This is a genomic window from Parvibaculum sp. (genome assembly GCF_035325945.1).
In the GTDB taxonomy this organism is placed as follows: domain Bacteria; phylum Pseudomonadota; class Alphaproteobacteria; order Parvibaculales; family Parvibaculaceae; genus Parvibaculum.
In genome coordinates, this window is record NZ_DAOKYX010000019.1 from 1 (window position 1) to 52,866 (window position 52,866).

51 protein-coding genes and 1 tRNA gene are annotated in these 52,866 nt (G+C 64.4%); 29 read left to right on the forward strand and 23 right to left on the reverse strand.

Going from position 1 to position 52,866, the window contains the following annotated elements; genetic code table 11:
* The 10 genes from PKA57_RS10165 to gatC all read right to left on the reverse strand — a co-directional run bounded on the left by PKA57_RS10165 (nt 1) and on the right by gatC (nt 7,555).
* Nucleotides 1-93 (reverse strand) — tRNA-Ser (locus PKA57_RS10165).
* A gap of 90 nt (nt 94-183) precedes the next feature.
* Nucleotides 184-1,056, reverse strand: a complete 873-nt coding sequence (gene tesB / locus PKA57_RS10170; RefSeq protein ID WP_324300160.1) for an acyl-CoA thioesterase II — start codon at nt 1,054-1,056, stop codon at nt 184-186.
* Nucleotides 1,057-1,168: 112 nt separating this feature from the next.
* Nucleotides 1,169-1,438: a hypothetical protein gene (locus PKA57_RS10175; RefSeq protein ID WP_324300162.1), complete on the reverse strand. Its 270-nt coding sequence runs from the start codon at nt 1,436-1,438 to the stop codon at nt 1,169-1,171.
* A 215-nt stretch (nt 1,439-1,653) separates the two neighbouring features.
* Complete coding sequence (locus tag PKA57_RS10180) at nt 1,654-2,286, reverse strand: glutathione S-transferase N-terminal domain-containing protein (protein ID WP_324300164.1); 633 nt, start codon at nt 2,284-2,286, stop codon at nt 1,654-1,656.
* A gap of 105 nt (nt 2,287-2,391) precedes the next feature.
* Complete coding sequence (locus tag PKA57_RS10185) at nt 2,392-2,745, reverse strand: hypothetical protein (protein ID WP_324300167.1); 354 nt, start codon at nt 2,743-2,745, stop codon at nt 2,392-2,394.
* A gap of 114 nt (nt 2,746-2,859) precedes the next feature.
* On the reverse strand, nt 2,860-3,663 hold the full coding sequence (locus PKA57_RS10190) for a glutathione S-transferase N-terminal domain-containing protein (RefSeq protein WP_324300169.1): 804 nt from the start codon (nt 3,661-3,663) through the stop codon (nt 2,860-2,862).
* A complete protein-coding gene (locus tag PKA57_RS10195; RefSeq protein ID WP_324300171.1) occupies nt 3,663-4,082 on the reverse strand; it encodes a histone H1-like repetitive region-containing protein in 420 nt (139 codons plus the stop codon). Before PKA57_RS10195 ends, PKA57_RS10190 begins: the two co-directional genes overlap by 1 nt.
* Before the next feature lie 219 nt (nt 4,083-4,301).
* Nucleotides 4,302-5,786, reverse strand: coding sequence for an Asp-tRNA(Asn)/Glu-tRNA(Gln) amidotransferase subunit GatB (gene gatB, locus PKA57_RS10200; protein WP_324300173.1), 1,485 nt, complete (start codon nt 5,784-5,786; stop codon nt 4,302-4,304).
* Nucleotides 5,786-7,264, reverse strand: coding sequence for an Asp-tRNA(Asn)/Glu-tRNA(Gln) amidotransferase subunit GatA (gatA, locus tag PKA57_RS10205; protein ID WP_324300175.1), 1,479 nt, complete (start codon nt 7,262-7,264; stop codon nt 5,786-5,788). The genes gatB and gatA overlap by 1 nt, the downstream gene beginning before the upstream one ends.
* A 3-nt stretch (nt 7,265-7,267) precedes the next feature.
* Nucleotides 7,268-7,555, reverse strand: a complete 288-nt coding sequence (gene gatC / locus PKA57_RS10210) for an Asp-tRNA(Asn)/Glu-tRNA(Gln) amidotransferase subunit GatC (RefSeq protein WP_324300177.1) — start codon at nt 7,553-7,555, stop codon at nt 7,268-7,270.
* Between the two features lie 307 nt (nt 7,556-7,862).
* On the opposite strand from gatC, the gene ruvX reads away from it, so the two are divergent.
* The 3 genes from ruvX to PKA57_RS10225 are packed head-to-tail and all read left to right on the forward strand — an operon-like array spanning nt 7,863 to nt 10,529.
* Complete coding sequence (gene ruvX / locus PKA57_RS10215; protein WP_324300260.1) at nt 7,863-8,273, forward strand: Holliday junction resolvase RuvX; 411 nt, start codon at nt 7,863-7,865, stop codon at nt 8,271-8,273.
* Between the two features lie 60 nt (nt 8,274-8,333).
* Complete coding sequence (locus PKA57_RS10220; RefSeq protein ID WP_324300179.1) at nt 8,334-9,608, forward strand: MFS transporter; 1,275 nt, start codon at nt 8,334-8,336, stop codon at nt 9,606-9,608.
* A 6-nt stretch (nt 9,609-9,614) separates the two neighbouring features.
* Entirely contained in the window at nt 9,615-10,529 is a 915-nt protein-coding gene (locus PKA57_RS10225; RefSeq protein WP_324300180.1) for an AEC family transporter, read from the forward strand.
* A gap of 4 nt (nt 10,530-10,533) precedes the next feature.
* Here PKA57_RS10225 and PKA57_RS10230 read toward each other — a convergent pair whose 3' ends face one another.
* The 3 genes from PKA57_RS10230 to PKA57_RS10240 form a co-directional block, all read right to left on the reverse strand.
* The gene (locus tag PKA57_RS10230) at nt 10,534-11,310 is read right to left on the reverse strand and encodes a DUF2182 domain-containing protein (RefSeq protein ID WP_324300183.1); all 777 of its coding nucleotides are present in this window, start codon (nt 11,308-11,310) and stop codon (nt 10,534-10,536) included.
* 17 nt (nt 11,311-11,327) lie between these two features.
* Entirely contained in the window at nt 11,328-11,969 is a 642-nt protein-coding gene (locus PKA57_RS10235; RefSeq protein ID WP_324300185.1) for a DUF1326 domain-containing protein, read from the reverse strand.
* Between the two features lie 139 nt (nt 11,970-12,108).
* Complete coding sequence (locus tag PKA57_RS10240) at nt 12,109-13,785, reverse strand: isovaleryl-CoA dehydrogenase (protein WP_324300188.1); 1,677 nt, start codon at nt 13,783-13,785, stop codon at nt 12,109-12,111.
* Nucleotides 13,786-13,908: 123 nt separating this feature from the next.
* On the opposite strand from PKA57_RS10240, the gene PKA57_RS10245 reads away from it, so the two are divergent.
* The 4 genes from PKA57_RS10245 to dprA are packed head-to-tail and all read left to right on the forward strand — an operon-like array spanning nt 13,909 to nt 17,934.
* Nucleotides 13,909-14,877, forward strand: coding sequence for an aspartate carbamoyltransferase catalytic subunit (locus PKA57_RS10245; protein ID WP_324300190.1), 969 nt, complete (start codon nt 13,909-13,911; stop codon nt 14,875-14,877).
* Nucleotides 14,874-16,172: a dihydroorotase gene (locus tag PKA57_RS10250; RefSeq protein WP_324300192.1), complete on the forward strand. Its 1,299-nt coding sequence runs from the start codon at nt 14,874-14,876 to the stop codon at nt 16,170-16,172. Before PKA57_RS10245 ends, PKA57_RS10250 begins: the two co-directional genes overlap by 4 nt.
* 2 nt (nt 16,173-16,174) lie before the next feature.
* A complete protein-coding gene (plsY, locus tag PKA57_RS10255) occupies nt 16,175-16,804 on the forward strand; it encodes a glycerol-3-phosphate 1-O-acyltransferase PlsY (protein ID WP_324300194.1) in 630 nt (209 codons plus the stop codon).
* Nucleotides 16,801-17,934 carry a DNA-processing protein DprA gene (gene dprA / locus PKA57_RS10260; RefSeq protein ID WP_324300196.1) on the forward strand — a complete coding sequence of 378 codons (1,134 nt, stop codon included), beginning with the start codon at nt 16,801-16,803 and terminating at the stop codon, nt 17,932-17,934. Before plsY ends, dprA begins: the two co-directional genes overlap by 4 nt.
* On the opposite strand, the gene PKA57_RS10265 is transcribed toward dprA, so the two are convergent.
* Nucleotides 17,931-18,227, reverse strand: a complete 297-nt coding sequence (locus PKA57_RS10265) for a hypothetical protein (RefSeq protein ID WP_324300198.1) — start codon at nt 18,225-18,227, stop codon at nt 17,931-17,933. The two genes, dprA and PKA57_RS10265, sit on opposite strands and share 4 nt — an antisense overlap.
* A 424-nt stretch (nt 18,228-18,651) precedes the next feature.
* Here PKA57_RS10265 and topA point away from each other — a divergent pair, with 424 nt between their 5' ends.
* The 7 genes from topA (at nt 18,652) to rpmG (ending at nt 27,340) form a co-directional block, all read left to right on the forward strand.
* On the forward strand, nt 18,652-21,327 hold the full coding sequence (gene topA, locus PKA57_RS10270; RefSeq protein ID WP_324300200.1) for a type I DNA topoisomerase: 2,676 nt from the start codon (nt 18,652-18,654) through the stop codon (nt 21,325-21,327).
* Nucleotides 21,327-23,732 (forward strand): ribonuclease R, encoded by a 2,406-nt coding sequence (rnr, locus tag PKA57_RS10275; RefSeq protein ID WP_324300202.1) that lies wholly within the window; start codon nt 21,327-21,329, stop codon nt 23,730-23,732. Before topA ends, rnr begins: the two co-directional genes overlap by 1 nt.
* 87 nt (nt 23,733-23,819) lie before the next feature.
* Nucleotides 23,820-24,245 carry a DUF983 domain-containing protein gene (locus tag PKA57_RS10280; RefSeq protein WP_324300203.1) on the forward strand — a complete coding sequence of 142 codons (426 nt, stop codon included), beginning with the start codon at nt 23,820-23,822 and terminating at the stop codon, nt 24,243-24,245.
* 74 nt (nt 24,246-24,319) lie between these two features.
* Nucleotides 24,320-25,087, forward strand: a complete 768-nt coding sequence (locus PKA57_RS10285; RefSeq protein WP_324300205.1) for an NUDIX hydrolase — start codon at nt 24,320-24,322, stop codon at nt 25,085-25,087.
* Nucleotide 25,088: 1 nt separating this feature from the next.
* The gene (locus tag PKA57_RS10290) at nt 25,089-25,739 is read left to right on the forward strand and encodes an NUDIX domain-containing protein (protein ID WP_324300207.1); all 651 of its coding nucleotides are present in this window, start codon (nt 25,089-25,091) and stop codon (nt 25,737-25,739) included.
* Nucleotides 25,740-25,763: 24 nt separating this feature from the next.
* Entirely contained in the window at nt 25,764-26,993 is a 1,230-nt protein-coding gene (locus tag PKA57_RS10295) for an MFS transporter (protein ID WP_324300209.1), read from the forward strand.
* A gap of 179 nt (nt 26,994-27,172) precedes the next feature.
* Nucleotides 27,173-27,340, forward strand: a complete 168-nt coding sequence (gene rpmG / locus PKA57_RS10300; RefSeq protein ID WP_324300211.1) for a 50S ribosomal protein L33 — start codon at nt 27,173-27,175, stop codon at nt 27,338-27,340.
* A 486-nt stretch (nt 27,341-27,826) separates the two neighbouring features.
* Here the strand turns inward: rpmG and PKA57_RS10305 are convergent, their stop codons facing one another.
* Both PKA57_RS10305 and PKA57_RS10310 read right to left on the reverse strand, forming a co-directional pair.
* Complete coding sequence (locus PKA57_RS10305) at nt 27,827-29,197, reverse strand: PleD family two-component system response regulator (RefSeq protein ID WP_324300213.1); 1,371 nt, start codon at nt 29,195-29,197, stop codon at nt 27,827-27,829.
* Nucleotides 29,198-29,208: 11 nt separating this feature from the next.
* Nucleotides 29,209-29,574, reverse strand: a complete 366-nt coding sequence (locus PKA57_RS10310; RefSeq protein ID WP_293550074.1) for a response regulator — start codon at nt 29,572-29,574, stop codon at nt 29,209-29,211.
* A gap of 215 nt (nt 29,575-29,789) precedes the next feature.
* Between PKA57_RS10310 and PKA57_RS10315 the strand changes: the two genes are divergently transcribed.
* From PKA57_RS10315 to PKA57_RS10330, 4 genes are read left to right on the forward strand one after another with little or no spacing between them, the layout of a single operon-like run.
* Entirely contained in the window at nt 29,790-30,068 is a 279-nt protein-coding gene (locus PKA57_RS10315) for a DUF3572 domain-containing protein (RefSeq protein WP_324300217.1), read from the forward strand.
* Nucleotides 30,065-30,781, forward strand: a complete 717-nt coding sequence (locus tag PKA57_RS10320) for a hypothetical protein (RefSeq protein WP_324300219.1) — start codon at nt 30,065-30,067, stop codon at nt 30,779-30,781. The genes PKA57_RS10315 and PKA57_RS10320 overlap by 4 nt, the downstream gene beginning before the upstream one ends.
* Nucleotides 30,782-30,786: 5 nt before the next feature.
* Nucleotides 30,787-31,692 (forward strand): ROK family protein, encoded by a 906-nt coding sequence (locus PKA57_RS10325; RefSeq protein ID WP_324300221.1) that lies wholly within the window; start codon nt 30,787-30,789, stop codon nt 31,690-31,692.
* On the forward strand, nt 31,689-32,966 hold the full coding sequence (locus PKA57_RS10330) for a DNA polymerase IV (protein WP_324300223.1): 1,278 nt from the start codon (nt 31,689-31,691) through the stop codon (nt 32,964-32,966). The genes PKA57_RS10325 and PKA57_RS10330 overlap by 4 nt, the downstream gene beginning before the upstream one ends.
* A 17-nt stretch (nt 32,967-32,983) precedes the next feature.
* On the opposite strand, the gene PKA57_RS10335 is transcribed toward PKA57_RS10330, so the two are convergent.
* Entirely contained in the window at nt 32,984-33,790 is an 807-nt protein-coding gene (locus PKA57_RS10335; protein ID WP_324300225.1) for a DUF1849 family protein, read from the reverse strand.
* A 175-nt stretch (nt 33,791-33,965) separates the two neighbouring features.
* Here PKA57_RS10335 and PKA57_RS10340 point away from each other — a divergent pair, with 175 nt between their 5' ends.
* Nucleotides 33,966-35,006, forward strand: coding sequence for a D-glycerate dehydrogenase (locus tag PKA57_RS10340; protein WP_324300227.1), 1,041 nt, complete (start codon nt 33,966-33,968; stop codon nt 35,004-35,006).
* Between the two features lie 166 nt (nt 35,007-35,172).
* Entirely contained in the window at nt 35,173-35,889 is a 717-nt protein-coding gene (locus tag PKA57_RS10345) for a GGDEF domain-containing protein (protein ID WP_324300228.1), read from the forward strand.
* Here the strand turns inward: PKA57_RS10345 and PKA57_RS10350 are convergent.
* Nucleotides 35,879-36,925 carry an agmatine deiminase family protein gene (locus PKA57_RS10350; RefSeq protein WP_324300230.1) on the reverse strand — a complete coding sequence of 349 codons (1,047 nt, stop codon included), beginning with the start codon at nt 36,923-36,925 and terminating at the stop codon, nt 35,879-35,881. The two genes, PKA57_RS10345 and PKA57_RS10350, sit on opposite strands and share 11 nt — an antisense overlap.
* 73 nt (nt 36,926-36,998) lie before the next feature.
* On the opposite strand from PKA57_RS10350, the gene PKA57_RS10355 reads away from it, so the two are divergent.
* The 4 genes from PKA57_RS10355 (at nt 36,999) to PKA57_RS10370 (ending at nt 40,060) form a co-directional block, all read left to right on the forward strand.
* The gene (locus tag PKA57_RS10355; protein WP_324300232.1) at nt 36,999-37,466 is read left to right on the forward strand and encodes a RidA family protein; all 468 of its coding nucleotides are present in this window, start codon (nt 36,999-37,001) and stop codon (nt 37,464-37,466) included.
* Nucleotides 37,467-37,472: 6 nt separating this feature from the next.
* A complete protein-coding gene (gene bla / locus PKA57_RS10360) occupies nt 37,473-38,351 on the forward strand; it encodes a class A beta-lactamase (RefSeq protein ID WP_324300233.1) in 879 nt (292 codons plus the stop codon).
* Nucleotides 38,352-38,420: 69 nt separating this feature from the next.
* Nucleotides 38,421-39,632, forward strand: coding sequence for a GNAT family N-acetyltransferase (locus PKA57_RS10365; RefSeq protein ID WP_324300235.1), 1,212 nt, complete (start codon nt 38,421-38,423; stop codon nt 39,630-39,632).
* 2 nt (nt 39,633-39,634) lie between these two features.
* Nucleotides 39,635-40,060, forward strand: coding sequence for an HIT family protein (locus tag PKA57_RS10370; RefSeq protein ID WP_324300237.1), 426 nt, complete (start codon nt 39,635-39,637; stop codon nt 40,058-40,060).
* A 75-nt stretch (nt 40,061-40,135) separates the two neighbouring features.
* On the opposite strand, the gene PKA57_RS10375 is transcribed toward PKA57_RS10370, so the two are convergent.
* Genes PKA57_RS10375 through clpS form a run of 4 tightly spaced genes read right to left on the reverse strand, consistent with a single transcriptional unit; the run spans nt 40,136 to nt 43,685 of the window.
* The gene (locus PKA57_RS10375; protein ID WP_324300239.1) at nt 40,136-40,504 is read right to left on the reverse strand and encodes a VOC family protein; all 369 of its coding nucleotides are present in this window, start codon (nt 40,502-40,504) and stop codon (nt 40,136-40,138) included.
* 52 nt (nt 40,505-40,556) lie between these two features.
* Nucleotides 40,557-40,943 (reverse strand): hypothetical protein, encoded by a 387-nt coding sequence (locus PKA57_RS10380; RefSeq protein ID WP_324300241.1) that lies wholly within the window; start codon nt 40,941-40,943, stop codon nt 40,557-40,559.
* Nucleotides 40,940-43,303 carry an ATP-dependent Clp protease ATP-binding subunit ClpA gene (gene clpA, locus PKA57_RS10385; protein ID WP_324300244.1) on the reverse strand — a complete coding sequence of 788 codons (2,364 nt, stop codon included), beginning with the start codon at nt 43,301-43,303 and terminating at the stop codon, nt 40,940-40,942. Before clpA ends, PKA57_RS10380 begins: the two co-directional genes overlap by 4 nt.
* A gap of 49 nt (nt 43,304-43,352) precedes the next feature.
* The gene (gene clpS / locus PKA57_RS10390) at nt 43,353-43,685 is read right to left on the reverse strand and encodes an ATP-dependent Clp protease adapter ClpS (RefSeq protein WP_324300246.1); all 333 of its coding nucleotides are present in this window, start codon (nt 43,683-43,685) and stop codon (nt 43,353-43,355) included.
* A gap of 434 nt (nt 43,686-44,119) precedes the next feature.
* Here clpS and PKA57_RS10395 point away from each other — a divergent pair, with 434 nt between their 5' ends.
* Nucleotides 44,120-45,964: a D-alanyl-D-alanine carboxypeptidase gene (locus PKA57_RS10395; RefSeq protein WP_324300248.1), complete on the forward strand. Its 1,845-nt coding sequence runs from the start codon at nt 44,120-44,122 to the stop codon at nt 45,962-45,964.
* 43 nt (nt 45,965-46,007) lie between these two features.
* Here the strand turns inward: PKA57_RS10395 and PKA57_RS10400 are convergent, their stop codons facing one another.
* Entirely contained in the window at nt 46,008-46,886 is an 879-nt protein-coding gene (locus tag PKA57_RS10400; RefSeq protein WP_324300250.1) for a division plane positioning ATPase MipZ, read from the reverse strand.
* Between the two features lie 391 nt (nt 46,887-47,277).
* On the opposite strand from PKA57_RS10400, the gene PKA57_RS10405 reads away from it, so the two are divergent.
* The 4 genes from PKA57_RS10405 to PKA57_RS10420 all read left to right on the forward strand — a co-directional run.
* A complete protein-coding gene (locus tag PKA57_RS10405; protein WP_324300252.1) occupies nt 47,278-48,843 on the forward strand; it encodes an amino acid permease in 1,566 nt (521 codons plus the stop codon).
* A gap of 98 nt (nt 48,844-48,941) precedes the next feature.
* Complete coding sequence (locus PKA57_RS10410; protein ID WP_324300254.1) at nt 48,942-50,321, forward strand: glutamine synthetase family protein; 1,380 nt, start codon at nt 48,942-48,944, stop codon at nt 50,319-50,321.
* On the forward strand, nt 50,322-51,716 hold the full coding sequence (locus tag PKA57_RS10415; protein WP_324300256.1) for an aldehyde dehydrogenase family protein: 1,395 nt from the start codon (nt 50,322-50,324) through the stop codon (nt 51,714-51,716).
* On the forward strand, nt 51,713-52,866 hold a 1,154-nt coding region (locus tag PKA57_RS10420; RefSeq protein WP_324300258.1), incomplete at its 3' end, for an iron-containing alcohol dehydrogenase. The genes PKA57_RS10415 and PKA57_RS10420, both read left to right, overlap by 4 nt.

Here is a 52,866-nt window from a genome sequence, read left to right on the forward strand (position 1 = left end):
TGGCGGAGAGGATGGGATTCGAACCCACGATACGGCTTATCACCGTATAACGGTTTAGCAAACCGCCGCCTTCAGCCTCTCGGCCACCTCTCCGTGCCCCCGTGTATGCCCAAGATTGCGCGCCGCATCAAGCGCGAACTCCCATGAGCAGGGGCCTGATCCAGCCAAATGGCCGGAAATTTCTCAATCGTGATAGCGAATGAGCCCTTCCTGCGCGACCGAGGCCACGAGCCGGCCATCGCGCGTATAGATGCTGCCCCGATTGAAGCCGCGCGCGCCCGATGCGCTGGGGCTGTCCTGGCTGTAGAGCATCCAGTCATTCACCCGGAACGGCTGATGGAACCACATGGCATGGTCGAGGCTCGCCGACTGGAGCTTGCCCGAAACCCAGCTCACGCCATGAGGCCGCACGCAGGTGTCGAGCAGCGTCATGTCCGAGGCATAGGCGAGAATGCACTGGTTGAGCGCGATGTCGTCGTCCACCTCCTTGCGCGCCCGGAACCAGACATGCTGCACCGGCTCCATCGGCTCGGGGTCGATGTAATGCTGCGGGTTCACCGGCCTGATCTCGATCGGGCGCGGCCGCGAAAAATGCTTTGCGATCGCTTCAGGCAGCTTGCCGGCAACGGCCTTCCGCAACTCGCGCTCGCTCGGCAGTTCCTCGGGCGCGGGAATGTCCGGCATCGCCGCCTGATGCTCGAAGCCCTGCTCCGGCACCTGAAACGAGGCGGCGAGATTGAATATCTGCTGGCCGTGCTGGATCGCGACGACGCGCCGCGTGGTGAAGCTCTTGCCGTCGCGCGAGCGGTCGACCTTGTAGAGGATCGGAATTTTGGGATCGCCCGGCCGGATGAAATAGGCGTGGAGCGAATGGCAGACCCGGTTCTCGACCGTCCTGTAGGCAGCGACCAGCGCCTGCCCGATCACCTGCCCGCCAAAGACGCGCTGCCAGCTCACATCGGGGCTGTGTCCGCGAAAGAGATCGACCTCGATCTGTTCGAGGTTGAGAACTTGGATGAGGTCTTCGACGGCGTCGGTCGAGTTGGCTTCTGTCATCTGGGATTCCTGTCGCCGCTTTCGCGCGCTTCTGAAAAGTGCGCGAAACATAAGCATAACGACGGAAGCTGTCACCCGGGTTGAACCGGGAGCCGCACTCGATATCAGGCCCTCAGTGGCTGGCGAGCCACTCCCGCGCCTGCCTCTGCGCTTCGGCGATCTCGGACGGCTTCATTTCCCGCGCGAGTTCCGCGCGGCAGGCCCGTGCCGCCTCGCTGCCCCGCATGGCCGCGAGATTGAACCATTTGTGCGCCGTGACGAGATCGACCTCGACGCCATTTCCCGTCGAATAGATCAGTCCCAGATCGTAAAGCGCGTCGCACTTGCTGTTATCGGCCGCAAGCGCGCCCTTCTCCATCACGTCGAGCTGCACACGTGCCATGTGCCACCTCCTCGAGTTCAGCGGCCCTCGCCCGGAACCCTGTCCGCAGAAGGCAGCCGCCTATCCTTTGCAAGGTCCCCCTTGCCCCGAGGTAAAGCATTTCACCGTCGCGCTGAAAAAATGGTTAACGCATCGGATTTGAGGCAAAATGAATTGATGCCGCTCAGGCTCGCGGGCGGCCCCCGGTGGCGAATGTGCGCATGATCGCGGAGGGGTCAGACTTTCGGCACCGCCATGCCGCGCTGCACGGCCGGACGCGCGCCCACCTGCCTGATCCAGCGCCGCGTATGGGGAGCCTCGCCCACAAGCTCGGGCCGGGCCTTCGCGATGAGATCGAGCGAGGGCGCGATCCAGGGATAGGTGATGATGTCGGCGATCGAATAATCGCCGCCGAGAAACTGCGCTTCGCCGAGACGCTTCTCCATCACCCCGATGAGCCGCGCTGCCTCCCTGGCATAGCGGTCGATCGCATAGGGAATTTTCTCCGGTGAAGCGTTCATGAAATGGTTGAGCTGGCCGAACATCGGCCCGACACCGCCGATCTGCCACATGAGCCATTCGAGCGCATTGCTGCGCTGGCGTCCTCTCGGAGCCAGAAACTTGCCCGTCTTCTCCGCGAGATAAATGAGGATCGCACCCGACTCGAATACGGAGAGCGGCCCCTCCTCCGCATCCCGGTCGACGATGGCCGGAATGCGATTATTGGGGCTGATCCTGAGAAACTCCGGCGCGAACTGCTCGCCCTTGCCGATATTGACCGGATGCACGGTGTAATCGAGGCCGCATTCCTCGAGCATGATGGAAGCCTTGCGTCCGTTGGGCGTCGTCCAGGTATAGAGATCGATCATCCGCTTCTCCTGCTGATGCATGGCGGAGGAAACCGCTGGCCTGTGCCGCCCGCGTTCCGTCACATCACGCATATAGATTGTCGGCGCGCCGGATGCGATGGCGTCTCAATATTCGGCGGTCACTTCGATGTGATGATGCCGATGGCGGGCGCAGACATAAGGCTCGATGCTGTAGCTCCCGGCCGGAAGCGACATGCCCACCGCCTGCTGCGGATCGAGAAAATTCGCGACCGGGTCGCCCCTCTCGTTCCTGATCGTGAAGCCGTAGGTGCCATCCATGACGCGGACGATGCGGCCCTCGCGAGGAAGCGTGAGCCCCGTCCCCCACGCCGTCTTGGAATGATAGTTGTCCTTCATCACCAGAGTGCCGCTGCCGGTGACCGTTTCGGCCCGGGCATCCGCGCCGGAAAGGACGGCGCAGGCAAGAAGCCCGGCGGCAAGGATCGCATATCTGTCCATTCGCACACCTCTCGCTCGCCCGCGCGAAATTACATCTGATGCGAGCCCCCGAAAAACAATCAGCGTGCCCGATCTCTCGAGCACGCTGAAGCTTATCAAGCGGCCAACCCGGCGTTAAGCCCGGCTGCTCTTTCGTGCGCGTTGCCCGAACAGCACTTTGCGCGCCTGTTCGGCTTCCTTGGTCTTGTCCCCGAGTGTCCCCCGGCGCCAATCGCGCCCAAGGGCAAAGCCTCTCTTGACTGCCGGCCGGGCGCCAACCCGCTCGAACCAGTCTTTGAGGCGAGGAAAGTCTTCAAGCCGCTGGCCCTGGTTCTTGTAGGGTACGACCCAGCCCCAGCAGGCTATATCTGCGATCGAATAGCGCCCGGCGAGGTAGTCGCGGTCCTTGAGGCGCCGTTCCATGACGCCGTAAAGCCGGTTCACTTCGTCCGTGTAGCGCTTGATCGCATACGGGATCTTCTCCTGGGCGTACTGGCGGAAATGATGGGCTTGGCCCGCCATGGGGCCAAGCCCAGCCATCTGCCAGAACAGCCATTGGTCGACCTCAACTCTCTGACGCTCACTCGCGGGGTAGAACTTTCCCGTCTTGCGCCCTAGATATTGAAGGATTGCCCCCGACTCAAAGATCGAGATCGGTTTTCCCCCTGGACCGTCCGGGTCCACGATGGCTGGCATCCGGTTGTTCGGCGCGATCCTCAGAAAGGACGGCCTGAACTGGTCGCCAACTCCGATATTCACCGGCCTGACCACGTAAGGCAGCTTGCACTCCTCCAGCATGATCGAGATCTTCCAGCCGTTTGGCGTCGGCCAGTAATAGAGTTCGATCGGTTTCGGCTGGCTCCCCTTTGCGGGAGTCGACCGACTGGAGGCGCGCGTCACCGCTTTTGCGGTCGCGGCAGGCCGGCGACTACCGGTCATTACTTCTTTGCAGCCGGCTTCCGCTTCGCGGCGGGCTTCTTCGCCGCCGGCTTCTTGACGGCGGCCTTCTTGGCTGCCGGCTTCTTCGCCGCAACCTTCTTCACGGCGGGCTTCTTCGCCGCGGTCGCCTTCTTGGCGGCGGGCTTCTTCGCTGCCGGCTTCTTGGCGGCTACCTTCTTGGCTGCGGGCTTCTTCGCCGCAACCTTCTTCACGGCGGGCTTCTTCGCCGCGGTGGCCTTCTTCGCGGTGGTCGCCTTCTTCGCGGCGGGCTTGCGCTTCGCCGGCGCCTTCTTCGCAGCCGTCGTGCGGGCGGCGAGCTTCTTCACGGTCTTCGCCTTCGCAGCGGGTTTCTTCGCAGCAGGCTTCTTGGCCGCAGCCGGTTTCTTGGCGGCGGGTTTCGCTTTAGCTTTCGTAGCCATGTTTCTCTAGCTCCTGATGTGCCGTTATCGTTGGCGACAATCCACTGACTCGCAACGCACACACTTGATCGCGCCCTCGTACCCCTCAGACGCGGGAAATAATATGAGCGCGGTCAATGGTCTCCGCAACACACTGTTGCATTTTTGTGCAAGCGTATCCCGCCCACTCTCTGCGGAAAGTGGTTGACAAACGGTTGATCGGAGCCCTTGAAAAATTCGTCAGCCGTCGGACGATAGGCCGAGCTTGGCTGCCAGAATTTGATTCACGACTTGCGGATTTGCCTTGCCAGACGTGGATTTCATGACTTGTCCGACAAACCAGCCTGCAAGAGCGGGTTTTGATTTTATCTGTTCGACCTTGTCCGGGTTGGCGGCGATGACGGCGTCGATGGCCGCCTCGATGGCGCCCGTATCGGTCACCTGGCGCAGACCTTCCTTTTCGACGATTTCGGCGGGGTCGCCGCCCGTTTTGTACATCGAATCAAAAATCTGCTTCGCGATTCGCCCGGAGATGGTGCCGTCCGAAATGAGGTCGATGAGCTTTCCGAGATGCTCGGCGGAGACCGGAGACGTCTCGATCGAGTGCCCTTCCCGGTTCAGCGCGCCGAAGAGTTCGACCGTCACCCAGTTCGCCGCGAGCTTCGGATCGCGTCCCTTGGCCACCGCCTCGTAATAGTCCGCAGTCGCCCGCTCGCCGACGAGAACGGTCGCGTCATAGGCGGAGAGTCCGTACTCCGACATAAGCCGCGCCTTCTTGTCGTCCGGGAGTTCCGGCAGGCCGGCCTCGATCGCATCGACTTCGGCCTGAGAGAGTTCCAGCGGCAGAAGATCGGGATCGGGGAAGTAGCGATAGTCATGCGCCTCTTCCTTCGAGCGCATGGAGCGCGTCTCGCCGAGCTTCGGATCGAAGAGGCGCGTCTCCTGATCGATCGTGCCGCCTTCCTCGAGAATTTCGATCTGGCGACGCGCTTCATATTCGATCGCCTGGCCGATGAAGCGGATCGAATTGACGTTCTTGATCTCGCAGCGCGTGCCGAGCGGGCCGCCGGGGCGGCGCACCGAGACGTTCACGTCGGCGCGCAGGCTGCCTTCTTCCATATTGCCGTCGCAGGTGCCGAGATAGCGCAGGATCGTTCTGAGCTTTGTCACGTAAGCCTTTGCTTCGTCGGCAGAACGCATATCCGGCTTCGAGACGATTTCCATCAGCGCGACGCCTGCGCGATTGAGATCGACATGGCTCGATGTCGGGCTCTGGTCGTGCACGCTCTTGCCCGCATCCTGTTCCAGATGCAGCCGCTCGATGCCCACGCGCTCCGAGCGCCCGCCCGGAAGATCGATCACGATCTCGCCCTCGCCCACGATCGGGTGCTTGAACTGCGAGATCTGATAGCCCTGCGGCAGATCGGGATAGAAGTAGTTCTTGCGGTCGAAGATCGAGCGCAGATTGACCTTCGCCCTGAGCCCGAGGCCGGTCTTCACCGCCTGCTCGACGCAGTAACGGTTGATGACGGGGAGCATGCCCGGCATGGCCGCGTCGACGAAGCTCACCTGCGTGTTGGGTTCCGCGCCGAAGGCGGTCGATGCGCCGGAGAAGAGCTTGGCGTTGGAACTGACCTGGGCGTGGACCTCGAGACCGAGCACGATTTCCCAATCGCCGGTCGCGCCCTTGATCAGATCTTCGTTACGGGGTTCGCGTTCGCGCATTACGCCCTCCACCAGACTTCGGGTTCGGCCGTGAACCGGGCCGCTTCTTCAAGCGCGTAGGCCGCGCGGAACAATGTCTCCTCGTCGAAGGTGCGGCCGATGAGCTGGAGGCCGAGCGGCAGGCCGTCGCTCGAAAGGCCGGCCGGCACCGAGATGCCCGGAAGCCCGGCGAGGTTCACCGTCACCGTGAAAACATCGTTCAGATACATGGACAGCGGATCGGCGGTCTTCTCGCCGATGGCGAAGGCGGCCGAGGGCGCCGTCGGCGTCAGCAGCACGTCGCACTTGCGATAGGCCTCGGCGAAGTCGCGGGCGATGAGCGTGCGGACCTGCTGGGCCTTGAGGTAGTAGGCGTCGTAATAGCCGGCCGAGAGCACATAGGTGCCGATGAGCACGCGCCGCTTCACCTCCGGCCCGAAGCCCGCGGCGCGGGTCTTCTCATAAAGATCGGTGATGTCCTTGCCCTCGACGCGCAAGCCATAGCGTACGCCGTCATAGCGGGCGAGATTCGAGGAACACTCAGCCGGCGCCACGATGTAATAGGTCGGCAGCGCATATTTGGTGTGCGGCAGGCTCACATCGACGATCTCGGCACCCGCCGCCTTCAGCCACTCGACGCCCTTCGTCCAGAGCGCGTCGATCTCGGCGGGCATGCCGTCGATGCGGTATTCACGCGGAATGCCGACCTTGAGCCCTTTCACGCTCTGGCCGAGCGCGGCCTCATAGTCCGGCACGGGCATGTCGACGCTGGTGGCGTCCTTCTCGTCGTGTCCGGCCATGGAGCGAAGCATGATCGCCGCGTCGCGCACATCGCGCGCGATGGGTCCGGCCTGATCGAGCGAGGAGGCGAAAGCGACGATGCCCCAGCGCGAGCAGCGCCCATAGGTCGGCTTGACGCCGACCGTGCCGGTGAACGCCGCCGGCTGGCGGATGGAGCCGCCCGTATCCGTCGCCGTCGCCGCGAGACAGAGCTTCGCCGCCACCGCCGCGGATGAGCCGCCCGACGAGCCGCCGGGAACGATCTTCGCGTCCGAGCCCTTGCGCCGCCACGGATTGACGACCGGGCCGTAATAGCTCGTCTCGTTGGACGAGCCCATCGCGAACTCGTCATTGTTGAGCTTGCCGAGCATCACAGCGCCGTCGCGCCAGAGGTTCGCGGTCACCTGCGATTCATAAGGCGGCGTGAAGCCGTCGAGAATGTGGCTGCATGCCGTCGTCAGCACGCCCTTCGTCGCGAAGAGATCCTTGATGCCGAGCGGCAGTCCTTCAAGCGGCCCGCCCTCGCCCCTGGCGAGCTTCGCATCCGACGCCTTCGCCATCTCGCGCGCCTTGTCCGGCGTCTCGGTCACGAAGGCGTTGAGAACCTTGCTCTCGCCGACGGCGGCGATATAGGCCTCGGTCAGTTCGAGCGAGGTGATTTCCTTCTTCCGCAGCGCATCGCGCGCGCCGGCCAGCGTCAGCCTGGTCAGATCGGTCATCTCTTACTCCACCACCTTCGGCACGACATAGAAACCGTCCTCGGCCCCCGGCGCATTCATCGTCACTTCCTTTTGCAGATCGCCCGACGACACCACGTCGTCCCGCATCTTCATCCGCATCGCGACCGCGCTCGTCATGGGCTCGACACCGCTGGTGTCGACTTCCCGCAACTGTTCGACCCAGTCGAGAATGGTGTTGAGTTCGCCTGCGAGCGCCGAAAGCTCGTCTTCCCGGACCGCGATCCTCGCGAGCCGGGCGATTTTCCGGACCGTGTTCTGATCGACCGACATTGGCCTGCCTTTGCTATGGTTCGGAGAGGGGATGTGCGCCTGGCCGAAGCGGCCCCGCGCAGTCCAGACTTGCCGACCCCGAATGGAGGAATCCCCCCGAGGGAGGAATCGAGGGGGACCATAACAAAGCCGGAGCGTCAGCCGCAACGACGCGGCTCTTTATATATGGGGATATCCGATTGCGCGCCCCGCAGCGGGCGGCTATCGTCCGCTACCTCATAAATCTTTTAAGGAAAATAACGAGTTGAGCGCCAATGTGAAGAATTTGAGCGAGCTTCGGGCGCTGCTGAGGAAGGGCGAGCGCCTGATGGGGGTCGATCTCGGCTCCAAAACCATCGGCCTTGCGCTCTCCGACATCTCGCTCACCGTCGCATCGCCGCTCGAAACCATCAAGCGGGCCAAATTCACGGCCGACGCCACCCGGCTCCTCGCCCTTGCCACCGAGCACGGCGTGGGCGGCCTCGTCATCGGCCTGCCCGTCAACATGGACGGCAGCGAAGGCCCTGCGGCCCAGTCGGCGCGCGCCTTCGCCCGCAACCTCGAAAAGCTAACGGCCCTCCCCATCGCCTTCTGGGACGAGCGCCTCTCGACGGCCGCCGTCACCCGCACGCTCATCGAAGCGGATGCGAGCCGCGCCCGCCGCGCCGAGCTTGTCGACAAGATGGCCGCCGCGTACATACTGCAAGGCGCGCTGGAGCGCCTGCGGAGCCTGCCCTAGAGCACACGCGGAAACGAGCGGCGGACGAACCGAGAAACCGGAGAGCTTCATTTGCTCCTGATGAAATCCCCGCTCCCGCGCGAGCAACGCCTTCTGCTCCTGCTCGTCGGCAGCTCGCTCTTCATCAACAATTACGACCTCGGCATCTTCGCCCTCGCCCTACCGCAAATTCAGGCGTCCCTGCAAATTCCCGAAGAGCATCTCGGGCTGTATACCGGCGTCATCCGCTTCGGCGTGCTGCTCGCCTTCCCTCTCGCCTTCATGGCCGATGTCGTCGGCAGGCGGCGGCTGCTCATCCTCACCGTGATCGGAATGACGCTTGCAACGGTGCTGAGCGCCTTTGCCCAGACAGCCGCGCAATATCTCATCCTGCAAACACTGGCCCGCTGCTTCTCCTATGCCGAGGAGATGCTTTGCTATGTCATCATCGCGGAGGAGATCGACCCCAAACGGCGCGGCTGGGCGCTCGGGCGCCTCGCCGCCCTCGGCACGCTGGGCTATGGGCTCTCGTCGCTGCTCTATGGCCAGATCGACGCGCTGCCCCATGGCTGGCGCGACTTCTACCTCGTCGGCGCGGCCGGTCTCGTCATCATCCTGTTCGCGCGCCGGAACCTGAAGGAAACGCAGCGCTTCCTCGATCACAGCGCGACACGAACGGCCTCGCAGGGCCTGCGCGATCATCTTCGGCCCATCGTCTCGCTCGCCAGGGCCTATCCCGGCCGCTTCGCCGCGCTGGTGGCCACCACCGCGCCCTATTCGTTCGGTCTTGCCGCCGCCTTCGCCTTCATCTCCAAATTCCTGCAGGAAACCCATGGCTACGCACCGGCGCATGTGGGCTATTTGCAATTCTTCGGCGGGGCGCTGTCGATCCTCGGCTTCTTCGTCGCCGGCCGCGTCAGCGACATTGCCGGACGGCGCGTCGTGCTCGGCGTGTGCATCCCCGTCGTCGTCACCCTCTTCATTCTCTTCTACATGACGGGCGACCCGACGCTCCTCATCGCAAGCTGGATCGGCTGCCTCTTCTTCTATTTCGCCTCCGAGGTGACGCTCTCGGCACTCGGCAGCGAACTCTTCCCGACCTCCTACCGCTCCACCTCCTCTGCCGCGCGCGGCGTCATCAATGTCGCAGCGGGCATTGCAGGTCTCGCCGCCGAAAGCGCGCTCTACCCGATCGTCGGATCGCACGCCATTTCGATCGTCATCCTCCTTGGCATTGCGCCGCTCGCCATCGTTCCGGTCATATTCTTCCTGCCCGAAACGGCGCGCCGCTCACTCGACGAGGTGTCACCCGAGATCGAGCTGGATATCGAAGCCGCTCCGACCCCGTTTCCGTGAGGCCGCATGCTCTCGATCCTCAGTTCCCTCGTTCCGATCTTTCTCGTCATCGGCCTTGGCTTCGCCATGCGGCGCGGCGGCTTCCCGGGCGAGGGGATATGGCTGCCGCTCGACCAGCTCAACTACTACATTCTCTTCCCCGCGCTCCTCACCCACACGCTCGCCGTCGCGGACCTCGAGAATTTCGATGTCTGGCCCATGGCCTGGGCGCTCGCGGCCGGACTGCTCAGCATGGTCGCGATCCTCGTCCTCTCGCAGAGGGTGCGGCCGATCGCCGGGCCTGAATATTCGAGCGTCTTTCAGGGCGCCGTGCGCTGGAACAGCTTCGTCGCCCTTGCCTCCATCGCATCGCTCTACGGCAAGGAAGGCGTCGCGCTCGCGGCCGTTTCCTTCGCCGTGCTTGTTCCCCTCGCCAACATACTTTCGGTGACGGTGCTCACGCGCCATGCCATGGGCATTTCGCCGAAGCCCGCGACCGTCGTGAAGCTGCTGGCGAAGAACCCGCTCATCCTTGCCTGCATTCTCGGCATCTTCCTGAATTCGACCGGCATCGGCCTGCCGGGCCCGCTCGCCATCACCGCGAAAATTCTCGGCGACGCATCGCTCACCCTCGGCCTCATCGCCGTCGGCGGCGGCCTTCGCATCGGTCACATTCTGGAAGCGAAGTGGATCGTCCTGTTCACGAGCGTGCTCAAGCTCCTGGTCATGCCGGCAATGATGATGGGCTATTGCATGCTCTTCGGCGTGACCGGCCTCCCCCGCCTCGTCGTTCTCATCTGCGGCGCGGTACCGGGCGCGACTTCCTCCTATGTGCTCGCCCGCCAGCTCGGCGGCCATATCGAGCTGATGGCGAGCCTCATCACCGGCGGCACGATCCTCGCCATGCTCACAATGCCGCTGATGCTCTGGTTCTTCGGCTGAGCCATCATCCTCGCGCGAGCACGAAGACGGCCGCCGCCATGAGCGCGATCCCCGCCACCATGTCGAGCCGCCAGTGCGGAGGCGCGAGCTTCTGCGCAAGCACGATGACCGCGAGCGCGCCGATGGCGAGGGGGTTCATCACGCCCGCGACGAAGAGCAGCCCCATCAGCGCCGCGCAGCAGCCGAGACAGAACAGGCCGTGCCGGAGCCCCTTGGCGAGATTTCCGCTTCGTGCATGGGCCGCCAGAAATTGCGCGGGCGAGCGGCAGGATTCGAGGCAGACCGATTTCAAGGGCGTCAGCTCGAAGATCCCCGCCGCCGCAAGCAGGGCCGCCCGCGCAAGCGGCGAGCCGAGCCGCATTTCATCCGTCAGCCATGACTGACCGGAAAGATAGGCCTGCAAGAACGCGGCGAGCAGGCTGAAACCGATCCACACCGCGAGATAGCCGCCCGCGAAATTGAGCGTCGCCGCTGCGGGGTTCCTCGCCGGATCGCTGAAGCGCTGGTGCCGCGCGAAGAGCAGCAGCATGGGCGCCGCGCTCGGCAGCATCATGCCGATCATCATGGCGATCCACATCGGCGCGAGCCAGGAAAACGACGCCCAGTCCATCGCCATGGGCATCGCCATGTCCGGCATGTCCTCCATGGTCGGCATGGAGGGGCCTGCGACGAGATAAGCGATGCTGATGGCGACGAGCGCCGAGATCGCAAGCAGGACGACCGCGCGGTCCTGGCGCACCAGCCGTTCCACCAGTGCATCCCCGCTTCGGACTTCGACCATGGCTTCTATCCGGCCTGTCAGCGGACGACGCCGTCGCCCGTCCAGTGCACATTGGCGATGTGGCCATGCCCGGCTGCCCAGCTCAGTGGAATGGCGGCCGCCTTGCCCGTTTCCGTCCTGCTGCTGACGAAATCGGCTTCCGTATATTCGAAGCCGTTGGGCAGGCTCACCCGCGCGACATGCTCCCGCCCGGTGACCGGGTTGTGGATCGGCTCGTCGTTCACCTCGACGACATTTGCGATGCGGAAATGGCCTTGCCGCTTCTTTCGATCAAGCGTGAAGTCGATCGGCACGAAAAGCGGATCGTGCATGCGTGTCAGCGTCGCCGCGAAGACATTGAAGATCGTCGCGCCGGGTTCAGTCTCGCCGCCACTCATGATCGTCAGAAGCGCATTGCGCTGCGCCTCATTGGCGCGCGCGTCGATAAAGGGCTGCGCTTCACCGTCGCCTTGATGAATGGCCTTTGGCCAGGCGAACAATCCTCCGAAGCGGAGGCCGTCAAGTTTCGTTTCGCCGAAATGTCCGCGCTCGATTTCAATGGCCGTCGACGCACGGCAATGCCCATGTGTCGGCAGTGCATTGAATTGGCACGGACAGCCCCAGTCGCAATTGCAGGCCGTGATTTCGACGCCCTTGAGACTCCAGTCTATACGGGCCATGGCGCGCTCCATCGGGTGTGGTCGGACGCATCGGTCATCAGCACGCAAGCAAGAGCAGGACTCTAGACCTTCGGCCGGCACACCTCAATCGACTGCATGCCCAACAAGCGCACTCCTACCTCCAAAGAGTTAGGCGCGTTCAATGCGCGGGCGCGGCACGCTCCAGTATCGCGCACTGATCGGCTCCCGCCGGAAGCGTCCCGTAAAGATCGCCCCAGTCGCGGCCGAGGCGCGACGTGCAATAGGCGCTCGACACATAAGCGGGCGAATGTTTGAGGATGAGCGCGCCAGCCGCGAGCTTCGCCATCACCTCGACGATCTGGCGCGAACGCGCCTCGAGCGAGCCCGGCTCTCTGAACGCATCCTTCAGCGCGTCGAGCGCGCCGTCATAGGCGCGGTTCTCGCCGCGCGCGGTTTCAAATTCGGCGACGACCACGTCAAGCGCCTGCGGTTCGCGGACGAGCGCGCGCAGCACGTCGAGACACATCACATTGCCCGATCCTTCCCAGATCGCGTTCACCGGCATTTCGCGATAGATGCGGCCCGCGATCCCCTCTTCCACATAGCCGTTGCCGCCAAGGCATTCCATCGCCTCATAGGCAAGGTTCGGAGCGCGCTTGCAGACCCAGTATTTCGCCACCGGGGTCATGATGCGCCGGTAGGCGGCTTCCGCCTCATCCGTATGCGCATGATCGAAGGAGCGCGCCACGCGGAAGGAAAGCGCCGTCGCCGCTTCCGTTTCGAGCGCGAGATCGGCGAGCACATTGGCCATGAGCGGCTGGTCGATGAGCTTCTTCTGGAAGACCGTCCGATAGGAGCAATGATGCACGGCCTGCGCCACCGCCTGCCGCATCATGCCCGCGCTCGCCACGGCGCAATCGAGGCGTGTATAGGTCGCCATCTCGATGATGTTGCGCACGCCTCGCCCTTCCTCGCCTATGAGCCAGCCACTCGCCGCCTGAAACTCGACCTCGGAAGAGGCGTTCGAGCGGTTGCCGACCTTCTCCTTCAACCTCTGTATGCGGATCGAGTTCTCCTCGCCATCGGGCGTGAAGCGCGGCATGAGAAAACAGGAAATGCCGCCCGGCGCCTGCGCAAGCACGAGGAAGGCATCGCACATGGGCGCGGAGAAGAACCATTTGTGCCCGGTGATGCGGTATTCGCCGCCCGGCCCGCCCTTGCCCACGGGCTCGGCCGTCGTCGTGTTGGCGCGCACATCCGTGCCGCCCTGCTTCTCGGTCATGCCCATGCCGAAGGTGATGCCCTTCTTCTCCTTCGCCGGGATGAAGCGCTGGTCATATTCGCGCGCGAGGATGCGCGGCACCCACTGCCTGGCGAGATCGGGCTGGAAGAGGAGCGCCGGCACTGCCGCATTGGTCATAGTGATCGGGCAGCCATGTCCCGCCTCGATCTGCGTCATCATGTAGGTGCCCGCGAGCCGGGCCACGACGGCGCCCGGCTTCGGCGTCGAGCCGTCCTTGAGATGGTCCCAGGGCGAGCCGTGAAGGCCCTGCTCGACCGACAGCGCCATGAGCTGATGGTAGGAGGGATGGAACTCGACCCGGTCGATGCGATGCCCGAAGCGGTCGAAGCTTTTCAGCACCGGCAGATAGGTGTTGGCCTGCCGCCCGAGGTCGATGACCTCCTCCGTGCCGATCTTCGCGCCGAACGCCGCAAGGCCGTCCTGCGCCGCGCCGCCGCCTTCCCGCTCCACCGTCTCCATGAGCGCGCGGTCGGATGTGTAGAGATTATAGTTTTCCAACGCCGGCGGCTGGTTAAAGACCTCGTGAGTCGCAAAGGCGCGCGGACTGGTCATGATCTCGCCCTCCATTTCCTGTCCGCGAGAGCCTAGCACGGCACCAAAAATGTGGGGATATCCACGAGAGCCCGCGCCCGCCCTTGCCGCCTCCGGGAATCGGCCCTATACAATCCGGCTTTAATGACAAACGCGGACAAACAGACCGTCCCCCTCTTCCCGCACCGGCACCTGCTGGGCATAGAGGGGCTTTCCCCCCGCGACATCACGTCCCTGCTCGATCTTGCCGACACCTATGTCGAGCAGAACCGGCAGGTGGACAAGAAGGGCTCCGTCCTTCGCGGTCGCACCCAGATCAATCTCTTCTTCGAGGCATCTACGCGCACGCAAAGCTCCTTCGAGCTGGCGGGCAAGCGCCTCGGCGCCGACGTCATGAACATGTCGGTCGCCTCCTCTTCGGTGAAGAAGGGCGAAACGCTGATCGACACGGCGGTGACGCTCAACGCCATGCATCCCGATCTCATCATCATCCGGCATGGCGAATCGGGCGCGGTCGAGCTGCTCTCGCAAAAAGTGTCCTGCTCGGTCGTCAATGCGGGCGACGGCGCCCATGAGCATCCGACCCAGGCGCTGCTCGACGCCCTCACCATCCGCCGTCGCAAGGGCCGCCTCGAAGGGCTCATCGTCGCCATCTGCGGCGACATTCTGCACAGCCGCGTCGCGCGCTCGAACATTCTGCTGCTCAACGCCATGGGCGCGCGCGTCCGCGTCGTCGCGCCGCCCACGCTGCTGCCCAAGGGCGTCGACCGCTTCGGCGTCGAGGTCTTCCACGACATGCGCAAGGGGCTCGAAGGCGTGGACATCGTGATGATGCTTCGCCTCCAGCTCGAACGCATGACCGGCTCCTATGTCCCGTCGCAGCGCGAATACTTCCACTATTACGGCCTCGACCACGAGAAGCTCGCCTTCGCCAAACCCGATGCGCTCATCATGCATCCGGGCCCGATGAACCGCGGCGTCGAGATCGACAGCGCCGTCGCCGACGACATCGACCGCAGCGTCATCCGCGAGCAGGTCGAGATGGGCGTCGCCGTGCGCATGGCCGTCCTCGACGCGCTCGCGCGCAACCTGCCGAACGAGCGCCAGCCATGAGCCGCACAGCCTTCATCAATGCGCGCCTCCTCGACCCCGCTTCGGGCTATGACGAGCCGGGCGGCCTTCTCGTCGAGGATGGACGGATCGCAGATCTCGGCCCGTCGATCTTCGCGGGCGGCCTGCCCGAAGGCGCCGAGATCGTCGATTGCGGCGGCCATGTTCTCGCCCCCGGCCTCATCGACATGCGCGTCTTCACGGGCGAGCCCGGCGCCGAGCATCGCGAGACGCTGCGCACGGCGAGCCACGCGGCGGCGGCGGGCGGCGTCACCACCTTCATCGTCATGCCGAACACGAACCCCGTGATCGACGATGTGGCGCTTGTCGATTTCATCGAGCGGCGCGCGCGCGACACCGGCATCGTTCACATTCACCCCATGGCCGCGCTGACCAAGGGCCTCGCCGGCGCCGAGATGACCGAGATCGGCCTTCTGCGGGAAGCGGGTGCCGTCGCCTTCACCGATGGCGAACAGGCCGTCTCGAACGCGCAGGTCATGCGCCGCGCCATGGCCTACGCCGCGCATTTCGATGCGCTCGTCGTCCAGCATGCGGAAGTGCCGGAGCTTGCCACCGGCGTCATGAACGAGAGCGAGCTTGCAAGCCGCCTCGGGCTTGCGGGCATTCCTGCCGCCGCCGAGACGATCATGATCGAGCGCGACCTGCGCCTCCTCGAACTCACCGGCGGGCGCTACCACGTCGCGCAAGTCTCGTCGGCCGCCTCCGTCGATCTCATCCGCCGCGCCCGGCAGAACGGCCTTAAGGTCACTTGCGGCGTCTCCGCGGCTCACCTCTATCTCAACGAGAACGACGTCCAGAGCTATCGCACCTTCTTCAAGCTCTCGCCGCCGCTCCGCTCCGAGACTGATCGCAAGGCGCTCGTCGCGGGACTTGCCGACGGCACCATCGACGTCATCGTCTCCAGCCACGATCCGCAGGACGCCGAGGTCAAGCGCCGCCCCTTCGCATCGGCGAATTTCGGCGCCATCGGCCTTGAAACCCTGCTGCCCGCCGGCCTCGCCCTCGTTCACAATGGCGACCTGCCGCTGTCCCGGCTTCTCGGCGCCATGACCTATGCACCGGCCGACCTGCTCGGCCTCGCCACGGGCCGCCTCGCGGCCGGGCTGCCCGCCGATCTCGTTCTCATCGATACGGACGTGCCATGGCTCGTCGATGCCGCTAAGCTGCATTCGATCTCGAAGAACACACCCTTCGAGGATCGCCGCATGCAGGGTCGCGCGCTGCGCACCGTTGTGAGCGGCCGCACGGTCTTTGTTCAGGGGGAAGGGGCACGCTGACCATGCTGGTTGAGATCGATTGGGGCACGGCCTGGCCGTGGGCCCTCGCCGCGCTTGCGCTCGGCTATCTGCTGGGCTCGATCCCGTTCGGGTTGATCTTCACACGGATGGCCGGTCTCGGCGACATCCGCGATATCGGCTCCGGCAATATCGGCGCTACCAATGCGCTCAGAACCGGCAACAAATGGGTTGCGGGCGCGACCTTTCTCTGCGATGCGGGCAAGGGCATCGCGGCGGTTCTCCTCGCACGCCACTTCGGGCCTGAGGGCATCGCGCCGACGCTCGCGCTCCTCGCCGCGGCGACCGCTTTCCTCGGCCATCTTTTCCCTGTCTGGCTCGGCTTCAAGGGCGGCAAGGGCTTCTCGACCTTCATCGGCGTCAATCTTGCACTCTACTGGCCGGTTGCCCTGCTCCTCTGCGCGACCTGGCTCGTCGTTGCCGTGCTCTTCCGCTACTCCTCCCTGTCAACACTCGTCGCGGCGACGCTCACCCCGGCCTACCTTTATTTCCTCGGCCAGAACTCGATCCTTCCACTGAGCATTTTTCTCGTTATCATGATCTTCATCGCCCATCGCGGCAACATCGCCCGCCTTATCGCCGGCACCGAATCGCGCATCGGCGCTAAAAAATGACTGGCGCGCTCAGCGCGGCCGAACGGCTCGCCCGGCTCCGGCTGGCCCGCAGCGAGACCGTCGGCCCGGTCACCTTCAGCGAATTGCTCCAGCACTTCCCGAACGCTGTCGAGGCGCTCGAAGCGCTGCCAGCGCTCGCCCGGCGCGGCGGCCGCAAATCCCTGCCCCACATTCCAGGCCGCGTCGAAGCCGAACGCGAGATCGCGGCCGTTGAAGCAGCGGGAGGGCGCCTCCTCGTTTATGGCGATGCCGATTTCCCGCGCCGCCTTGCGATGATCGATCCGCCACCGCCCGTCATCACGGTCCGCGGCGCGCTCCATCTCGCCACGCGAAAGACCGTCGCCATCGTCGGGTCGCGCAACGCATCCGCTGCGGGCGCGAGGATCGCCGCGACCATCGCCCGCGATCTCGGCCAGGAAGGCTATGTCGTCGCCTCGGGACTTGCCCGCGGCATCGATGCGGCGGCCCATCGGGCCTCGCTCGATGGCGGAACCATCGGCGTCGTCGGCGGCGGTCTCGATGTCGTCTATCCGGAGGAGAACCGCCAGCTCCATGAGCAGGTTGCGGAGCGCGGCCTGCTCGTGGCCGAAATGCCGCTCGGCACGCAGCCGCGCGGCAAGCTCTTCCCGCGTCGCAATCGCATCATCTCCGGCCTCGCGCTCGGCGTCGTCGTCGTCGAAGCGGCCATGCGCTCGGGCTCTCTCATCACGGCGCGCTTCGCGCTCGAACAGGGCCGCGATGTCTTCGCCGTTCCCGGCTCACCGCTCGACCCGCGCGCCCATGGCTCCAACAGCCTCATCAAGCAGGGTGCCGCTCTCGTCGAATCGGCCGCGGATGTGATCGCGGCGCTTGCTCAGACGTCGGCCTCTCCCTTCGCGGAGCCGGACACGCCGGGCTTCACCCGGCGACCGGCCATGGCGGTGGCCGAACCCGACGCGGAGATGCGCGCGCTCATCACCTCCGCCCTGAGCCCGACGCCAACGGCAATCGACGACATCGTCCGGCAGACCGGCCTTGCCGTGCCGCACATTCGCATGGTGCTTCTGGAACTGGATCTGGCCGGAAGGCTCCACCGCTCGCCCGGCGACCGCGTCAGCCTGCTTCCGGCGGAACAGCCATCCGGCGGCTAGCTGCCATTTGCGCTGGCGGCAGGTGCTCGCTCGACGGCGGAACGGCCGAGCGTCAGCAACCTTGCCTCCTCGACCGCCATGCCGATCAGATAAGAGAGAAAGCGGTGTCTGCGCGCCACGGCAAGCCGCCGCGCGCCTATGAGCAGTTCGAGGAGATAGACGGCGATCTCCCGTTCGGAAGCTTCCGCGGAGCAGGAGGATGGCGCCGCTCCTTCCTCCGCCATGAGCGACGGGCCGACCGCCGATGCCTTGGCCGAACTCCCAAAAGACGATGCGTCGATGATGCCGCGCATATTCACCTCCCCTCGGTCTGGTATGACGAAACCCTGTCAGACCACCCCAAGAGACTACATCCTTATGATTATAATGACAAATAATTCCAATCCCTATTATTTATAATCGAATTCGACCCTTTGGTGTGGCCTTCGGCCCCCACATATGCGACGCGGCAGCCAAATCCAGTTTTCCGCGGATTTCTGCGGCATTTGACAGCCCCTCCTCTTTTCCTCATGTTCTGCCAACTGTTGACCGAGCCGACGGCGGCGGCGGCCAGCCAGCCGTCTTGCTCATCGGCAAGGTGCCATCCCGGTTCGGTCGGAGGCCGGGTTGCTGCCGGTTGCGCAGGGATACGCCCTCGCCCGCCGCTGGCTGAGAGGCTTCGGCCGGCCCGAATTCGCCGAATCGGGCCGTTGCGAATTTGGAGAGCCAGAGCACCCCATGGACGTCGTCATTGTTGAATCGCCGGCCAAGGCGAAGACGATCAACAAATATCTCGGCAAGGGCTTCAAGGTCCTGGCCTCCTATGGCCATGTCCGCGACCTGCCTTCCAAGGATGGCTCGGTCCTGCCCGACGACGACTTCCGCATGGCCTGGGACGTCGATCCGAAATCCCAGAAGCGGCTCAACGACATCGCCGCCGCGGTCAAGGGCGCCGACAAGCTCATCCTCGCCACCGACCCCGATCGCGAGGGCGAGGCGATCTCCTGGCACGTCCTCGAGGTGCTGAACAAGAAGAAGGCGCTGCAGGGCATCGATGTGCAGCGCGTCGTCTTCAATGCCATCACCAAGAATTCCGTGCTCGAGGCGATGAAGCATCCGCGCGCGCTCGACAAGGAACTGATCGACGCCTATCTCGCGCGGCGGGCGCTCGACTATCTCGTCGGCTTCACGCTCTCGCCGGTGCTCTGGCGCAAGCTGCCCGGCGCGAGGTCTGCCGGGCGCGTGCAGTCGGTGGCGCTGCGTCTCATCTGCGACCGCGAGCTCGAGATCGACGCCTTCCGCTCGCAGGAATACTGGACCATCGAGACGGACTTCAAGACGGCTTCCGGCGCGCCCTTCACCGCGCGGATCGTCAATCTCGACGGCAAGAAGCTCGAAAAATTCGACATTCCGAACAAGGCGACCGCGGACGAGATCGTCGCGCGCATCAAGGCTTCGCGCTTCTCGGTGAAGTCCGTCGAGAGCAAGCCCGCGCGCCGCAACCCCTATCCGCCCTTCACCACCTCGACATTGCAGCAGGAAGCCTCGCGCAAGCTCGGCTTCTCGGCGAGCCGCACCATGCAGATCGCCCAGCGCCTTTATGAAGGCGTCGAGATCGACGGCGAGACGACCGGCCTCATCACCTATATGCGAACCGACGGCGTGCAGATCGCCGACGAGGCGATCGCGGCCGCGCGCACCGTCATCAACAATGAATTCGGCGAGGCTTACGTTCCCTCCGCGCCGCGCGTCTACAAGACCAAGGCGAAGAACGCGCAGGAAGCGCACGAAGCCATCCGCCCGACCGATCTTGCGCGCCTGCCCAAGCATGTGTCGGCCGTGCTCGACGACGATCAGCGCCGGCTCTACGAACTCGTCTGGAACCGCACCGTCGCAAGCCAGATGGAGAGCGTGCAGCTCGAGCGCACGACCATCGAGATCGAGGCGGACGAGCAGCAGATCGGGCTGCGCGCCACGGGCTCCGTCATCACCTTCGACGGCTTTCTGCGCCTCTATCAGGAAGGGCGCGACGATCCGGAGGATGGCGAGGAAGGCGGCCGTCTGCCCAAGGTTTCGCGTGGCGACAAGCTCGGGCTCGGCGATGTGCGCGCCAACCAGCACTTCACCGAACCGCCGCCGCGTTTCACCGAAGCGACGCTCGTGAAGCGCATGGAAGAACTCGGCATCGGCCGCCCCTCCACCTATGCCTCGACGCTGCAGACGCTGCGCGACCGCGGCTATGTGCAGATGGACAAGGGCCGCTTCGTGCCCGACGACAAGGGCCGGCTCGTCACCGCCTTCCTTGAAAACTTCTTCACCCGCTATGTCGAATACGACTTCACCGCCGACCTCGAGGAAAAGCTCGACAAGGTTTCGGCCGGCGAACTCGACTGGAAGCAGGTGCTGCGCGATTTCTGGAAGGATTTCACCGGCGCCGTCGGCGAGGCGATGGAGCTTCGCATCACGGAAGTACTCGACCGGCTGAACGAGGTGCTCGGCCCGCATGTCTTCCCTGACAAGGGTGACGGCAGCGATCCGCGCAAATGCCCGAATTGCGACGATGGCAAGCTCTCGCTCAAGGTCGGCAAGTTCGGCGCCTTTGTCGGCTGCTCGAATTATCCCGACTGCCGCTATACGCGCCAGCTCACCGCGGGCGCTGAAGGCGAGGAAGCCGTATCCGGCGAGCGCACGCTCGGCGTCGATCCCGAGACCGGCAAGCCCGTGCTCATCAAGTCCGGGCGCTTCGGCCCCTATATCCAGCTCGGCGAGGCGGAAGACGGCGAGAAGCCGAAACGCGCCGGCATTCCGCGCGGCACTTCGGCGGCGACGCTCACGCTGGAGCGCGCGCTTGAACTCCTCTCGCTCCCGCGCGAAGTCGGCATCCATCCCGAGACGCGGCAGCCCATCACGGCGGGGCTCGGCCGCTTCGGCCCCTTCATCCTGCATGAGGGTGTCTACGCCAATCTCAAGGACCCCGAAGAGGTCTTCACCATCGGCGTCAACCGCGCGGTCGATCTCCTCGCCGAAAAGGCGCTGAAGGCCAAGGCGCGCGCCGGAAAGACGCTGCGCGATCTCGGCGCTCATCCCGAAGACGGCAAGCCCGTGCAGATCATGGAAGGCAAATACGGGCCTTACGTGAAGCATGGATCGACCAACGCGACCTTGCCCAAGGATACGGACATCGAGAGCTATTCGCTCGAGGAAGCTGTCGCGCTCGTCGCAGAAAAATCCGGCAAGGCGCCGAAGAAGAAGAAAGCCGCCGCGAGCAAGGCGGAAAAGCCCGCGAAAAAGGCCGCAGCGAAAAAGCCGGCGGCGAAGAAAGCGTCCACGGCCAAAAAGCCTGCGGCCAAAAAACCCGCCGCGAAGAAGGCCGCGCCCAAGGCGAAGGCCCGCGCCACCGAGCTGGCGGACTGATGGCGCCCCGCAGGAAGACCGCATCGGGGAAAGACACGCCCAAAAAGCGCGAAAGATCGAACGGCCTGCCCTCCCGGGAGCAGATCCTCGAATTCGTCTCCTCCGCGACCGGCGCGGTCGGCAAGCGCGAGATCGCGCGCGCCTTCGGCATCAAGGGCGCCGACCGCATCCCCTTGAAGCAGATGCTGAAGGAGATGGCCGAGGAAGGGCTGCTCGCCAAACGCGAGGGACGCAGGCTTCAGCGCGCGGGCGAACTGCCGCCCGTCACGGTCATCGAGATCACGCATAGCGACACGGACGGGGAACTCGTCGCCCGCCCCGTCGACTGGGCCGGCGAAGGCGCCGCCCCCGAAATCGTCGTTACGCCCGAGCCTCACAAGGGCCGCATCGGCGAGCGCGATGCCGAACCGCCCGCAGGCGTGGGCGACCGCGTGCTCGCCCGGCTCACGCGCACGACGGAAGAAGGCGAGATCTACGCCTACGAGGCGCGCATCATCCGCCGCGTCGGCAAGGGCGCGGAGCAGGTGCTCGGCCTTTTCCGCGAAACCTCCGAGGGCGGACGGCTCGTGCCGGTGGACAAGCGCGTCCGCAATGAATCCGAGATCGCCCGCGCCGATACGGGCGGCGCGAAGGATGGCGACCTCGTGCTCGCGGAAATCGTCCCCGGCAAGCGCTATGGGCTTTCGCGCGCGCGCGTCCGCGAGGTCTTCGGTCGCAGCGACGATCCGAAATCGATCAGCCTCATAGCCATTCACGCGCATGGCATTCCCGACAAGTTTCCCGACAGCGTGCTCCGCGAAGCGGAGGCGTCAAGGCCGCATGGCATCGAGGGCCGCACCGATCTGCGCGACATCCCGCTCGTCACCATCGACCCTGAAGACGCGCGCGATCATGACGACGCCGTCTGGGCGGGCCCCGACCCCGATCCCGTGAATGAAGGCGGCCATGTCGTGATCGTCGCCATCGCGGATGTCGCGGCCTATGTGCGGCCGGGATCGCCGATGGATCGCGAGGCGCGCAAGCGCGGCAACTCCACCTATTTCCCCGATCGCGTCGTGCCGATGCTGCCCGAGCGCATCTCGAACGATCTCTGCTCGCTCCGCGAAAAGGAAGATCGCGCCTGCTTCGCCGTGCGCATGGTCTTCGATGCGAACGGCAACAAGCGCCGTCATGAATTCATCCGCGGCTTCATGCGCTCGGCGGCGCGGCTGAGCTATCGCCAGGTACAGCAGGCCATCGACGGCGCGCCGGACGACAAGACCGGACCCATTCTTGAGCCCGTGCTCCGCCCGCTCTGGGATGCCTACAAGACGATTTCCATCGCGCGCGAGAAACGCGGTCCGCTCGATCTGGACCTGCCGGAATATAGAGCGCGGCTCGATGAGCGCGGCCGCATCGCGGCCATCCGTATCGCAGACAAGTTCGAATCCATGAAGCTTATCGAGGAGTTCATGATTCAGGCGAATGTCTGCGCCGCCGAGACGGCCGAGCAGCGGCAGACATCGCTCATCTATCGCATTCACGACGCGCCCTCGCGCGAAAAGCTCGTCGCCCTGTCCGAATTTCTGCAGACGCTCAATCTGAGCTTTCCGAAGGGCCAGGTCGTCCGGCCGTCGAACTTCAACCGCATCCTTGCGGAAGTGGACGGCACGGAATTCGATCAGATGGTGTCGAGCATCATCCTGCGCTCGCAGGCGCAGGCGGTCTATTCTCCCGATAATATCGGCCATTTCGGGCTCAACCTGCGCCGCTACGCGCATTTCACTTCGCCCATCCGCCGCTACGCCGATCTCGTCGTCCACCGTGCGCTCATCGCGGCACTGCGCTTCGGCGCCGATGGTCAGAGTGCGGATGAAGCAGGATCACTCGCTGAAATCGCGGAGCACATCTCCGAGACGGAACGCCGCTCCATGCTTGCCGAGCGCGATTCCATGGACCGGTTCATCGCCGCCTTTCTCGAGGCGCGCATCGGCGCGGAATTTCCGGGCCGTATTTCCGGCGTCACGCGCTTCGGCCTTTTCGTGCGCCTCGACGAAACCGGCGCCGACGGCATCGTGCCGATCTCCAATCTCGGTACGGAGTTCTTCCACCATGACGAGGCGGGCCATGCGCTCATCGGCGAGCGCAGCGGCCTCACCTTCCGCCTCGGCGAGCGCGTCTCGGTGCGGCTGGAGGAGGCGGTTCCGGTCACGGGCGGATTGAGATTTGAAATCGTCGAAGGCGGAACGGAAGGAAAGCCCGCTGGTCGCCATGGCGCGGCTTACGGAAAGGGACGCGGAAAGGCGCCTCACCGCGCCGCCGCCAAGCCCGGCAAAAAATCCGCCCAAAAGCCCCGAAAGAATGTCAAACTCCGCGCCGGCCAGAAACCGGCGGGGAAGCGCGCGAAACAACCACACGCGCACTAAGGGTGTTCGACAGCGTCAACCTGCCGCATTCAATCGTCTCTGGAATAAGACAAATCTACGAGATCGCCCTTTAGCCAGATGGCACGAATGAGCACATTTTCGGATATGTATGAATCAGCAGGTCCCGAGATTGTCCGCCACGAAGTCAGGCCCTTCGGCCGCTCCGTGTGGCGTGGTTTCTCGATGCGCTGCCCGGCCTGCGGCGAAGGTCATATATTCCGCGCTTTTCTAAAGGTTGCCGACCGCTGCCCCCATTGCAGCGAGGAGCTGTTCCACCATCAGGCGGATGACGCGCCGCCCTACTTCACCATTCTCATCGTCGGCCATCTGATCGTGCCGATCATGCTGGCGGTAGAGCTCGAATACATGCCGCCGCTCTGGGTCCACATGACGCTGTGGCCGCTGGCGACGCTGCTGCTGTCGCTGATTCTGCTCCCCCGCATCAAGGGCGCGGTGGTCGGCCTGCAATGGTCGCGCCGCATGCATGGATTCGGCGACGAGCCCGACTTCTGATCGCGCGTTCTGGACAGGCCCGGCATCAGGGCGCATCCTGCCCGGACAACGAAATTGAATCCGGGAAAGACAAGATGGCGGAAACGGCAACAGGGTCGTTCGACCCCAAACATTCGCGCGATCAGGAATTCCGCGACACGGCCCAGGGGCGCGCCGTGCGCCCGCGCGATGCGGCAACCCTGATCCTGGTTCGCAACGATGGCAGCGCGCCACGCGTTCTGATGGGCCAGCGCCACGCCAACCACAAATTCATGCCGAACAAATTCGTCTTCCCCGGCGGGCGCGTCGATCCGGCCGACAGCCGTATCCGCCCGGTCGAAGACCTGCGCAGCGACGTCGCCCAGCTTCTTCTGGCCCGGATGCGCGGCACGCCGAGCGAGAATCGCGCCCGCGCACTTGCCATGGCCGCGATCCGCGAAACCTTCGAAGAAACGGGCCTCGCCGTGGGCCGTCCCATCGGCTCGCCGCAATCGAGCAAGCACAAGGACTGGGCCGCCTATTTCTCGACCGGCGTTTCGCCCGCGCTCAGCGCGCTCGATTTCGTCGCCCGGGCCATCACCCCGCCCTATCGCACGCGCCGCTTCGATACGCGCTTCTTCATCGCGGATGCGGAACTCATTCAGGGCGATCCGTCGCATATCGCCGGTTCGGGCGAATTGCAGGGCCTCCACTGGATCAGCATCAAGGACGCGGAAGACCTCGATCTGCCGAACATCACCCGCGTCGTGCTCGCCGAAATCGACGAGCGCCTGCGCCAGCCCCTCGCCGCGCAGAAGAAGCGCGCCGTTCCCTTCATCCATTTCCGGAACGGCCAGGCGATCCGGGATACGCTGGTTCCCTGATATGTCCGTCAAAGAGCCCATCGGCGGCATTCGCGTGCGCCCGCGCGACGCCGCAAGCCTCGTCCTTGTCGATGAACGGGGAGCGGAGCCGCTCATCCTCATGGGGCGGCGCCATGCGCGCATGAAGTTCATTCCCGACGCTTTCGTCTTTCCGGGTGGAAAGCTTGATCCCGAGGACTTGCTGGTGAAGCCCGCCACACCTCTCGGCGATGCGGCCTTCGGCGAGAAGACGCAGGCGCTCGCCATGGCGGCGATCCGCGAGACATTCGAGGAGACGGGCCTTCTCCTCGCGGCGCCGGGCGATGTCGGGCCGGATGCGGGCGCCACATGGGCCGAGTTCCGTGCGCAGGGCATCGCGCCGCGCCTCGACGCGCTGTCCGGCGTCGCCCGCGCCATCACGCCAGCCGGAAGCCCGATCCGCTTTCATGCTCGCTTCTTCACGGCTTCCGCGGCGGAACTCGATGGAACATTGCGCGGCAGCGGCGAGCTTGAAGACCTCGACTGGTATCCGCTTTCCGAGGCCCTCAAGCTCCCGGTCATCGACGTGACCGAATTCGTGCTCCACGAAATCGGACGGCGCGCGGCGGGCAATTCGCGCAAGCGCGTTCCGCTCTATTGCTACAGAAACAACCGGCCTCTGGTCCGCGCCTGATAAAGAGGCGGCCGGAGCGGTCCCATGGAGCGGCAATCCGACATGCAGGAAAGCCAGAGCCTCAATCTCGAGGCGAGAGAAGAACCGTTGAGCCGGGCCGACCGGCGGCGCAGCCTCATCGCCGTCATCGCCTGCATCACCGTGGTCGGCATCGGCCTTGGCTCGTCGATCCCGTTGCTTGCGCTCCTGATGGAGCGGCGCCAGATCCCCGCGCTGCTCATCGGCCTCAACACCGCGATGCCGGCCATTGCGACCTTCATGCTGACGCCGTTCATTCCGCGCCTTCTGCGCCGCGTGCCCGTCATTCCCTTCCTGCTCGCCTGCGTCGCTGTCTCGGCGCTGGCCATGCCCTGCTACTACATCTTCCAGAATGTCTGGCTCTGGTTCCCCATCCGCTTCGTCAACGGTCTCGCCATCACCGGCCTTTTCGTCGTCAGCGAATTCTGGATCAACTCGCTCGCCGACGAGAAGAATCGCGGCAAGCTCATGGGGCTTTACGGAACGATCCTCTCCTGCGGCTTTGCGGCGGGCCCGGCGCTTCTCTATCTCGCGGGCGCGGACGGCGCGCTCCCATTCCTCCTCATCGGCTCTCTGCTGCTCGCTGGCGGCGCGCCGCTTCTCGTCTTCGGCCGCGGCCTCGCGCCCAGCATCAAGGAAAAGCCGAGCCACGGCTTCCTGACTTTCCTTCTCGTCGCCCCGGCGGCGACGCTTGCAGGGCTCATCTACGGCGCCACAGAAACCAATATCTTCAACATGCTGCCCATCTATGCGCTGCGTTCCGGCATGGGCGAGCAGGCGGCGGCATTCGTCCTGACGATCTTCGCGGCCGGCAACATCGCTTTCCAGTTCCCGATCGGCCTCATCGCCGACAGGATCGACCGCCGGGCCGTTCTTCTGGTCTGCGCTGCGGGCGGCTTTCTCGGCATTCTCGCCATCCCCTTCACCACCTTCTCCATGCCGCTCTTCGCGCTGGTTCTTTTCGTCTTCGGCGGCGTCGTGGTCGGGCTCTATACGGTCGGCCTGACGCTGCTCGGCCAGCGCTTCCGGGGCGCGGACCTCGCCGCCGCCAACGCAGCCTTCGTCATGATGTATTCGACAGGCGCGCTGGTGGGGCCGCCGCTTTCGGGCTTCGCCATGGATCTCTGGAATCCCCATGGGCTGATTGTCGCCATGGGGAGCCTTTGCGGGATCTACCTCATCGTCGCCGGCTGGCGATATGCGAAGGCGTCGCCCGAGGCCCAGGGCGCGCTCTGAGGCGATCCACGACGAGCCCGAAACTCGCTTGCACGTCCGGGCCTTAGCAAGATCGAGAGCGGACTTGACTTAGCCTCTCGGGCGAGTAGTCTGCGCCGCAATCCGCACATCCACCGATCTGCGAGAAGTACCTTTCGCGGGCGCCTTGGCCGACCCGCCCAAATCAAGGATTTCGAGCCATGGCGAAGCCGGCTTCAATCAAGATCAAGCTCGAAAGCAGCGCGGGCACGGGCTATTTCTACGTGACCAAGAAGAATTCCCGCACGATGACGGAAAAGTTCGTCATCAAGAAGTACGACCCGATCGCGCGCAAGCACGTCGAGTTCAAGGAAACCAAGATCAAATAAGCGTTGAGCGGGCGTCGCGCCCGCTCTGCTTGGCGGATCAAAGGCAAAAGGCCGGTCTTGCGACCGGCCTTTTGTTTTCCCCCCGTACCGGGTTCCTCAAACGGTGGCCGACCGGAAGTCATGGCTTATCAGAGGAGGCCACTCCACACCACGTTCCGGCCGGCCGTGCCTCACGGACTCAGGAGATGCGGCGGACCCGAGCGCCCCGTGAGGACACATATCGCTGTAGACCGCTCCGGCTCTCCCTCACCCCCCAGCGACGAAAGCCGACGGAACAGCGAAACATTTGAGTAAAATTACGCTAGCACGCTGGATGAGCCAAATAAAGTCACTCGCCAGCAACACGGTGTAAACGCCTGATTAACCATGAATAAACATGGTTAAAGAAATGCTGCAAGAAGCTCCAGCCAGGCTCCGGCAAGCAAAATCCGGCAGCCCGCCCTTAAGCTATTTCAATGGCTTACACTTGAATTGCGAGATAGAATCTCAAGCAGCTTCGGCAACCACGCGGTTGCGCCCATCGCGCTTGGCGCGATAGAGCGCGGCGTCGGCGCGCTCGAGCAATGCCTTCGCCGTGTCGCTCGGCCCGACCGTGACCGCGATCCCGATGCTCACCGTGATGTTGAGCGTCTCCATGGGCTCGATGCGGAAAGGCACTTCCGCCACCTTCTGGCGAAGCCGTTCGGCGACCATGAGCGCATAGGAAAGATCGGTGTCCGGCATGACGACGACGAACTCCTCGCCGCCGAGACGGCAGGCGAGATCGACCCCGCGCACATTCTGTTCGATTCGCTGCGCGAATTCCTTGAGCACCGCGTCGCCGGCCGGATGCCCGTGGGTATCGTTCACCGCCTTGAAGTAGTCGATGTCGAAGATGAGCAGCGATACCGGCTTGCCCGCATGCGCCCCTTCTTCAACCAGCGTGGCAAGATGGCCTTCCATGTAGCGGCGGTTATAGAGGCCGGTGAGGCTGTCCGTAACGGCGAGTTCGAGCCCCTTCTGGAAGCGATCCCGCAGGTAATCCTGATAACGCTTGCGGCGGAGTTGCGTCCGGCAGCGCGCGACCAGCTCGTTCCGCTCCACCGGGCGGAGCAGATAGTCGTTTACGCCCATGTCGAGCGCGCGGACGAGGCGCGGCGTGTCCCCTTCCTCCACGATGACGAGAATCGGCGTCTGCCGCGTCGCCTCGGCGGAGCGAAGCTGCGAGCAGAGCCTGAGCCCGTCGAACTCCTGAAGCGTGAGGCTGACGATGAGGAGATCATAGGCGCCGGTCGCGGCGAGCTGCACCATGTCCTCGGGCGTATCGGCGACCGTGACCATGTGCTGGTGCGAAAGCGCTTCCGTCAGCCGCTTGAGCGAATTCGGCCGGTCGTCGATCACGAGCGCCCTGCCCGGTTCCGCCATGAGCATGCGCTCGGTCGAGGTGCCGACAAAGGCGCCGATGCGCTGGCCGGTCGCCTCGCGCATACGCAATTCATCCGTCACCGTTTTCAGGCGGACGAGGCTCTTCACCCGCGCGAAAAGCGCGACATCGTTGACAGGCTTGGTCAGAAAATCATCGGCCCCCGCCTCCAGGCCCTGAATGCGGTCCTTCGGCTGGTCGAGCGCCGTCACCATGATGACCGGAATATGCTCGGTCTGCGGCGCGGCCTTGAGCCTGCGGCATACCTCGAAGCCGTCCATCCCCGGCATCATGACGTCGAGCAGGATGATGTCCGGCTGCTGCGCCATGGCGATTTCGAGCGCCTCTGGGCCCGAAGACGCCTTGAGCACGCCGAAATACTCCGCCGTCAGCTTCGCATCGAGGAGCTTCAGGTTGGCTGGAACATCGTCGACAATGAGAACGCGCGCCGTCACTGCTCTTGCCCTTACCTCAGGAAACGCTGGACGGTCTCCAGGAACTGAGTGACCGAGATGGGTTTCGAGATGTAGGCCTCGCAGCCGCCTTCGCGAATCTTCTCTTCGTCGCCCTTCATGGCGAAGGCCGTGACCGCGACCACCGGGATCGAGCGGAGGCTGTCGTCTTCCTTGATCCATTTGGTGACTTCGAGCCCCGACACTTCGGGAAGCTGAATGTCCATGAGGATCAGATCGGGACGATTCTTGCGCGCAATTTCCAGCGCCTCGATGCCGTCCCGCGTCTGAAGCGTCTCATAGCCATGAGCGTCAAGAAGGTCATGGAAGAGCTTCATGTTGAGCTCGTTGTCCTCGACGATCAGAACTTTTTTGGTCATCGCATCCATAGCTCCAAACCCCACCCCTGTTGCCCTGCCGCTCCGACCCCTTGATATTCTTCTCCGGGGCGTGGATGCCGATTCCGCACCTCAGACAGCTCATATGACGCCAATATCGTTAACTAAGTCTTTAATCATCGCCCCGGCGCAGGCCGTTTCGCCTCAATCTGGGGCTATGATTAATTTGTTATTGTCGAGGAAACGGAACGTTAGCCATGCAGGCCGAACAGGCTGAACTCATTGCGATAAAGGCGCTCGGCCACATTGCCGGCGACGACGAATTGCTGTTCGCATTCGTCGACATAACCGGCCTTTCGCCCGCCGATCTCAGAGAGCGCGGCGGCGACCCGGAAATCCTGGGCGGCGTGCTCGACTTCATCCTCATGGACGAAGCGCGCCTCCTCGCCTTCTGCGAAGCGGCGGGGCTGAAGCCCGAACTACCCGGCAGGGCGAGAAAGCTCCTTCCCGGCGGCGAGGAGGTGCACTGGACATGAACGCCCCAAAGGCAAATACCGCCCCGCACATGCAGCGCCTCGATCTTCTCGCGCTACACGAGGATGTCGCCCCGCAGATCGAGGCGCTGCAACTCACGCGCGGAAAGCCGCTCATCGTCTCCGATTGCGACGAAGTGCTGATGCAGTTCATCGCCGGGCTCGAGCTCTATCTGGAAACGCAAGGGCTCTGGCTCGATCTCAAGAGCTTCGCGCTGACCGGCAACGTCAAGCGGCGCGACACGGGCGAGCCCGTTCCGGCCGCCGAAATGCCCGAACTGCTGAAAAGCTTTTTCGCCTCCTCCACCCACTCGCTCATTCCGGTGCAGGGCGCGGCCGCCGCGCTTAAGGCGCTGCGCGCCCGCGCGCAGATCGTCGTGCTGACCAATGTGCCTTTCTCCGAAAGGGAAACACGGGCGCAAAACCTCGCGGCCCATGGCATGGCCTATCCCGTCATCGCCAACAAGGGGCTCAAGGGAGGCGCGGTGAAGCGGCTCGCCGAACTCGTCGAGGCGCCCGTCATCTTCCTCGACGACATTCCGCACAACATCGCCTCGGTCGCTGCCGCCCATGCGCCGACGCACCGCATCCACTTCATCGCCGACCCGCGCCTCGCCCGGCTGCTGCCGCCTTCCGAGCACAGCCACTTCCACACCACGGACTGGGCGCTGGCGCATGATTTCATCTCGGCCTGTCTCGAAAAGGATGGTTTCTGATTTCCATGCGTATCGGCATTGACCTCGGCGGCACGAAAATCGAAGCCATCGCGCTCGGCGCGGGCGGACGCGAAGTCGGGCGGCGGCGCATCGCGACGCCCGGAAGCTACGCGGCGACCATCGCCGCCATCCGCGATCTCGTCGTCGCCCTCGAAAGCGACACCGGCGAACGGGGCACCGTCGGCATCGGCATGCCGGGCGCCTTCTCCCCCGCAACGGGCCTCGTGAAGAACGCGAACAGCACATGGCTCAACGACATGCCCTTCGACCGCGACCTCGGTGCGGCGCTCGGGCGCGAATTGCGCTTCGCCAATGACGCCGATTGCTTCGCGCTCTCAGAGGCGACGGATGGCGCGGGCGCGGGCGCGCCGAGCGTCTTCGGCGTCATTCTCGGCACGGGCGTCGGCGCCGGCATCGTCATTCACGGACGTCTGCTCTCGGGCCCCAATGCCATAGCGGGCGAATGGGGCCACAACCAGCTTCCCCGGATGCTGCCCGACGAGATTCCTGGCCCCGATTGCTATTGCGGGCAGAAGGGCTGCATCGAGACGTGGAACTCCGGCCCCGGCTTCGAGGCCGAATACGAACGCATGGAAAACGAGAAGCTCACCACGCATGAGATCGTGGCGGCGGCCGAGGCAGGCTCGCGGCCCGCGCGCTCGGCCTTGCGGCGCTATTCCGACCGCCTCGCCCGCGCGCTCTCGCATGTCATCAACCTCATCGACCCGCATGTGATCGTGCTCGGCGGCGGCATGTCGAACATCGCCGCGCTTTACGACGAGGTGCCCGCGCGCTGGGGCTCATATGTCTTTTCCGACCGCGTCGACACGAAGCTCGTGCGCAACCGGCACGGCGATGCGAGCGGCGTGCGGGGCGCGGCCTGGCTCTGGCCGGAGGAGAGCGCGGGATGAATGCGGGCGCCGCGCCAGCCAAAGGCTTCTGCCGCGATTGCTTCGCCGAGGTGGAGGCCGGCCGCACGCGCTGCCCGGCCTGCAATCGCCCGCGCCTCGTCTTCCATCCCGAACTGAACGAACTCGGCATCGCGCATCTTGATTGCGACGCCTTCTACGCCGCCATCGAAAAACGCGACAACCCGGAATTGCGAGACAAGCCGCTCATCATCGGCGGCGGCAAGCGCGGCGTCGTCTCGACCTGCTGCTACATCGCCCGCATTCGCGGCGTGCGCTCCGCGATGCCCATGTTCAAGGCGCTGCAAGCCTGCCCCGAAGCCATCGTCCTGCCGCCCGACATGGCGAAATATGTCCGCGTCGGGCGCGAGGTGCGCCAGCTCATGCGCGAGCTGACGCCGCTCGTCGAGCCGCTCTCGATTGATGAGGCATTTCTCGACCTGAACGGCACGGAGCGGCTTCATCATGCGAGCCCCGCCACGACGATGGCGAAGCTCCAGACGCGCATCGAAAAGGAAATCGGCATCACCGTTTCCGTGGGCCTCAGCTACTGCAAGTTTCTGGCGAAGATCGCATCCGACATGGACAAGCCGCGCGGCTTCGCCGTGCTCGGGCGGGCGGAGGCGCTCGATTTCCTCGCCTCGAAGCCCGTCTCCTTCATCTGGGGCGTCGGCAAGTCGCTCGAAGCCCGGCTCGCGCGCGACGGCATCAGCCGCATCGCCCAGCTTCAGCGCATGGAGGAAAACGATCTCATGGCGCGCTACGGCGTCATGGGCCGCAGGCTCTGGCGGCTGTCGCGTGGCCTCGACGAGCGCTCCGTATCGAGCGCCAATGTCGCAAAGAGCATCTCGGCGGAAACGACGTTTGCGGAGGATATTACCGATGGCGCCGAGCTTCGCCGCCGCCTGTGGCCGCTCTGCGAGAAGGTCGCTCGCCGCGCGAAGGAAGCAGGCCATTCCGGCGCCACGGTGGTGCTCAAGCTCAAGACCGCCGATTTCAGGATCCGCACGAGAAGCATCACCCTTCCCGATCCGACACAGCTTGCCGAAGTGATCTACAGAACGGGCGCGCCGCTGCTTGCGAAGGAGGCCGATGGAACAGCCTTCCGCCTGCTCGGCATCGGCATCGCGCAACTCGCGGATGCCGACCTCGCCGATCCGCCCGATATGCTCGACCCCGGCGCCACGCGGCGGGCGGAAGCAGAACGCGCCATGGACCGCGTTCGCGCCCGCTTCGGCGCGCAAGCCATCATCAAGGGGCGTGGCATGACGAGCTGAGGCCCGGCACGGGGGCGCTAGCAGGCGCCGGGCTTGAAATACTCGATCTGGGTGAGGTCGCCCTTCAGCACCATATCGTCATAATCGAGCGTCAGGGCGCTCATCACGCCGTTCGGAAACATGGCGAAACCCATCTCGAAACTCGGCGTCTCGTCATTGCCCCTGTCGTCCTGATCGAAATAGCTCACATGCACATGCCATGGCGAGGCATTGTCGAGTGCTGCGCCCGCGCCCCGATTCCTGATCCGAACCTTCCTGGCGTCTGCGGGCGCCGTGGCCCGTTTGCCGATAAAGGCCGTGACATAGGTCGCCGTGGACTGGGTTCCGTCGAAGAGTGTATTGCTGAAGACGGTCTTTCCATCCCGCGCGGCCTGAAGCAGAGCCACGTTGAAGGCGGTCGGGAAAAGCACGTCGCCGGGCAGTTCGGCCGGCTCCTTGCCTTCCTCCTCGAGCACGACACGCCCCCCCTTCCGATAGACATGCCCGGACTGGCGGAGCGACGGCTTGCCGTCGGCATATTCGACCCGGTCGAAGCGGAACTCATGTCCATCGAGCGACTCGAAGGAAGTAAGCCGCACGTCGCTGACGGAGATCGCATTCGCCTCGTCGCTCGATCTCGTGACGACGCGCTGCTCCGATGTGTAGCCCTCGCAAGCGGGCCCGCCGCGCCACTCCACCACCATGCGCCCGTCGAGCCCCTCCACCTCGCTCGCCGCCTTTACCCGGTCGACCGAAAGGTCGTAGACGGCCCGGTGCATCTGCAAATCGACGGGATCGCTGCCCTCGGCGCGCGTCAGCGCGAAAAGCCCGAGCCCGATCGCCAACGCCCCGGCAATGGATCCGATGACGATCCGGGGCGCATGCCGGCGAATTTGAAAACTTGTCCGCATCTGGGAGAAACTTCCTTTCGACTGCGCGCCCCGAGCGCCTTCCGCAAGCCTACACCATCGGCTAAAGCTGAAGCTCCGGCATCGTTCATAATGCATCATCGAGGCCAAATTGAGCCCCTCGCCTTCCAGCCCCCCGCCTTCGAGCCCCGCGTCATCCGGCAACCACCCCCGGCTGCTCGTCACCCGAAAGCTTCCCGCCGCCGTCGAGGCGCGCGCCCTCGGCTCATATGACGTGGAGCTGAATACCGGCGATGCCGTCATGAGCCGGGACGAGATTCTCGCCCGCGCCGCCGGCAAGGACGGGCTCCTCGTCACCGTCGCCGACAGGATCGACGGCGCGCTCATCGCCGCCCTGCCGCCGTCCATCCGCATCATCGCGAGCTTTTCGGTCGGCTACGATCATATCGACATCGAAGCCGCCGCCGCACGGGGCCTCGCCGTCACCAATACGCCGGACGTCCTGACCGACGCGACGGCGGACATCGCGCTCCTCCTCATTCTCGGCGCCGCTCGCGGCGCGGCGTCTGGCATGGCCGCTATCCGGGAGGGAAGCTGGAAGAACTGGGCGCCGACCGGCATGCTCGGAACGGATGTGGGCGGAAAGCGCCTCGGCATCCTCGGCATGGGGCGCATTGGGCGGGCGGTGGCGAAGCGGGCCCGCGCCTTCGGCATGTCGATCCATTATCACAACCGCCATCGCCTGCCGCCGGACCGGGAAGAGGACGCCATCTATCATTCCTCCGTAGAGGGCCTTTTTGCCGCCTCCGACATTCTCTCCGTTCATTGCGCATCGACGCCCGAGACGAGACGCCTCGTCAACGCGCAAACCCTCGCCCTGATGCCCGAGGGTGCAATCCTCGTGAACACGGCGCGCGGCGACATCGTCGATGATGACGCCCTGATCGCCGCCCTCGCCTCGGGCCGCCTGAGGGCGATCGGCCTCGACGTCTACAACAACGAGCCGAACATAGACCCGCGCTACCGCACCCTCCCCGACGCCTTTCTTCTCCCGCATCTCGGCAGCGCCACGCTGGAGACGCGCAATGCCATGGGCTTCCGTGCGCTCGACAATCTCGACGCATTCTTTGCAGGCCGCGAGCCGCTCGATCTCGTCACGCCGCGCTGCCGATCCCCTTCATCCGCAAGCTGAGTTTTGGCTCCCTTGCGGCAATATCCGCCGGCAGAGGGAAAAATCTGCCGGGCACGACGCCCCCTCTCGGAATCCAACCCATTGAATCTTATGGGTAATCGGTGGTGGCAAAACCCTTGCTCCATTGATCCGGCCAAACCGGGCAATGAGGGGTGAGGACACCGGTATGAGACGCGTGAAACTGGCGGACCTGGAAAGGCCGCGACAGACAGACGACACGGCACTGTCCGTGGGCGATGAGCCCACCCGGCGCTTCCGCATGGCGATGAACAATTCCCGCCTTGTCGCCGATGCCGAAAGGCTGCGCGCCCATGCGCTGAGCTATGCGGCGGAGGTGGAAGTCCGCCTCGCCGAACTCAATCAGCGCATCGCGCAGCTCGAGGCCCTTTCCGTCACCGACGATCTGACGGGGCTCCTCAACCGGCGCGGCTTCGACGACGTTCTGGCGCGCAACCTCAACAGCGCCGCCCGCCATGACGAGTGCGGCTTGCTCGCCTATATCGACCTCGACAACTTCAAGGAGGTCAACGATCTCCATGGCCATGGCATCGGCGACGAACTGCTGAGCGCCGTCGGCCGCTACCTCCAGAAGAATGTCCGCGCGACCGACTACGCCGCTCGCCTCGGCGGCGATGAATTCGCCATTCTCTTCGTTCGGGCCGAACATGCGCCTACGCGCGAGCGCGCGCGCAGCCTCATCCGCGGCCTCAACGGCATTTCGGTGAGGCATGGCCGCCAGGTCATCACCACCAGGGCCAGCCTGGGCCTTGCCTATTACGACGGCAATTCAAAGCCCGAAGAACTTCTGCAGCGCGCCGATCGCGCCATGTATGCCGACAAGAGCAAGGGCAGCCGCGCCGCGCGCATGATCATCAACGGCTGAGCGGAGCGCCTTTCGGCTGCTGCTGCGTGATGCAGTGAATGACGCCGCCGCCCACTGCGATGTCGAGGGCCGGCACCTGCACGACCTCCCGATCCGCAAACGCCTCGCCAATGATGCGCGCCGCCGCCTCGTCATTCGGATCGTCGAATGACGGCATCACGATGCCGCCATTCGCGATGTAGAAATTGATGTAAGAGGTGCAGAGCCTGCGGCCATCGCTCTGGCGCAGATTGCGCCTCGGTTGCGGCACCTCGATCACTTCGAGCTTTCGCCCGCCAGCGTCCCGCGCCGCCTCGAGCCGCGAGCGGTTCTCCTGCATGCGCGCGAAATTGGGATCGCTCCTGTCCTCAGGCATGTGGAGGAGCACCCGCCCCTTGCCCGCGAAACAGGCGATCATATCCACATGCCCGCTCGTCTCGTCATCCTCGAGCCCGCGGTCGAGCCAGACGATGCGGCTGATGCCGAGAAAGAGGGCGATGCGCTCCTCGATCTGCTGGCGCGTCAGTCCCGGATTGCGATTGTCATTGAGCAGACATTCCTCCGTGGTCAGCAAGGTGCCGTAGCCGTCAACGGAAATGGAGCCGCCCTCGAAGATCATCGGCCCGGCATAGCGCCGCATGCCGAGCTGCTCCAGCATGGCCGCGCCGACTTCGGCGTCCTGCTCATAGCCCTGATAGGCATTGCCCCAGGCGTTGAACTGCCAATGCACCCCCGCGACGCCGCCCTTGCCGTCGATGACGAAGGTGGGGCCCGTATCCCGCGCCCATGAATCGTCGATTTCAATGGGCACGATCTCGATGCCACGCCCGCATGCAAGGCGCGCCGCCGCCGCCTCATGCGGACGGCAGATCATCGCCACGGGCTCGAAACGCGAGATAGCGCGCGCTACATTCGCATAAGCCTGATAGGCATGGGGCAGATGCTCGCCCCAGACCGAGCCGCGCGAAGGCCATTGCATCCAGCAGCGCTCATGCGGCTCCCATTCCGCCGGCATGAAAAGACCGTCATCGGCAGGCGCCCGCGCGGCAAGCTTCATTTGGACCTTCCCCATTCGCCTTTACCGAAATAGGTATATCGTCTGAAGGCCACGGAGCAAATGGAGGCAGAACATGTCAGGCAGGATCGATGCGCGGCTGAAGGAACTCGGGATCACCTTGCCCAAGGCGGCGGCGCCGCTCGCCAATTATGTTCCCTGGGTTGTTACGGGCTCTCTCGTCTTCGTTTCCGGACAGGGCCCGGTGGGGCCGAACGGCATCGAATATCAGGGCAAGCTCGGCCGCGACCTCGAAGTGGCGGAGGGAGCGAAAGCCGCGCGTCTCACCGCGCTCAACGTGATCGCGCAGCTCCGCGAGGCGGTCGGCGGCGATCTCGACCGCGTGAAGCGCTGCGTGAAGCTGCTTGGTTTCGTCAATTCGACGCCCGATTTCATCCAGCAGCCCGACGTCATCAATGGCGCATCCGACGTGATCGTGGAGATTTTCGGCAATGCGGGGCGCCATGCCCGCTCGGCTGTCTCGGCGCCGAGCCTGCCCGTGGACATCGCCGTCGAGATCGAGGCCATCTTCGAGATCGAGTGAGCCGCAATGGTCTACAGGATTACCCGGCGCGGAGCACTGGCGGGTGCCTGCGCGATGGCGGCGACCTATGCCATCGCCGGCGAGCGGAACCTGCCGGGCGACGAACTCACGCGCCTCGCCTCCCGCTACAAGGGTCGGCTCGGCGTCGCCGCTCTCGACAGCGAGACCGGCCGGCGTCTCTCGTTGCGCGGCGGCGAAAGATTCGCGCTTTGCAGCACGTTCAAGTTTCTGGCCGCAGCCGCTGTTCTGCATCGCGTCGATCTCGGTACGGAGCGTCTTCATCGGCGCATCGGCTATGGCAAGGCCGACCTTCTCGACTATGCACCCGTGACCTCGCGCCATGCCGCCGAAGGCAGCATGACGCTTTCGGATCTCTGCGCGGCCGCGGTCGAATGGAGCGACAACACGGCGGGCAATCTCATTCTCGCCACGCTTGGCGGACCGGAGGGCCTGACCCGCTACCTCCGCAGTCTCGGCGATGACATCACGCGTCTCGACCGCACCGAACCGGCGCTCAACGATGTCGAGCCGAACGATCCGCGCGACACCACCACCCCGGAAGCGATGCTCGGCCTGATGCGGACGCTGCTTCTCGGCAATGCGCTCTCCGCTGCGTCCCGCGCACAGCTCCTTGCGTGGCTGCGTGGGTGCCAGACGGGCCAGCACAGGCTTGCGGCTGGCCTTCCTTCCGGCTGGCAGATCGGCGACAAGACCGGAACAGGCCCCAAGGGCGAGGCAAATGACATTGCCATCGCCCATCCGCCAGGGCGAAAGCCGCTGCTGATCGCCGCCTATTATCAAGGTGCGGACGACACCGCCGCGACGCGCAACGCGGTTCACGCCGATGTTGCGCGCGCCGTGGTTCGCGCGTTCGGCACGGCGTAGCGATCCTTTCTTGTCCGGGCCGTATGATGGCTTAGAGTCGAGGAGCTGAGTGCAACCGGAACGAAATCCATGGGCGACGCCGAGCAAGCCATCATCAAGGTCGCGCAAGCGCTCGACGAGGTCGATGCCGCCGAGTGGGATGCCTGCGCCAATCCCGCCGGCGAGCCTTACAATCCCTTCGTCTCGCACGCCTTTCTGAGCGCCCTCGAAGAGAGCGGCTCGGCGACGCGGCGCACCGGCTGGATGCCCTATCACCTGCTGCTGGAGGACGGGCAAGGCGGCCTCGCGGGCTGCATGCCGATGTACCTGAAGAGCCATAGCCGGGGCGAATATGTCTTCGATCACGGCTGGGCCGATGCCTATGAACGCGCTGGCGGCCAGTACTATCCGAAGCTGCAGGTCTCCGTGCCCTTCACCCCCGCAACGGGTCCGCGCCTCCTGACGAAGCCGGGGCCGGGCCGCGAGCCGGCGGAAGACCGGCTCATCGCCGGCGCGCTCGAGGTCGCGCGCCGCACGGGCGTCTCCTCGCTCCACTTCACTTTTCTGCCCGAACGCCAATGGCGAAAGCTCGGCGCGCGCGGGCTCCTGCAGCGCACGGACCAGCAGTTCCACTGGCACAATCACGACTATCGAAGCTTCGACGATTTCCTCGCCGATCTCTCATCGCGCAAGCGCAAGATGATCCGCAAGGAGCGCGAACGCGCGCTCGAGGCGGACATCGAGATCGAATGGGCGACGGGCGAAACCCTCACCGAAGACCATTGGGACGCCTTCTTCGCCTTCTACATGGACACAGGCAGCCGCAAATGGGGCAGCCCCTATCTCACGCGCAAATTCTTCAGTCTCATCAACGAGCGCATGCCCGAGCGCACGCTCCTCGTCATGGCGAAGCGCCGCGGGCGCTACATCGCCGGCGCGCTCAATTTCATTGGCGGCGATGCGCTCTACGGCCGCAACTGGGGTGCGATCGAGCATCATCCCTTCCTGCATTTCGAATGCTGCTACTATCAGGCGATCGACTTCGCCATTGCGCGCGGCATTCCGCGCGTCGAGGCAGGCGCGCAGGGCGAGCACAAGCTTGCACGCGGCTACCTGCCCTCCCGCACCTACAGCGCCCACTGGATCGCCAATGCTTCCTTCCGCGATGCCGTCGCCGAATATCTGAACCGCGAGCGGCTTCATGTCGAACGCGACATCGAAGTCCTTGGCGAATATTCCCCCTTCAGGCACGATCTTGCGCATGATCCGGCCTCGGCCGAAATACGAGAGGACGACTTCTGAAAATGGCTTACGACAACAACAACATCTTCGCGAAGATCATTCGCGGCGAGGCCCCGAGCTTCAAGGTGCATGAGGACGACCGGACGCTTGCCTTCATGGACGTGATGCCCCAGTCGGAAGGACACACGCTGGTGATCCCGAAATCGCCGGCCGAGAACATGTTCGATCTGTCCGCCGACGATGCCGCGAACCTGATGCGCGTAACGCAGAAGGTCGCCGTCGCCGTCAAGCGCGCGATCAAGGCGCCCGGCATCATGATCGCGCAGCTCAATGGCCCGGAGGCCGGACAGACCGTCTTTCATATCCACATGCACATCATTCCGCGCTGGCACGGCATCGACCTGAAGCTGCATGCGCGCGAGATGGCGGATTTCGAGGTGCTGAAGAAACAGGCCGAACTCATCAAGGCCGAACTGGCCCGCATCTGAAGCGAGGACCGCGCGCCCGAACAAAAAAGCCGCCGTCCTGCGACGGCGGCTTTTCTCATTCTGCGTGAGCCGCGCTCAGCCCATGTGGAAGGCACAGAGCTTGTTGCCGTCGAGGTCGCGGAAATAGGCGCCGTAGAAATTGCCGCCGCGAAGTCCGGGCGCGCCCTCGTCCTTGCCGCCCAGCGCAAGCGCCTTGGCGTGGATCTTGTCCACATTCTCGCGCGAGCCGACCGCGAGTGACACCATGTTGCCATTGCCGACGGTCGCCGGATTGCCGTCATAGGGCTTGATCACGGCGAGCATCGCGCCCTGGCCGTTCGACCAGCCGATGAAGCGGTCGCCATCGACCATGGCGCGCTTGGCGCCGAGAAGGCCGAGCAGCTCGTCATAGAAGGCGCCGGCCTTCTGCCGGTCATTGCTGCCGAGCGTCACATAGCCAATCATTGTTATTCACTCCCTGTTTCGATTGCCTTGTCTGCCTGCTACCCCGGAGCCGTCATGGCGCGAAACTCGACCGCGCCTTGATGCCCCAGTGACCGTTCTGTCGGGTCACGACATAAATCGAATCGTAGCTGCCGATGACGCTACCATCGGCCCGATAGCGCGTGAAGCGCGTGTCGAAATGGACCTTGTCCTCGCCCGCATGGATGGCTTCGCGCCGCTCCCACGCGGAATGATGCCAACCATCGCCGAGCGAGGTCTCGAAGAGGCTCGGCTTGTGCCAGCCCGGCTTGTCGATGATGACGAGATCGTTGGAAGCGAGCCTGACGCTCGGAAAATTGAAGGTGCGCTCCCACGCGGCGAGATCGCGCGCATTGAAAGCGGCCATGAAGTCGTCGAGACACTTCATGGCCGCCTTGATGCTTTCCGCATGCCCGCTCATTCGACGAGCAGCGGAACCCTGGGCGTCGAGCCGCTGTCGTCGCCGGCACCGCGCTTTTTCGGCGGCGGCGGGGTGCGTGTGACCGCTTCCTCGATGTCGAAGACGAGCGTATCGCCCTCGCCCACCTTGACCACGACATGCCCGCCCTTCAGCAGACGGCCGAAGAGAACCTCGTCCGCCAGCGGCTTCTTGATCGATTCCTGAATGACGCGGGCAAGCGGCCGCGCGCCCATCTGGTCGTCATAGCCGCGCTTGGCGAGCCAGGCATTCGCCTCCGGCGTCAGCGAGATCGTGACGTTGCGATCGGCGAGCTGGGCGTCGAGTTGCAGCACGAACTTCTCGACCACATGCGCGATGATCTCCGGCGTCAGCGGCGCGAACGGGATGACCGCATCGAGCCGGTTGCGGAACTCGGGCGTGAAGAGCCGCTTGATCGCGTCCTCGTCCTCGCCCACGCGCTTGCCGCCGCCGAAGCCGATGGCATTCTTCGCCGCCTCGGAGGCGCCCGCATTGGTCGTCATGATGAGAACGACATTGCGGAAGTCGATCTTCTTGCCGTTATGATCGGTGAGCTTGCCGTGATCCATGACCTGCAACAGGATGTTGAAAAGGTCCGGATGCGCCTTTTCGATCTCGTCGAGCAGCAGCACGCAATGCGGGTGCTGGTCGACGCCATCGGTGAGGAGCCCGCCCTGGTCGAAGCCGACATAGCCGGGCGGCGCGCCGATGAGGCGCGAGACGGTGTGCCGCTCCATATATTCCGACATGTCGAAGCGCAGCATCTCCACGCCCATGATCGAGGCGAGCTGGCGTGCGACCTCGGTCTTGCCGACGCCGGTCGGGCCCGAGAAGAGATAGGCGCCGATGGGCTTTTCCGCTTCGCGCAGGCCCGCGCGTGCAAGCTTGATCGAAGCGGCGAGCGCCTCGATCGCATTGTCCTGACCGAAGACGACGCGCTTCAGCTCCACGTCGAGATCGCGCAGCTTCTCCGTATCGGTCTTCGACACGGATTTCGGCGGAATGCGCGCCATGGTCGCGATCACATTCTCGATCTCGGCAACGCCGATGGTCTTCTTGCGGCGCGATTCCGGCAACAGCATCTGCGAGGCACCTGCCTCGTCGATGACGTCGATCGCCTTGTCCGGCAGCTTGCGGTCGTGCATGTACTTGGCCGAAAGCTCCACCGCCGACTTGATGGCGTCGTTCGTGTAGCGGACCTTGTGGAAGTCCTCGTAATAGGGCTTGAGGCCCTTGAGGATCTTGATCGAGTCCGGCACCGTCGGCTCCGCCACATCGATCTTCTGGAAGCGGCGGACAAGCGCCCGGTCCTTCTCGAAGTGCTGGCGGTATTCCTTGTAGGTGGTCGAGCCGATGCAGCGCAGCGTGCCGCTGGCGAGGGCCGGCTTCAGCAGGTTGGACGCATCCATCGCACCCCCGCTCGTCGCGCCCGCGCCGATCACCGTGTGGATCTCGTCGATGAACATGATCGCGCCGGGATAGGCCTCAAGCTCCTTGATGACGGCCTTGATGCGCTCCTCGAAATCGCCGCGATAGCGCGTGCCCGCAAGCAGCGTGCCCATGTCGAGCGAGAAGATCGTCGCGTCGAGCAGCACTTCCGGCACTTCGCCATTGACGATGCGGCGCGCGAGACCTTCCGCGATCGCCGTCTTGCCGACGCCGGGATCGCCCACGAAAAGCGGGTTGTTCTTCGAGCGGCGGCACAGGATCTGGATCGTGCGCTCGACTTCCTTCTCGCGCCCGATCAGCGGGTCGATCTTTCCCTGCCGCGCCTTCTCGTTGAGGTTGATGCAATAGGCGTCGAGCGCCTCGGTCGAGCGCTCCTTGCCCGCGCGCGCCTTATCGCGCGGTTCGCCGTCGCTCTCGCTCGCGCCGCGCACCGGCCGCGCCTCGTTCATTTCCGGACGCTTGGCGATGCCGTGGCTGATGTAGTTCACGGCGTCATAGCGCGTCATGTCCTGCTCCTGCAGGAAATAGGCGGCATGGCTCTCGCGCTCGGCGAACATGGCGACGAGGACATTGGCGCCCGTCACCTCTTCCCGGCCAGATGACTGCACATGGATGACCGCGCGCTGGATGACGCGCTGGAAGCCGGCTGTCGGCTTAGAGTCCTCGCCATCGTCGACGACCAGGCTCGAAAGCTCGTTGTCGATGTAGTTCGTCAGCTGCTGCCTGAGCACGCCGAGATCGACGTTGCAGGCGCGCATGACGGCGGCCGAATCCGGATCGTCCAGCAACGCAAGCAGAAGATGCTCGAGCGTCGCATATTCGTGATTGCGGTCATTGGCGAGCGCCAGTGCCCGATGAAGGCCTTCCTCCAGACTGCGTGAAAATGTCGGCACTTAAGACCTTTCCTTCCGCTGCTCCCAGCCCCGTGACTCAAACCTTACGCTATTCTCGCTCCATTGTGCATTGCAGCGGGTGCTGGTTCTGCCTGGCAAAATCCATCACCTGCGTCACCTTCGTTTCGGCGACCTCATAAGTGTAGAGACCGCAAACGCCCACGCCATGCTGATGGACATGGAGCATGATCCGGGTCGCGTCCTCGCGGCCCTTGTTGAAAAACCGCTCTAGCACATGAATGACGAACTCCATCGGCGTGTAGTCGTCATTCAGCAAAAGCACCTTGTACAAAGAGGGCTTCTTCGTTTTCGGCTTGGTTTTCGTGATGACGCCGGTGGACGTTCCGCTGTCGTCATCCCCTCGCCGCGTGTCGTCAGACATGCCCCATCCTTACAAAGTCACTCACACCGGCCTGCCCTCCGACACCGGCAAGCCGGTTTTTCTCAAAGTCCTGACCCGATCTCGCGCCGGAAGAAATCATGTCCCGGCGCTCCTATTACATAGGCGAATCTCGCGGATTTCAAAGCCCGATCGCGGCAATCTCTTCGGCTCGCGCCCGGCCTCGCATAATCCGCCGCGAGGCGGCCGCGCGCGACCGGCTTTCGATCCGGCCGGGGCGGCTCATCGGGCGGCGAGTGCGGCATGCCTTCCGGTGATTCTGGCCAAGCTGCGGGAATCTCGACGTTTTTCGTTCATTTTCGGCGGGCCGGGGATTCACAAATCGCATCCGAGTGGTTACAGTCAGTTTCGGGGATGAATTGCGGGCTTGACCCGCTCGCCTGGCAGGGGCGTCTGATACACGGGGTTCAACGGGCATGTTTGCGTTTGCGCTTTCGAATCCGTGGTCGATCGCGAACTCCGCTGAGGGCCGTGCGACGAGGCTCCTTCTTGCCGGACTGCTTCTGCTCGCCTGCCTCATGATCGCCGGTGGCGCCGAGGCGCGCACCAAGCACAAGAAGGCCGAGCCCTTCGTTCCGAAATCCGCCGCCTTCGTGATGGACGCCTATACCGGCCGCGTTCTCTACTCGAACAATGCCGACACGCAGTGCTATCCGGCCTCGCTCACCAAGGTCATGACGCTCTATCTGGTTTTCGAGCGCCTGCGCGACGGCCGGCTCAAGCTCGACACGCGCATGCCGGTTTCCGCCCATGCCGCCAATCAGGCGCCCTCGCGCCTTGGCCTGCGCCGCGGCGACACGATCCGCGTCGAGGATGCTATCCTCGGCCTCGTCACCAAATCCGCCAACGATGTCGCCGCCACGGTCGCCGAATATATCGGCGGCACGGAAAAGGACTTCGCCCGCATGATGACGGCGAAGGCGCGCGCGCTCGGCATGGACCGCACCCAGTACATGAACGCCTCGGGCCTGCCTAACAAGGGCCAGCTCACCACCGCCCGCGATCAGGCGACGCTTGCCCGGCGCATCCAGAAGGACTTTCCGCAATATTTCGCCTACTTCTCGACCGAGGAGTTCGAGTGGGATGGCCGCAAGATCCGCAATCACAATCGGCTGCTCGGCAAATATGCGGGCGTGAACGGCCTCAAGACCGGCTACACCGCCGCATCCGGTTTCAACCTGACCACGACGGTGATGCGCGATGACAAGTCGGTCATCGGTGTCGTGCTTGGCGGAACGACGGCGCGGGCACGCGACGCCCATATGGTCGAGATCCTCGACCGCGCGCTTCCCCGGGCCGTCGCCATGCGGGATGGCGCCGCCACGACGCGCTTCGCTGCCGTCGCCCCGGCGAAGAAGCCGGTGGGCATATCCGATCGGGAGCGCATGGCGCTCGCCTCGCTTGCCTCGGCCGACGAGCACGATCCGGATGAGGAATCCTATACGGGCACCGACCGCGTCGCGAGCCTGAGCGCCTCGCCCGCCCCGATCGTCGTTTCCGCGCCTCCGGCCATCAAGCCTGTCGCCGCCCCTGCCCCGGTCGTGGCGAAACCCATCGCCATTCCGGCCGCCGTGGCGCCTGCCGGCACACTCGCCAGTGCCCCGGTCATCGCGATGCCGGCAAAGCCTGAGCCGGTGCGTCTCGCCGCCGTACAGCCCGCCACGCAGGCCACGCCCATTCTGCCCGCGCCGCGTCCCGCCAGCGCCAACGCGAATGCCGGAGCCAGCCGCCCCGCGGCCGCGCCCATCGACAACGCCACCGCCTATGCGCTCGCTGCCCTCAAGAAGGCGGAAGGCCCCGTTCGCCAGGCGGGCCGCCAGCTCGGCAATTTCATCGTGACGCCCGCCCAGGCCAGCGAGGGCTCGCAGGCGACGCAATCGCTCGATCTCCGCCAGACCGTCGCCACGGCCGCGCCGGCGCCGAGCGGCCATGGCTGGACGGCGAGCGATCCGCTCATTCCCGAGGGAAGCTGGGTCATCCAGATTGGCGCCTTCGCCGAACAGGCAGATGCCGTCGACCGCATCCGCTCGGCCATCAAGGCCGCGCCCGAACTCAACAAGGCCGTGCCGGTCACGATCCCGGTCAAGACCGCGAACAATCGCACGCTCTATCGCTCGCGCTTCGGCGGCTTCGAGGGCGAGAAGGAAGCGCGCAATGCCTGCGGCCGCCTCGCCCGCGAGAGCATTTCCTGCATCGCCATTCCGCCCGCCAACTGGGCGATCCCGCAGGGCGGCGCCTCCCACGAGAAATCGCGCGGCTGAACGGCCTGCGCCTTCGCCCGCCCGATGCGGGGCCGGCGGCCTCTCAACCCATAGCGAGCTGACCGTCCATCGGCGCGGCGCTTTCCGCGCGGGCGGCGGGCATCGGCAATTGCAGCACATCGAGCAGCGCGCGCACCTCGGCCCTGGCCGCGACATGCGACATAGACATCTGCGCTTCGACACCCTCCTCCCTGAGATCGAGAAGCGTCAGCCCGGAGGGAAACATCTCGCGGAAAATCACGCGTTCACCAAAGCCGGGCGCAAGGCGGAAGCCGATGCGATCGGCAAGCGACTCAAGCACGCCCTCGACGCGGCGCTTGTTCTTCGCCGCCAGCGAGGAGAGGCGGTTGCGCATCACCACCCAGTCGATCTTGCCGCCATCCGCCATGACGCGGCGCTTGCGGCTTTCCCAAACCATCTCGCTGTAAACGCTCGGGCCCTTGATCTTCCAGCTTTGCGGGTCGACACGGCCAAGAAGATCGAAATCTACAAAGCTGTCATTCATCGGCGTGATGAGCGTGTCGGCCACCGCATGGCCGAGGCGGGACAGGAAGGTGTCGCTGCCGGGGCAATCAATGACGACGAAATCATTGGCGAGCGCCAGGCGCGCAAAATTCGTCTCGAAGGCCTCGCGCTCGGCTGCCTGCGCCTCGCTCACCGAATCGGCGTCCGAACGCGCAATGACCACATGATCCGGCATGACCAGATTGACGCGGTTCGCCTCCGCCCAGGCCTTGCGGTTCTCGACATAGCGCGTCAGCGAACGCTGGCGCCCATCGAGATCCATCGAGCCGACCCGCGCACCCTCATGCAGAAGCAGGGCAATGAGGTGCATGGCGCTCGTGGTCTTGCCTGAACCGCCCTTTTCATTTCCAAGCACCACGATATGAGCGGATTTCCGCTCCTGCCCGGTATCAGTCATATCCCCAGAACCCCGTCATTTGAGCCCGTCAGCGAGTGTCCGTTCGCCTCCGTCGCCCGTCAACCGCCACCATCGAGGCGATTCCCGATCAGACCCTTCTGGGAAACCGATTAGCAGCATTCGCAAAATACGACACGACTATTTCAACAATCCTGATGAAAAGCGGCCTGAATGGGTGCAGACTTTTTCACACGGGGAGTCCACGCGGTTTTCTTTGAAGGGGGGCCGCCTTCGCCATGTCGCTTATCAGCCTAAAAAGTCACGAGGAATGCATGGTCCCACGGTGAAAGCCGGAGGGGCCGAACGGCTGCGCGTCGTCTTCCCATTCTGTGATCGAACATCGGCCCGGCCGGGCCAGATGATGAAACGCAACAGGATTCATGAGGGGAAGATGGCCACGGACAAGCAACCGCCAGGCTCTGGCGACATATCGGAAGACATCAAGGTTCTGCACAGCATGGGCTATGCCCAGGAACTGCTGCGCAGCATGGGAACATTCTCGAACTTCGCGATTTCCTTTTCGATCATCTGCATTCTTTCGGGCGGCATCAATTCGCTCGCCCAGGCCACATCCGGTTCGGGCGGCATCGGCATCGGCATAGGCTGGCCGCTCGGTTGCGCGGTCTCCGGCGTCTTCGCCATCGCCATGGCGCAGATCAGTTCGGCCTACCCGACCGCCGGCGGGCTCTATCACTGGGGCTCGCTGCTCGGCAACCGCTTCACGGGCTGGGTGACCGCATGGTTCAACCTTCTCGGCCTCGTCACCGTGCTCGGCGCGATCAATGCCGGCACATGGACGTTCTTCATCGGCGCCTTCGGCACCTCGCTCGGCATCGAGAACACGCTGACGAACCAGACGATCTTCCTCGGCATCATCACCGGCGGAATGGCGCTCATCAATCACTACGGCATCGGCCTCACGGCGAAGCTCACCGACTTCTCGGGCTATCTGATCTTCGCGACCGCCGTCGTGCTCGCCGTGGTCTGCCTCGTCTTCGCGCCGTCATGGGAGTTCGCGCGGCTCTTCACGTTCCATAACTATTCGGGCGACGCGGGCGGCGGCGTGTGGCCGCAAGTCTCGAATAGCTGGGTCTTCCTCCTCGGCCTCCTGCTGCCGATCTACACGATCACCGGCTATGACGCCTCGGCCCATACGTCGGAGGAAACCGTCCGTGCCGCCCATTCCGTGCCGCGCGGCATGGTGCGCTCCGTCATCTGGTCGACCGTCTTCGGCTACATCATGCTGTGCTCCTTCGTGCTCATGATCCCCGACATGGACGAGGCGGCGAAGCAGGGCTGGAACGTCTTCTTCTGGGCGATGGATGCCCGCGTTCCCGGCGGGCTCAAGGAGGCGCTCTACCTTGCCATCTTCGTCTCGCAGCTTCTCTGCGGCCTGGCGACGGTGACATCGGCGTCGCGCATGATATTCGCCTTCTCGCGCGACGGCGGCCTGCCCTTCTCCAAGGTGCTTGCGAAAGTCTCGCCCAGATACCGCACGCCAGTGGCCGCCATCTGGACCGGCGCGACATCGGCCTTCCTTTTCGTCTGGGGCGCGTCGCTCGTCTCGATCGCCGGCACATCGGCTTACGCGATCGTGGTTTCCTGCACGGTCATCTTCCTGTTCTTCTCCTTCGTGATCCCGATCACGCTCGGTCTCTTCACTTACGGAACCTCGAAATGGCCGAAGATGGGTCCATGGAATATCGGCCGCGGGGCCTACTCGCTCGTCGCTATCCTCTCGATCATCTCGATGGTGCTCATCTTCACCATCGGCGTGCAGCCGCCGAACGATTGGGCGCTCGACATCACCGTCGGCTTCCTCATCGTCACGGCCGTCGTCTGGGTGGTGTTCGAGAACAGGCGCTTCCAGGGTCCGCCCACCGGCGAACTCGCCGCCGAACGTCTGGCGAATATCCGCGCGGCGGAAGCCGCCGTGGGCGAAACGACGCGCGTCTGATTTCCCGCGCTTGAACCATCATGATGGAGCGTCAGGCCCTGTTGCCTGACGCTCCGGCGGTTCGCGAACCGCCCAGCAGGAACAATGGAGCCCATTCGATGCCACAGCCCGCCTCCGGGAAACTCACTCTCGATCAGCTTTCCGATCTCGCCAGCGCCGGCCATATCGACACCGTCATCATGGCCATGCCCGACATGCAGGGCCGCCTCGTCGGCAAGCGCATGCAGGCCGGCTATTTTCTCGACACCGCCGTCCACGAAACGCATGCCTGCAACTATCTTCTCACCGTCGATGCCGATATGGAGCCCGTGCCCGGCTACAAGGCGGCGAGCTGGGAAAAGGGCTATGGCGATTTCGTGCTGAAGCCCGATCTCGGCACGCTGCGCCGCATTCCCTGGCTGCCGGGAACCGCGCTCGTGCTCTGCGATACGCTCGATCATCACGGCGAGGACATTCCCCATGCGCCGCGCGCCATTCTGAAACAGCAGCTCAAACGCCTCGCGAAAGCGAAAATGACAGCCATGACGGCATCGGAGCTTGAGTTCTATCTCTTCGACGACAGCTACGAGGCGGTGCATGAGAAGAACTATCGCGGCCTCAAGACCGCGAACTGGTACATCGAGGATTACCACATCCTCGGCACGACCAAGGAAGAAGGCATCATGCGCGCCATCCGCAACGGGCTCGAAGGCGCGGGCGTGCCGGTCGAGAACTCGAAGGGTGAATGGGGCCCCGGGCAGGAGGAAATCAACATCCGCTATGCCGAGGCGCTCGAAATGGCGGATCGCCACACCATCCTCAAGAACGGCATCAAGGAGATCGCGCATCTTCACGGCAAGGCGATCACCTTCATGGCCAAGTGGAACTATGCGCTGGCAGGCTCCTCCTGCCATATCCATCTGTCGTTCTGGGACGACAAGAACAAGAAGGCGCTCTTTCACGATGAGAAGAGTAAGCTCTACGGTCTCTCCGCGCTCGGCCAGCAGTTCTTAGCGGGCCAGCTCAAACATGCACGAGAGATGACCTATTTCCTCGCGCCGAACATCAATTCCTACAAGCGCTTCGTTCAGGGCACCTTCGCCCCGACCAATGTCGTCTGGTCGAACGACAACCGGACGGCCGGCTTCCGCCTCTGTGGCCATGGCAAGAGCCTGCGCGTCGAATGCCGCATCGGCGGCGCCGACCTCAATCCCTATCTCGCCTATGCCGCCCTCATCGCCGCCGGGCTCGCCGGTATCGAGGGCAAGCTCGCCCTCGAACCCGAGTTCAAGGGCGACGCCTATGCGGGCACCGGCATTCCTTCGCTGCCAAGGACACTCCGCGACGCGCTGACCGAGCTCGAGAAATCCGATACGCTACGGGCCGCGCTTGGCGACGAGGTGATCGAGCACTACCTCCATACGGGCCGCTGGGAGCAGTTCGAGTACGACCGTCGCGTGACGGACTGGGAAGTCATGAGAGGATTCGAGCGCGGATAAATGAGCGATACATTGAAAGTCGTCTCCCCGGTCGATGGGAGCATCTATGCCGAACGCACCCTGGCCACATGGCGCGAGGTCGACGGGGCGCTGAGCGAGGCGAAACAGGCGCAGGCCGCATGGAAGCGCGTGCCGCTCCATGAAAGGGCGGCGCTCTGCCTTCGCTTCGTCGAGGCTTTCGTTTCGATGAAGGACGAGATCGTTCCCGAACTCGCCTGGCAGATGGGCCGCCCCGTCGCGTTCGGCGCGGGCGAGGTGCGCGGCTTCGAGGAACGCGCGCGCTACATGGTCGCCATCGCGCCCGAGGCGCTCGCCGACATCGATGTCGGCCCCAAGGAAGGTTTCAACCGCTGGCTGCGGCGTGAGCCCCTGGGCGTCGTGCTCGCCATCGCGGCCTGGAACTATCCCTATCTCATCTCAGTGAACTGCGTCGTTCCCGCCCTCATGGCCGGAAACGCCGTGATCCTGAAACATTCCGGCCAGACGCCGCTCTGCGCGGAGCGTTTCCAGCGCGCCTTCGAGATGGCGGGCGCGCCGGACGGGCTTTTCCAGATCCTCCATATGAGCCACGAGACGACCGAACGCGCGATCGGCGACAGCCGCGTCGATTACGTCGCCTTCACCGGCTCGGTCGCAGGCGGCCATGCCGTCGTCAAGGCCGCATCCGGTCGCTTCATCGGCATCGGGCTCGAACTCGGAGGCAAGGACCCGGCCTATGTCCGGCCCGATGCGAACCTGCCCTTCGCCATCGAGAACATCGTCGATGGCGCTTTTTTCAACTCAGGCCAGTCCTGCTGCGGCAAGGAGCGCCTCTACGTCCATGCCGATGTCTATGACGAATTCGTCGACGGTTTCGTCGAACTGACGAAGAAATACAGGCTCGGCAATCCGCTCGATCCCGAAACCACGATCGGGCCCATGGTGCGCACCTCCGCTGCCTCATTCGTTCGTGGACAGATCGAAAGCGCCGTGCGCGGTGGCGCCCGGGCCCTCATCGACGAGAAGCTCTTTCCCGCCTCGAAGCCCGGCACACCCTATCTCGCGCCGCAGGTTCTCGTCGACGTCAATCACCAGATGGATGTGATGCGCGAGGAAACATTCGGCCCCGTCATAGGCATCATGAAGGTCGGCTCCGACGAGGAGGCGGTCGGGCTCATGAACGACAGTCCCTATGGGCTCACCGCCTCGGTCTGGACCGAAGACGAGGACGCCGCCATCGTCATCGGCGACAGCATCGAAACGGGCACCTTCTTCATGAACCGCTGCGACTATCTCGATCCGGCGCTCGCCTGGACGGGCGTGAAGGATACGGGCCGCGGCTGCACGCTTTCGCGCATCGGCTACGAGTACCTCACACGGCCGAAGAGCTATCACCTGCGGACAAAAACCAAATGATCGACAAGTACCCATCGCTTTCCGCCAACTGGAACTATCCGACCAAGGTCCGCTTCGGCCCCGGCCGCATCGCGGAACTCGCCGAGACCTGCCGTGCCGCCGGCATCTCGCGCCCCCTCCTCGTCACCGATCCGGGGCTGAAGCCGCTCCCCATGATCATCGAGGCGCTGCACGCGCTCGAACATGGCGGCCTGCCGAGCGCGCTCTTCGCCGATGTGCATCCGAACCCCACCGGCGCCGATGTGGAGGCGGGACTCAAATGCTTCCGCAACGGCCATCATGACGGCGTGATCGTCTATGGCGGCGGAAGCGCCATGGATGCGGGCAAGGCAATCGCCTTCATGTCCGGCCAGGCGCGTCCCATGTGGGACTATGAAGACCGCGAGGACTGGTGGACGCGGGCCGATCCGAAGGGCATCGCGCCGGTTGTCGCCGTGCCGACGACGGCGGGCACAGGCTCCGAGGTCGGTCGCGCTGCCGTCATCACCGACGAGCGCGACCACACGAAGAAGATCATCTTCCACCCGAAGATGCAGCCGGTGGAGGTCATCGCCGATCCCGAACTCACGGTGAACCTTCCGGCGCATATCACGGCGGCGACGGGCATGGATGCGCTCTCGCATAATCTCGAAGCCTTCTGCTCGCCCTTCTGGCACCCGATGGCGCAGGGCATCGCGCTCGAAGGAATGCGGCTCGTGAAGGAATGGCTTCCCGTCGCCGTGAAACAGGGAAGCAATATCGAGGCGCGCTCCTACATGCTCGCCGCATCTTCGATGGGCGCGACGGCTTTCCAGAAGGGGCTCGGCGCCATGCACTCGATGAGCCATCCCTGCTCCTCGCTGCGCGGCACACATCACGGCCTCACCAATGCGGTCGTCATGCCCTATGTGCTGATCCACAACAAATCCGCCATCGAGGAAAAGCTCGCGGCGGCGGCCCGCTATCTCGGCCTTGCGGACCAGAGCTTCAACGGCTTCGTCGATTGGGTGCTGCGGCTGCGCGAGGACATCGCCATTCCGCACACGCTGAAGGACATCGGCGTCGGCCTCGACGTCATTCCCGAAGCGGCACCCATGGCGCTCGCCGACCCTTCGACCGGCGGCAACCCGCTTCCGATGACGGTGGGCGACTACGAAACGCTCTATCAGAA

Excerpts from the sequence above, each read along its gene's own strand:
- tesB (WP_324300160.1), bottom strand. The coding sequence starts at position 1,056 with ATGACAGAAGCCAACTCGACCGACGCCGTCGAAGACCTCATCCAAGTT.
- PKA57_RS10175 (WP_324300162.1), bottom strand. The coding sequence starts at position 1,438 with ATGGCACGTGTGCAGCTCGACGTGATGGAGAAGGGCGCGCTTGCGGCC.
- PKA57_RS10180 (WP_324300164.1), bottom strand. The coding sequence starts at position 2,286 with ATGATCGATCTCTATACCTGGACGACGCCCAACGGACGCAAGGCTTCC.
- PKA57_RS10185 (WP_324300167.1), bottom strand. The coding sequence starts at position 2,745 with ATGGACAGATATGCGATCCTTGCCGCCGGGCTTCTTGCCTGCGCCGTC.
- PKA57_RS10190 (WP_324300169.1), bottom strand. The coding sequence starts at position 3,663 with ATGACCGGTAGTCGCCGGCCTGCCGCGACCGCAAAAGCGGTGACGCGC.
- PKA57_RS10195 (WP_324300171.1), bottom strand. The coding sequence starts at position 4,082 with ATGGCTACGAAAGCTAAAGCGAAACCCGCCGCCAAGAAACCGGCTGCG.
- gatB (WP_324300173.1), bottom strand. The coding sequence starts at position 5,786 with ATGCGCGAACGCGAACCCCGTAACGAAGATCTGATCAAGGGCGCGACC.
- gatA (WP_324300175.1), bottom strand. The coding sequence starts at position 7,264 with ATGACCGATCTGACCAGGCTGACGCTGGCCGGCGCGCGCGATGCGCTG.
- gatC (WP_324300177.1), bottom strand. The coding sequence starts at position 7,555 with ATGTCGGTCGATCAGAACACGGTCCGGAAAATCGCCCGGCTCGCGAGG.
- ruvX (WP_324300260.1), top strand. The coding sequence starts at position 7,863 with ATGGGGGTCGATCTCGGCTCCAAAACCATCGGCCTTGCGCTCTCCGAC.
- PKA57_RS10220 (WP_324300179.1), top strand. The coding sequence starts at position 8,334 with ATGAAATCCCCGCTCCCGCGCGAGCAACGCCTTCTGCTCCTGCTCGTC.
- PKA57_RS10225 (WP_324300180.1), top strand. The coding sequence starts at position 9,615 with ATGCTCTCGATCCTCAGTTCCCTCGTTCCGATCTTTCTCGTCATCGGC.
- PKA57_RS10230 (WP_324300183.1), bottom strand. The coding sequence starts at position 11,310 with ATGGTCGAAGTCCGAAGCGGGGATGCACTGGTGGAACGGCTGGTGCGC.
- PKA57_RS10235 (WP_324300185.1), bottom strand. The coding sequence starts at position 11,969 with ATGGCCCGTATAGACTGGAGTCTCAAGGGCGTCGAAATCACGGCCTGC.
- PKA57_RS10240 (WP_324300188.1), bottom strand. The coding sequence starts at position 13,785 with ATGACCAGTCCGCGCGCCTTTGCGACTCACGAGGTCTTTAACCAGCCG.
- PKA57_RS10245 (WP_324300190.1), top strand. The coding sequence starts at position 13,909 with ATGACAAACGCGGACAAACAGACCGTCCCCCTCTTCCCGCACCGGCAC.
- PKA57_RS10250 (WP_324300192.1), top strand. The coding sequence starts at position 14,874 with ATGAGCCGCACAGCCTTCATCAATGCGCGCCTCCTCGACCCCGCTTCG.
- plsY (WP_324300194.1), top strand. The coding sequence starts at position 16,175 with ATGCTGGTTGAGATCGATTGGGGCACGGCCTGGCCGTGGGCCCTCGCC.
- dprA (WP_324300196.1), top strand. The coding sequence starts at position 16,801 with ATGACTGGCGCGCTCAGCGCGGCCGAACGGCTCGCCCGGCTCCGGCTG.
- PKA57_RS10265 (WP_324300198.1), bottom strand. The coding sequence starts at position 18,227 with ATGCGCGGCATCATCGACGCATCGTCTTTTGGGAGTTCGGCCAAGGCA.
- topA (WP_324300200.1), top strand. The coding sequence starts at position 18,652 with ATGGACGTCGTCATTGTTGAATCGCCGGCCAAGGCGAAGACGATCAAC.
- rnr (WP_324300202.1), top strand. The coding sequence starts at position 21,327 with ATGGCGCCCCGCAGGAAGACCGCATCGGGGAAAGACACGCCCAAAAAG.
- PKA57_RS10280 (WP_324300203.1), top strand. The coding sequence starts at position 23,820 with ATGAGCACATTTTCGGATATGTATGAATCAGCAGGTCCCGAGATTGTC.
- PKA57_RS10285 (WP_324300205.1), top strand. The coding sequence starts at position 24,320 with ATGGCGGAAACGGCAACAGGGTCGTTCGACCCCAAACATTCGCGCGAT.
- PKA57_RS10290 (WP_324300207.1), top strand. The coding sequence starts at position 25,089 with ATGTCCGTCAAAGAGCCCATCGGCGGCATTCGCGTGCGCCCGCGCGAC.
- PKA57_RS10295 (WP_324300209.1), top strand. The coding sequence starts at position 25,764 with ATGGAGCGGCAATCCGACATGCAGGAAAGCCAGAGCCTCAATCTCGAG.
- rpmG (WP_324300211.1), top strand. The coding sequence starts at position 27,173 with ATGGCGAAGCCGGCTTCAATCAAGATCAAGCTCGAAAGCAGCGCGGGC.
- PKA57_RS10310 (WP_293550074.1), bottom strand. The coding sequence starts at position 29,574 with ATGACCAAAAAAGTTCTGATCGTCGAGGACAACGAGCTCAACATGAAG.
- PKA57_RS10315 (WP_324300217.1), top strand. The coding sequence starts at position 29,790 with ATGCAGGCCGAACAGGCTGAACTCATTGCGATAAAGGCGCTCGGCCAC.
- PKA57_RS10320 (WP_324300219.1), top strand. The coding sequence starts at position 30,065 with ATGAACGCCCCAAAGGCAAATACCGCCCCGCACATGCAGCGCCTCGAT.
- PKA57_RS10325 (WP_324300221.1), top strand. The coding sequence starts at position 30,787 with ATGCGTATCGGCATTGACCTCGGCGGCACGAAAATCGAAGCCATCGCG.
- PKA57_RS10330 (WP_324300223.1), top strand. The coding sequence starts at position 31,689 with ATGAATGCGGGCGCCGCGCCAGCCAAAGGCTTCTGCCGCGATTGCTTC.
- PKA57_RS10345 (WP_324300228.1), top strand. The coding sequence starts at position 35,173 with ATGAGACGCGTGAAACTGGCGGACCTGGAAAGGCCGCGACAGACAGAC.
- PKA57_RS10350 (WP_324300230.1), bottom strand. The coding sequence starts at position 36,925 with ATGAAGCTTGCCGCGCGGGCGCCTGCCGATGACGGTCTTTTCATGCCG.
- PKA57_RS10355 (WP_324300232.1), top strand. The coding sequence starts at position 36,999 with ATGTCAGGCAGGATCGATGCGCGGCTGAAGGAACTCGGGATCACCTTG.
- bla (WP_324300233.1), top strand. The coding sequence starts at position 37,473 with ATGGTCTACAGGATTACCCGGCGCGGAGCACTGGCGGGTGCCTGCGCG.
- PKA57_RS10365 (WP_324300235.1), top strand. The coding sequence starts at position 38,421 with ATGGGCGACGCCGAGCAAGCCATCATCAAGGTCGCGCAAGCGCTCGAC.
- PKA57_RS10370 (WP_324300237.1), top strand. The coding sequence starts at position 39,635 with ATGGCTTACGACAACAACAACATCTTCGCGAAGATCATTCGCGGCGAG.
- PKA57_RS10375 (WP_324300239.1), bottom strand. The coding sequence starts at position 40,504 with ATGATTGGCTATGTGACGCTCGGCAGCAATGACCGGCAGAAGGCCGGC.
- PKA57_RS10380 (WP_324300241.1), bottom strand. The coding sequence starts at position 40,943 with ATGAGCGGGCATGCGGAAAGCATCAAGGCGGCCATGAAGTGTCTCGAC.
- clpS (WP_324300246.1), bottom strand. The coding sequence starts at position 43,685 with ATGTCTGACGACACGCGGCGAGGGGATGACGACAGCGGAACGTCCACC.
- PKA57_RS10395 (WP_324300248.1), top strand. The coding sequence starts at position 44,120 with ATGTTTGCGTTTGCGCTTTCGAATCCGTGGTCGATCGCGAACTCCGCT.
- PKA57_RS10400 (WP_324300250.1), bottom strand. The coding sequence starts at position 46,886 with ATGACTGATACCGGGCAGGAGCGGAAATCCGCTCATATCGTGGTGCTT.
- PKA57_RS10405 (WP_324300252.1), top strand. The coding sequence starts at position 47,278 with ATGGCCACGGACAAGCAACCGCCAGGCTCTGGCGACATATCGGAAGAC.
- PKA57_RS10410 (WP_324300254.1), top strand. The coding sequence starts at position 48,942 with ATGCCACAGCCCGCCTCCGGGAAACTCACTCTCGATCAGCTTTCCGAT.
- PKA57_RS10415 (WP_324300256.1), top strand. The coding sequence starts at position 50,322 with ATGAGCGATACATTGAAAGTCGTCTCCCCGGTCGATGGGAGCATCTAT.